The sequence below is a fragment of the Bacillus cereus genome (assembly GCF_002567495.1).
Classification (GTDB): Bacteria; Bacillota; Bacilli; order Bacillales; family Bacillaceae_G; genus Bacillus_A; species Bacillus_A cereus_AQ.
This window is the reverse complement of sequence record NZ_NVAP01000013.1, coordinates 1-47,484: the sequence shown is the minus strand read 5'-3', so window position 1 is coordinate 47,484 and position 47,484 is coordinate 1. Positions and strand designations below refer to the sequence as shown.

Below are 47,484 nucleotides of genomic sequence, written 5' to 3'. Positions count from 1 at the left end.
TACAAGTATTGCCATAATTATAGTCCTCCATATTTCATTCATTATAAACTTCTCAAAGTATATCACATATTTCTTATCCTATGTTTAATATGCGAACACAGAAACTTACATTTTATCCCATAATAATTTTATAACATATACGATTCTAATCAGGTAATAAAAAAACGCCACATAATAAAAATCATGTGGCGTTTTTTTATTAAATTACGTAACAATATACACTTAGAAAATGCGTAAGACTACCTAATAATACAAAAACATGAAAAATTTCATGATGTCCCATATATTTAAACTCTAACCATTTTGGCTTTGTTCCATAAATAAATCCACCAATTGTATAAAAAATGCCACCAAGTACTAAGAAAACAATGCCTCCTGTACTTAAATTCTCAGCTAGCGGTGCAAAGAATAAAACAATTAACCAACCCATCGTAATATAAATTGCTGTCGATAACCATCTTGGACAATTAAACCAAAACATTTTAAACACAATGCCACAAATCGCAGTTGCATAGACTAAACAAAATAATAGCAAACCACTTGCTGAATTTAATGTAATTAAGCAAAAGGGTGCATATGTACCTGCAATTAATATAAAAATCATAGAATGATCTAGCTTCCTAAAGAAGTAAATAACACGTTCATTGGCCACAACACTATGATACACAGCTGATGCCGTATAAAGGACCATCATCCCAATACCAAACAAAATAACAGCTGTAATTGCAGCAAATGATGGCATCTTAATAGAAACTTTCACAAGCATAGCTAATAATGCAACAAATGACAATATCGCTCCACCCAAGTGAGTAAATGCATTGACTGGTTCTCTTACATAAGCATTCATAATAACACCCCTTATATAATTACATGTAGTTTTGATAACTACATGTAATTATATACACATTTCATTTTGAGGTCAACATTTACAATTCATTTGTTTCGTAATACCATATTTAAAGATATATTAAACATTAAGTTCCACTAAGTTATAAAAGTGAGGGATCCTACGTGGAAAATATAAATGAATTACTTGAAACATTACATTTAGAAAAAAATATTAAACTTGAGGATATTCCAAATGTTGACTTATATGTAGACCAAGTTGTCCAACTATTTGAAAATACTTATGCAGATACAACGAGAGCTGATGATGAAAAAGTATTAACAAAAACGATGATTAATAATTACGCAAAAGGGAAACTATTCATCCCTATCAAAAATAAAAAGTATTCAAAAGAGCATATGATTTTAATTAGCTTAATTTATCAATTAAAAGGCGCTCTCTCCATTAATGACATAAAGAGTTCATTAGAAAATATAAATAACTCCTTATTAAACGATGATACATTCGATTTAAATACGGTATATAAAAATTATCTCACTCTTACTGAAACCAATGTCGAAAGCTTTAAACAAGACGTAAATAACCGTGTTACTGAAGTAAATGAGATCTCTTCCTTAGAAGATACAAAGCTAGAAAAATTTCTACTATTAACATCCTTCGTGACTATGAGTAATATGTATAGACGTTTAGCAGAGCAACTAGTTGATGATTTGAAAAAATCATAAATAAAAAACTATCCACCTGTTAGAGTGGATAGTTTCCTATTTACTTAATTGCCTCATGAACTTTTAATTGTTTCCCTTTAATCGTTGTAGTCTTCATGACTTTCAATACAAGCGGTCCTTTTCCATTTAATATTTCAACGTAAGAAACGTTATCTTGTATCGTAATAATGCCTATATCTTCTGCTGTAACACCTTTAATTTTAGCAATTGTACCGACGAAATCTACCGCCCTAATTTTCTTTTTCTTCCCGCCATTAAAGTACAGCTTCATAATGCCTTTGTTTATGTCCGCATTTTTATCTTTCTTTATAATTGGTTTAGCATGTATCTTTTCTTCAAATGCAGCTTTCTCTTTCATAACTTCTTCTTTTGAAGGTCCAATTGCCTTTGGAATTTCAAAGCCAATATACTCCTCAATCTCTTCTAAAAATCTATTTTCATATGGTGTTATAAATGTAATAGCTTTTCCACTATTTCCAGCTCGTCCCGTTCTTCCAGTACGATGTACATAGCTTTCTTTTTCAAGTGGAATATCATAATTAATAACATGTGTAATATTATCAATATCAATTCCTCTGGCAGCTACGTCTGTTGCTACTAAATAACGGAATTTTCCTTTTCTAAAATCATCCATGACTTCAAAACGATCTTCTTGTACCATACCACCATGTATTTTGTCGCAAGGATAATTAGCTCGTTTTAACTGTCTATATACATGATCTACATTTTCTTGTGTACGGCAGAAAATAATACAACTATCAGGATTCTCAATCGTTGTTACATCTTTAAGTAGTGAAAGCTTCTCGTCTTCTATCACCTCGAAAAGTGTATGTTCAATTTTATCCGTCGTAATCCCAGCTGCTTTAATTTCAATATGAGTTGGTGAATTCATATATGTACGAGACAATTTTTCAACATCTTCTGGAAGTGTCGCTGAAAATAACATTGTCATTCTTTTTGTAGGTAATTCATCAATAATTGCCTCTACTTGATCGATAAAGCCCATATTTAGCATCTCATCTGCTTCATCAATAACTAAATACTTCAAACACTCTAAAGAAAGGGTACCCTTTTCAATATGATCCAACACACGACCAGGAGTCCCAACTACAATATGTGTCTTTTGCTTTAATTCTAATTTTTGACGTGCAAATGGAGATTTCCCATAAACTGCCGCAGCCTTAATCCTTTTGAATCGGCCTATATTCGTAATATCTTCTTTTACTTGTACCGCAAGCTCTCTCGTTGGTGTTAAAACTAATGCTTGTGGTTTATTCTCTTCCCACTCCACCATTTCACAAAGTGGAATACCAAATGAAGCTGTTTTTCCACTTCCAGTCTGAGATTTCACAACAAGGTCTTTCTTTTGCAATGCAACTGGAATAACCTCTCCTTGTACTTCTGTTGGATGATCATATCCTAATCCAGTAAGTGCCCTTACAATTTCCTTACTTAATTTATAATCAGAAAAACTTTTTTTACTCATATATTAACCTCATTTTATTCTATATTATTTTCTTTTTTATCTTTTATATGCGTTACTATCACTTTACTTATTATACTTGAAACCTCACATAAAAAGGTGAATCATGCCAGATTCATCTTTTTATATAGAAATAAACCTTTTCATAGTATCCTCCAGCCCTCCCCAAAGATAAAAAGCACATATACACCCCATGGAATTATCTCAATTTTTCAATCCTTTTATAAACGAACAATATAAATGAAAATACATTTTAAATTCGTTTTTAACGTCATTTCTCATATATATAATCTGTTTTTCAAAAAAATGTTAAGAAATCCTTTGACTTCTTAATAAAAATAATGTAAATTATCCTATGGACGAACATTTTTAATTAATAAAAATAAAATATTCGTATTTTAGGGGTGTAAATGATGGAAAACGTATTCGACTATGAAGATATTCAATTAATTCCTGCAAAATGCATTGTAAATAGCCGCTCTGAATGTGATACAACTGTCACTTTAGGAAAACATAAATTTAAATTACCTGTCGTGCCTGCAAATATGCAAACGATTATTGATGAAAGAATCGCAACTTATTTAGCTGAAAACAATTACTTCTATATTATGCATCGTTTCCAACCAGAGAAACGAATCTCATTCATTAGAGATATGCAATCACGTGGATTAATCGCTTCTATCAGCGTTGGTGTAAAAGAGGACGAATATGAATTCGTACAACAATTAGCTGCTGAGCACCTTACACCTGAATATATCACGATTGATATCGCACACGGTCATTCTAATGCTGTGATCAACATGATTCAACATATTAAAAGACATTTACCAGAAAGCTTCGTTATCGCTGGAAACGTTGGAACTCCAGAAGCGGTAAGAGAATTAGAAAACGCTGGTGCTGATGCAACAAAAGTTGGTATTGGACCTGGTAAAGTTTGTATTACTAAAATTAAAACAGGCTTCGGAACTGGCGGTTGGCAGCTAGCTGCACTTCGCTGGTGTGCAAAAGCTGCAAGTAAGCCAATTATCGCTGATGGTGGTATTCGTACACACGGCGACGTAGCTAAATCTATTCGATTTGGAGCAACTATGGTCATGATCGGTTCTCTATTCGCTGGTCACGAAGAGTCTCCAGGGGAAACTATCGAAAGAGACGGCAAACTTTATAAAGAATACTTCGGTTCTGCTTCTGAATTCCAAAAGGGTGAGAAGAAAAACGTTGAAGGTAAGAAAATGTTCGTTGAGCATAAAGGTTCTTTAGAAGATACGTTAATCGAAATGGAACAAGATCTTCAATCTTCTATCTCTTACGCTGGTGGAACAAAATTAGATGCTATTCGTACTGTAGATTATGTTGTCGTGAAAAACTCGATTTTCAACGGCGATAAAGTATATTAATTCTTAAATTTAAAAAGAAGGACAAGCATAGAAGTGCTTGTCCTTCTTTTTCATATATAAAAATGTAAAATATTTTTATTTTACTGAATTTTCTAGTATCATATTTTTAGATGCTTTTAATAAGGAGGATATAAGACATGAAAACTATAATTGAGAATCGTCTTGTTCGTGCTGAAGTACCTGACGAACTAAAATGGGATTTATCTGATTTGTATACATCCGACGATGAGTGGCATACCGCATTAAACGTATTAGAAAATGATATACAGAAACTTGATGCATTTAAAGGACTTTTACATACTAACTCCACAACTTTATTAAATTGCCTACTTTTAGAAGAAGAGCTTTTAATGAAGTTAACAAAACTGTACTCATATGCAAATTTAAAAGAATCTACCGATCGTACAAATCCAGTTATTCAAGCGAACTCTTCCAAAATTTCTGCTTTATGGACGAAAGTACATACTGCACTATCCTTTATCCATAATGAAATTCTCTCACTTGAAGAAGGAACAATTGAAAAATATTTAACCGAAGAAACAAAACTTGAACCTTTCCGTAAATCACTACTAGAAATACTACAAAAAAGGCAGCATACACTCTCTCCTGAAACAGAAGAAGCTCTTGCTGCACTTGGCGAAGTTCATAGTTCTCCATACAAAATTTATGGCATGACTAAATTGGCCGATATGGATTTCACTTCTATACAAGACGAACAAGGAAACGAACTCCCTGTTTCATTCGCATTATTTGAAAGCAAATATGAATTTTCTCCAAGCGCATACATACGTAGAAAAGCATACTCATCATTTGTTTCCACCTTGAAACGATATAAAAATACAGTTGCGACTACATATGCGACTGAAGTAAAAAAACAAGTAACACTTTCTCGCTTACGTAAATATGAATCCGTTACTCATATGCTTTTAGAACCACAAAGAGTTCCACTTGAAATGTATAACAATCAACTTGATATTATTTACAAAGAATTAGCGCCTCATATGCGCCGTTTTGCAGATTTAAAAAAGAAAGTATTAGGACTCGATCAAATGCTTTTCTGCGACTTACATGCACCTTTAGATCCTGAATTTAATCCGGCGATTACTTATGAAGAAGCAGGCACACTCATTCAAGATTCTTTAAAAGTATTAGGCGATGAATATAGTTCCATAATTGACAAAGGATTCAAAGAAAGATGGGTAGATCTTGCAGATAACGTAGGCAAATCAACGGGGGCATTTTGTTCAAGTCCATACGGCTCTCATCCCTATATTTTAATTACATGGCAAAATACGATGCGTGGATGCTTCACATTAGCACATGAATTTGGACATGCTGGTCATTTTTATTTAGCAAATAACAACCAGCGCATTATGAATGTACGCCCATCTATGTACTTTGTTGAGGCGCCATCAACGATGAATGAATTACTATTAGCTCAGCATTTACTAGCGACTACTGAAGATAAAAGAATGCGCAGATGGGTCATTCTACAACTACTTGGCACATATTATCACAACTTTGTTACTCACTTACTTGAAGGTGAATATCAACGTAGAGTATATGCTCTAGCAGAAGAAGGAAAAGCCCTTACAGCTACAACTTTAACTGAAATAAAAACAAATGTCCTTTCGACATTCTGGGGAGATTCTGTAGAAATCGATGAAGGTGCCGGCTTAACATGGATGCGTCAGCCTCATTATTATATGGGTCTATATTCTTACACATATTCTGCAGGCCTCACTGCATCTACTGCAGTAGCTCAAATGATTAAAGAAGAAGGACAACCTGCTATTGATCGCTGGTTAGATGTGCTTCGCGCTGGTGGTACAATGAAACCACTTGAACTAATGAAACATGCCGGAGTAGATATGTCAAAACCAGATGCAATCCGTAAAGCTGTTTCTTACGTTGGTTCATTAATTGATGAATTAGAGCATTCTTATCAAGAATAAAAAAATAAGCCCTCGCTTTATGAGGGCTTATTTCATATTTACTTTCCAAATCTTTTTCGATATCCACATTTCCTGCAAAGCTCTTCAACCGCAACTCTTTTTGAAAATCCATCGACAATGTTTGTTGCTCTTTCACCCTCTATAATGTTAGAAAATGAATCATTATTAATATTCCCAAGGTTAATAATCCCTTCGCCATCTAAACAACAAGGAATAACCGTTCCATTTGCTAAAATACCCGCCTGATTACGAAGTCCATGACAGAATCCCTTTCCATCATCTTCTTCTTCATGCAGTGCCGGCCATTGGAACTCATAGTCTTGATTAATAAAGACACGCTCTGCAATTTTTATGCCTTTTCCTGGTGTAAGCTTCTCTTCAATTTGATAAGATAGATCAAACTCATTTTCAATTATAGATAATAACTCTCTATTTTTCTGGATTTCAGCATTTGTTTTATTATCCTGGGTTAAATTCCATAACCTTAGTGAAACAATTAAATCTGATTGACTTGTCGCTTCCCTAATGAAGGAAAGTATACTCCTTACATAGCCCTCTTTATCTTGCGAACCTGGGTGTCCATCAAAACTATGCAGTGAAAAATTCATTTGTCTTAACGCAGGCTTATTTAACAGTCTATGCCTTCTCTTATTAATTAACGTTCCGTTCGTTGTAATATTAACTTTAAATCCTTTTTCATGGCTTAAATCTAATAGTTGATCTATTTTCGGATGAAGCAACGGCTCACCTTTCACGTGCAAATAAATGTAGTCTGTGTGAGGCTTAATTTGGTCTAATCTTTTAGCAAAATCCTCCACAGAAATGAATTGCTTCTGCCTTTCCGTCGGCGGACAAAAGCTACACGCAAGATTACATACACTCGTAATCTCCAAGTAAAACTTCTTAAACTTCTTCACCTTTAACTCCTCACTTCTATGACTACTTATAATTTTTTCCTCTTCATATTACAGCATACTTTTTTAGAAATAGAAACATACTTATTTTAGGAAATCTACATACCATCTAATAATGTTTAAAAGACCATCGGTAATTTTTGTCCAATGGTCTTTTTATCCTTTTTATATGCAAAGAATAAATTTATTTATGATACAGTTCACCGTAACTATTCTAAACGAGTTTATTTTTTATTATTTTAATAATTGAATTTAACAAAGAAGGTAGTGCCTTCTGATCCTGTTTGAATTTCTATTTTTGCATTATGACGAGCAGCAATAGCATAACATACGCCTAACCCTAATCCAGTTCCATTATCTTTGGTCGTGTAAAATGGCGTACCTAGTTTCTCTAATACTTCAGGCCTGATACCTTCTCCTTGATCTTGTACTGCAAGCACCACACAATTTTGATCTTCCTTGTAGGTGCTAATGGTTAGGACTTTCTCTATGCTCATCGCTTCTAATCCATTACGGTATAAATTTAGTAATAATTGTCGTATCTCATTACGGTTTAAAAGTAATTTCGGAATGTCATTTGTATCGACTTGAATATATTTATTTTGATTATGCGTATCAATCTTTATTAAAGGAATAATATCATGAATAATTGAATTTAAATCTAACATCTGCAAATCTGATTTTCTTGTATTCCCCATTGAGAGAAATTCAGTAATAATAGAATTAGAACGGTCAAGTTCTTCAATCATTAAATTAAAGTACTTAGTATGTTTCTCATAGCTGTTCTCTTCTTTTAATAACTGCAAAAATCCTCGTACTGTTGTCATTGGATTTCTAATCTCATGGCTGATACCAGCTGCCATTTGCCCTATTAAATCTATGTTAGATAACCTTTTTAATTCCTGTTCATATTTCTTTTTTTCCGTTATGTTTTTAAAAATACAACAAATACCATCATCATACGGGTATGCAATAACTTCGTACCAATATTCATCAGGGTTAGAAAGAAATTCGAAATGAACCGTAGTTTGCTCTGACCTCGCACGATGTAATTCCTTATACATAACTGTGTCAACGTTATTAGGGAAAACTCCCCATATATTCTTACCTAATACATCTGTTGCTGTTTTTCTTTTTGGTAAATATTGATGCTTATTTACATACGTAAATTCCCATTTATTATTCAAAGTAAAGAATCCATCCGTAATACTTTCAATCACACTTGTAACTTTTTCATTCGCAACAGCTAGTTCCCTCGTTCGTTCTTCCACCATACTTTCAAGTTGACCCATATATAACAAGTTTGAAAATGTAGGAGCTGTGGCATCAACGATAGATTTTGCCAGTTGAATTTGAGAATTATCGTAATTATGAGCTTTTCCTTCTTTGCCAACAACGATTACCCCTAATACTCCTCCCATTGAAACCAATGGAATCATCAATAGACCCTTACTATCTATATTTTTTGTTTGAATAACCTCTTGGATCTTGGCCTCATAGCTTTCCCCTATCCAATCCGCTTCTGTCCAATCACAGTCCGTACTTAACCTCGTTGTTTTAATTGTTGTTTTGTCTAGCGGATCTAAAAGGTGGACGATCATATTTTTACTCTCTAAAATCTGTCCTAAGTAAAAAAAACATTTATCAAAACTCTCCTGTATCGAGGAACACATTGATAAATCACGGGTAACATTTAATAACAGCTGCTTCTCGGCAATAAGGTTTTCCTTTTGTGTTAAATTATTTGCGTTTTGAATTGCGACCGCAGCCATATTTACATAAGCTTCAACACTTTGAATTTCTGAATCTGTTAAGTTCATTGGAATTCCATAATCAAATAAAAAAACCAGACCAAATAACTCTTGCCCAAATGAGATAGGCATAGCTAATAAGGATTTAATTTTGAACGCATCAACTGGTCTCGGATCCGGTCGATGATCCTTTGAGGTATCAGGGATATAGATGGTTTTTTTCGTTTCAATAACTTCTTTTGCCAGTAAGTCTATTTTAAGATCAATTACCTGAGTATCGAGCGTTACGCCATTTATGGTCTCTGGTTTTCCTGCAAACCCTCTAAATGTTCCATCTTCCTGAGGTAAATAAATTCCAACAGCGTCGCACCTAACAATCTCCTCTGATATCGCCATTGTTACACGCTGCAATACTTCACGTAGTTCTAATTTCGTATTTATTATTTTTGTTATATTCGCGAGCCTAGAATATCTCGTCTGATCACTTACCATTCACATAGCCTCCAATTATAGGCATAATAAAGTGAAACTTTAATCAGCAGGGTTTTACGGGCAGCCCCGCCCACCTAACTTCTTTGCTTTTGCTGAATTTTGAGGTAGGGGTCTTACTGCCCGGCAAATAGCGGGATAAAATAAACATGATAATATCAGTGAAAATCAAGACCAACCTACCATTTTCAATTTTCTCCTGTATTCTTTTCTTACCCTTATTTTACATCGAATATCTCACTTACTTATGATACGGTTCACCACGATTAATCCGAAACGCCCTATACACTTGCTCAAGCAATACTAATCGCATTAATTGATGCGGTAATGTCATCTTTGAAAAAGAAAGTGATTCGTTTGAACGCTTCATCACTTCGGAACTTAGTCCAAGTGATCCACCAATTACAAATGCAACTTTACTCTTTCCATATGTAGCAAGGCGATCTAGACTTACCGCAAATTCTTCTGATGACTTTTGCTTTCCTTCTATAGCTAACGCAATGACATGCGTATCATCAGAAATTTTATCCAGTATACGTATGCCTTCTTTTTCCTTTACAATTAACATTTCTGCTTCACTTAAATTTTCTGGTGCCTTTTCATCGGGCAATTCAATTACTTCTACCTTTGCGTATGCTGATAATCGTTTTAAGTATTCTGCTATACCTTGTTTTAAATATTTTTCTTTTAATTTCCCAATTGAAATAATCGAGATATTCACACGTATCCTCCACCTTACAAACATGTTATCCACAAAACTTATCCACATATCCACAAACACTACCCACATATTGTGTGAGAATCTGTGTTCGATACAACATATGTCGCCTCATTTTGACAAAATTCACATGTTTTTTTCTCTTTTTCTGAGTTATCCACATTGTTGATAACCGGCGCAACTTCACACTCATCCACAATAATATCTAACGCTAATTCAACATGTTCTAAACAACAAGGTAAATTCATTTTCTTCACCTCACTTTTCTACAATAGAAAACAGGAGGTAGACCCTCCTGTTTTTAATACTTTTGAATACCTAATTTCACTGTTGTTGTTACTCTTTTTGTACCACGATAAAAAGTAAGAGTCATTTTATCATTAATTTCTTTATCATATAAGGCCGTACGGAATCCAATAATATCGCGAATCGGTTTTCCATCCACTGCCACAATAACATCATGTTCTCTTAAACCAACATCTGCACCTGGCGAAGGACTTTTCACATCTAAAATACAAACTCCTTCTGTTACAGTGCCTGGTAAATGTAATGTTTTTGACCAATAATAGTTTGGAATTTCATTTAACGACCTAAGTTCAATCCCAACATACGGTCTTCTTACTTTTCCATACTTCTCAAGTTCACTCATAATTGGAACGGCCCTAGTCACGGGAATAGCAAGTCCAATTCCTTCTACTTCTTTTGCAGCAATTTTCATTGAATTAATACCAATTAATTGTCCTGCTGCATTTACAAGTGCACCACCACTATTCCCCGGATTAATCGCCGCATCTGTTTGTAATACTTCTACTTGCCAATCATAATGTCCATCTTGATCCAAGTCTACAGGGACAATACGTTCATTAGCTGAAATAATACCTTGTGTAACAGTTCCAGAGAATTGCAGTCCAAGTGGGTTTCCAATCGCAATGACTGGCTCTCCTCTGCGAACAGTATTAGAATCGCCAATTTCAATTACTTTTTTCACATGCTTTGCATCTATTTCTAATACGGCTAAATCTGTGACCACATCGGTTCCTAATACTTTTCCAGGAACCTTCTTACCGTCACTTAGACTTACTTCAATACGATTTGCTCCAGCTACAACATGATTATTCGTTACAATATAAGCTTGACCATCTGTCTTTTTATAAATTACTCCTGATCCTGTACCAGCCTCTGAATCCGCCTCTGAAAAATTATCTCGTTGAATGTTAATAACACCCACAACAGCTTCAGATGCACGATCAACAGCGTCCACAAAGCTTATCTGTTTAATTCCTTGGGCTTCGGCCATATTACTCCCGCTCGCTTCAGCTTGTGGAAGCGCATCAGCAGAATTTGAAAATAAAGGAGCTCCAAACGCAAATAAAGAAGCTCCTACAATTGTTCCCGCTATACTAGAAAGAACTATACCTTTATGCTTCTTTTTCCCTGCACGTTTCATACGATAATTTTCTTCATCAATAAAGGACATATTTGTTCACCCATCTTCCTGAAAACAACTATATTCACCTTTATTGTTTACTAAAATGAAGAATTATACGTATTGAATTTTTGTAGGCATCTTTGGATCTGTATCGTGAATTTCAAAAGATTCACCCACTCCAAATCCTTTTTCCTCTAATACTTGTGATACTGACATACGCGCTAGTTCTTTCATGTTATTATCTAAGCTTAAATGGGCTAAATAAATATGCTTTGTCTCATCTGTAATTACATCTGCCATCGCTAATGCAGCATCCTCATTACAAACATGCCCAACGTCACTTAAAATACGTCGTTTAATGCTCCATGGGTAACGTCCCATACGAAGCATTTCCACATCATGATTACTTTCAAATACGAAAGCATTAGCTCCCTTAATAACACCTTTCATACGGTCGCTTACGTATCCCGTATCTGTAATAAGCGCTAATTTCCTATTATTGTTATGGAAAGCATAAAACATCGGTTCTGCCGCATCATGAGAAACTCCAAATGACTCGACTTCAATATCACCGAATGTTTTAACTTCCCCAACTGAGAAAATGAACTTTTGCTCAGTTGGAATATTTCCTATTAAATGTTCCATTGCATTCCATGTTTTCTCATTCGCATAAACAGGTAGATCATATTTACGCGCCAATACACCTAATCCTTTAATATGATCACTATGCTCATGTGTTACAAGAATACCTGATACATCATTTATATTCAGTTCTGCCTGTTTAAATAAAGCCTCTGTTGCTTTACCACTTAAACCTGCATCGACTAGTAATTTTTTTTCATCGGTTCCTACGTATAACATATTTCCTGTACTTCCACTTGCAAGTACGCTAAAATGCAACCCCATTCTTTCTCACTCCAATATGTTCATCAACCACTTGATTTTCCTTTTCTCCTAATTCCATAACTTGTCCTTCAATTGCATTCACAAAGAAGTCCTGCTTCTGCTCCGTTTTTAAATTCCACGTTGGAGCAAGTACTTGGTTATTAGAAGTAGATGCGGTAAGAGTGGCATAACCAATTTGTGCTTCTTTAACATGCGTATTTCCATGAATTTTATTTTTTAAATACAAATTTTCTAAAGCCGTTTGAGCCGTAATAATTTCTTGCTCTTTCGTTTTTTCACCTTCGCCCATTTCTTTTAAATCAGTTAGCATCGTCTGCGTATATGAAACAAGTTCATTTTTTTCATTTAATTCCACAACAATCATCGCCTGATTATTATAGAAAATAGGCTTATCTTTATATTTTTGAAAGAAATAAATTTTAGAGTCTTTCACCGCTCCAAATTCATACTTTTGTCCATCCAATACATAGTTCTTCAAAAAATCATTATACTTATCTTTTGATAATGATTTTGTATTTAAAAAGGGCTCTTTTAGCTTACTTTCTATCTTGTACATATTTTGTATATGCGCCGTTTGATTTTTCAAAGACTGTATATCTTCTTCTTTAAAGGCTTTATTTTCCGCTCTAATAAATGACTCTTTTTTCGGTTCTTTAGGGATATTCCCCATAGTAATTTTGTTTGCTTTTAATTCTTGATCTATCTTTGTCTCTGCAATAAGCTCCAATTGATTACTATCTTGCTTTTGAATGAATTGAAAAATGAGAAAGAGGTCCAGAACAAAAAAGGTCACAATAAATATGGTTTTAATCCGATCCCAATCCATTTAGTCCTCCCTCACTCCACTCATAAATTTTCTGTTTACCTGATTCATCTTCAACAAGCTTTACATACCAAATTGGTTGTAGTCGAACTACTTGCCCATCTAGTGATAACTTATATCCGATACCAATATCCTTAATTAATTGTTTCTTTATCTCTGGATTATTTTCTAGAGATGCTATTACAACATGACCTGAAGGAAGAGTAACCTTCTGTTCTATACCTTTAGTATTTAAAGATAGCAACGGTCTTTCATATTCCATTACTTCTTCTGATCCCCATATTTGCCTCAATTCAGCTAATCCATCTGTATTAAATACTGAATATCCATCTTCATGTAAGCGAAATACTGTCTCTCCTTTATTCATATAATCCAAATGATATGAATCCAAGCTCCCACTGTGACCACTTACGAATTCAAAGCTTTTTTGTAAAAGCATTAAATTATCTATCGTTTTCTCAGTTAAGACAGACGAGTTTTTATACTTTAGCATGTGGCGATCGTTTTCAATTTCCATAGATCTAATACCATCTGTAAATGTTTCTTTCGACATCTCAGTAATAGGACTTAAATAACGAGGATCACTAAACAGAGCATTCTTAAACGTATCAACTGCTAAATTAGATGAAATATATGTTATATTGTTTAACTCTGTCGTTCCATCTGGTAAAAATAACTTTTTCATATCATTAATTTGATAATCAAAATAGGGCTTTGCCGATACTATAAATTGATTTTGGGCATTTACAATATCTTTTAAATACACGCCACTTAATTTTGCCTCATATATTTTAAAGTTATCACTATCAGAAACAAAGGTAATTTTAATTTCTTGATCCTTACTTCTAGAAGGATCAAGAAGAATACGATTAAAATGTTTAGGCTTATCTGTACTTTTCTCTTTCATGTTAAACATGGATTTAACTGCATCAAATGGGATATCGGTAGGGAAAACAAGTTCAACTTTCCCTTCACCATGCACATAGGAAAGGAAATCACCCTTAGTGATTGGTATCTCTCTAAAATCATGTAATTCCCCTACTTCCAGAGGCTTATAGATTGATTCTATATCTGCCTCTTTTCGGCTCCCGTAATGATTTTTATCTTTATGCACGATGATAGAAGTAGGACGGACAACATCGGAAATTTTAGTTTGATTCGTTCCTTCATTCCCCTGCACAAATTTCGCGTTTTGCATGGATGTAGAATCTGGCACATACGTCCATAGGTTAAAAGTAAGAAATAGGCTAATTACAACTAGGTTAATTAAAACTATTGTTTTAAAGTTTTCCATACTCATTCCCAATCGTCCTCTTCATCAGCTGCCATTGGTAACGTGAAATAAATAGTTGTCCCTTTTCCTTCTTCACTTTTCGCCCAAATAGAGCCACCATGTGCCTCAATCATTTCTTTCGCAATTGCTAATCCGAGTCCCGTACCACCCATTTGCCTTGAACGAGCTTTATCTACGCGATAAAAACGTTCAAAGATTTTATCAACGTTTTCTTTCGGAATACCCATTCCTTGGTCACTTACGCTAATTTCTAATAAATCACCGCGATCACGTAAGCGATATGTTACCGTTCCACCTTCTGGTGAATACTTTAATGCGTTAGAAATAATGTTATACAGCACTTGAGTAATTTTGTCCGTATCCATATCAATAAATCTAGATTTTCTAGAGAAAGATCGTTTGAAACTTACATTTTGCTCTTTAGACATTTCAAAGCGATCAATAATATTATTAAAGAAATCAGTAAAGTCGACCCATTCTTTCATTAAACGGTGCTCTGTACTATCAAGCTTAGATAGCTGTAACAACGCATTTACAAGTCTAATCATTCTTTCTGTTTCTTCTTGCGTAACTGTTAAAAATTGCGGTGCAATATTCGGATCTTGCCATGCGCCATCCGTAAGCGCCTCTAAATAACTGCGCATCGTTGTTAATGGTGTTCTTAATTCATGAGAGACATTCGCAACAAACTCACGGCGTTCACGCTCTATACGCTCCTGCTCTGTTACATCGTATAGTACAGCAATTAAGCCATTTGCCTTCCCTGTTTCTTTTTGAATAACAGAAAAACTAGCACGTAAAATATATGGTTCGTTTCTCGTACTAAAATCTAATAAAACAGAATCTGGCTCTTCATATAAATGATCGAGCGTAAATTCTTCCTGTATCCCTAGTACCTCTAAAACAGATTGATCGAGCGCTGTTTCACGCGAAACATTTAACATCTTTTCCGCAGGGTCATTTAGTAAAATAATATCCCCTTTTCGGTCAGTAGCAATTACTCCATCTGTCATATGTGATAAAACAGATGATAATTTACGCCTTTCACTTTCTGTAGAAGAACGAGCTTGTTGTAATTTTTTTGATAAATTATTGAAGGATAATGCCAGTTGTCCAATTTCATCATGACTATGCACTTTTACTTTTCTCGAATAATTTCCTTTTGCCATTTCGATTGCTTGTCTCCGCATATCTGAAATTGGTCTTGTAATTGTTTGAGCCAATAAAATCCCAAGTACGGCTGTTACTAATAAAGCAATTACTGTTCCCGTAGCAAAAATTTGATTTATATCCTTCATTTGTTTATATACATCTTCCATAGATGCAACAATGTAAATAACACCAAGCGCATCCTTACCATTATCATCTAGAATCGGCGTAATCATAACTTGAACACGATGGCCTGTATTACCATCCTTCTCAATTTTCACTTCTGGCTTTTTTTGTACTAACACTCGCTGAACGGCTATATCAGTCGATGTTCTATTCACTTTATTCTGTTTTGATTCATCTGAAATAGCGAGCAACTTTCTATGCGAATCAAATACACTTACCTCTTGGATAACTTTCTTCTGATCAGAGGCAAATTTTCGAATTGAAGTTTTAATCGTTTCATCTGTTGACTCTGTTTCTGCTTTTGTATAACTTTTTTTAAATTCTTGCTTCAAGTTATATGATAATAAGTTTGTTTGCTGCGTTAAAGAATCCCTAAAACCTTGTACTAGGCTCTTCTCTAATTCCCTTACAAAATATACTCCAATAACTTGCATCGCTATTAATATTAATAGCATATATATAAGCACAAATTTTAAATGAATAGATTGAAAAAAACCAACTTTCTTCATATACTATTCCTGCTCTGGGTCACGCAAGTAATACCCTACCCCACGTCTAGTTACAATTAAAGTAGGATGACTTGGATTATCTTCAATTTTTTCACGCAAACGACGTACTGTTACGTCTACTGTACGCACATCTCCAAAATAATCATAACCCCAAACTGTTTGTAATAAATGTTCGCGTGTCATAACTTGTCCTAAATGTTTCGCTAAATAATGTAGCAACTCAAATTCACGATGTGTAAGCTCGATATTTTCCTCACGCTTCGTTACACTATATGCATTAGGATTAATAACAATTGGTCCAATAACCATTTCTGTATTTTCTTCTTTTTCTGCAGCACCACCTTGTTGATGGCGGCGCAAGTTCGCCTTCACACGAGCAAGTAATTCTCTCGTACTAAATGGCTTCGTTACATAATCATCTGCCCCAAGCTCAAGCCCTAATACTTTATCGATTTCAGAGTCCTTTGCTGTAAGCATAATAATCGGCATTTCCGAGCTTTTACGTATTTCACGGCAAACCTCTAAGCCATCTTTACCTGGTAGCATAATATCTAATAAAACCATATCTGGTTGTTCTTCATTAGCTTTTTCAATTGCTTCATCACCATCATGCGCCATCACTATTTCAAAACCTTCTTTTTCTAGGTTAAACTTTAAAATATCTGCAATCGGCTTTTCATCATCAACTACTAAAATTTTCTTTCCCATCATCGTCTATTTCCTCCTTATAAAAATATGGTCAATAATCCCTAAACATATTGATGTTTACATAGTATGTCCTATATGACCGCATCCTTTGTTTAAGTATTTTCTCCTCTATTCTCATAGACTCATGTATGATCCACTTTTACACGGAATCCTATACGATCTATAGAAAAACCTCTAGCTTCAACTGCTAGAGGCTCCTCGTTCTATTTTAAAATAACTACTCAGTTTTGTAAAATTACACAAATAAAAAGGATATTAAGTGGGCCCACTTAATATCCTGAGAGTGGCTCGGGACGGAATCGAACCGCCGACACGAGGATTTTCAGTCCTCTGCTCTACCGACTGAGCTACCGAGCCAAAACTATATATAAAACCACTAATGGTGGTATAAACAAAAGTGGCGGTCCCGACCGGGGTCGAACCGGCGATCTCCTGCGTGACAGGCAGGCATGTTAACCACTACACCACGGGACCAAAAATAAGCATAAAAAAACATGACCCGTACGGGATTCGAACCCGTGTTACCGCCGTGAAAGGGCGGTGTCTTAACCACTTGACCAACGGGCCACGAAAAATAAAATGGTGAGCCATGAAGGATTCGAACCTTCGACCCTCTGATTAAAAGTCAGATGCTCTACCAACTGAGCTAATGGCTCATACTCACCAACGTCATATTTTCGTGACGACAAGATGTATCATAACATGTATCCTGTTCTTTTTGCAATACTTTTTTTACTTTTTTTATAAAAGATAAGAAAAAACTCATGCGGACATGAGTTTTTTCTTAAAATATCAATTAAGCTTCGTATACATTACGAACAATATTTGTTTGGTTACGATCTGGTCCAACTGAGAACATAGATAATTGAATTCCTGTTAACTCAGAAACACGTTCTACGTATTTTCGTGCATTTTCAGGAAGCTCGTCTAATGATTTTACACCAGTAATATCTTCTGTCCAACCTGGAAGCTCTTCATATACAGGCTCACATTTCGCTAAAATGTTTAAGTTTGCTGGAACTTCATCGATAACGTCGCCATTGTATTTGTAAGCAACACAAATTTTAAGAGTTGGAATACCTGTTAGAACGTCGATAGAATTTAATGATAGATCCGTTAAACCACTAACACGACGTGCATGTCTTACAACAACGCTATCGAACCAACCTACGCGGCGTGGACGACCAGTTGTTGTTCCGTACTCACGACCAACTTCACGAATTTGATGACCAATTTCATCATTAAGTTCAGTAGGGAATGGACCGTCACCAACACGGCTTGTATATGCTTTACATACACCTACAACGCGAGTAACTTTCGCAGGACCAACTCCAGTTCCAACTGTTACACCACCAGCAATCGGGTTAGAAGATGTAACGAATGGATACGTACCGTGGTCAATATCAAGCATAACACCTTGTGCACCTTCAAATAATACACGGTGATTGTTATCTAGTGCATCATTTAATACAACAGATGTGTCACATACATATTGTGCAATTTGTTGTCCGTATTCGAAGTACTCTTCAAAGATTTCTTCTACGCTGAAACCTTCTGTATCGTACATTTTTTCAAACAAACGATTTTTCTCTACTAAATTGCGCTCAAGCTTCTCTTTAAATGCTTCACGGTCTAAAAGATCAGCCATACGGATACCAATACGAGCAGCTTTATCCATATATGCAGGACCGATACCTTTTTTCGTTGTACCGATTTTGTTATCACCTTTACTAGCTTCTTCTAACTCATCTTGTTTTAAGTGATAAGGTAAAATAACGTGTGCACGGTTACTTACACGTAAATTATCAGTACTTACACCACGGTCGTGTAAGTATTTTAACTCTTCAAGTAATGCTTTCGGATCTACTACTAAGCCATTTCCGATTACACAAATTTTCTCTTTATAGAAAATACCAGATGGAATTAAGTGTAACTTATATTTAACTCCGCCGAAAACAATTGTATGTCCCGCGTTATTTCCACCTTGATATCTTGCAACTACTTCCGCATGCTCAGAAAGAAAATCAGTGATTTTACCTTTTCCTTCGTCGCCCCATTGTGTTCCTACAACTACTACTGAAGACATTATTAAAGCACCTCCGCAATTTTCAAACGATCTATTCAAACAATATAATTGTACCAAAACCGAAAAAGAAGTCAACCAAAAAAGCGAACATTTTTTTATTAAAAATCATTTTCGTTCGTAAGAATTATATTTTTACCTTATGAAAGCCTTATCTTTGCTATATAAAAAAAGAAACACATCTTATTATAAGAAATGTGTTTCTTTTTTATACTGCCTTTATGCGCCATCCTCAAAGCGTCGTTCTAAGTTGACGAATTTATTAAATTCTTTAACAAACGCAAGCTCTACTGAACCTACCGGACCGTTACGCTGTTTTGCAATAATGATTTCAATTGTATTTTTGTTTTCTGTTTCTCGATCATAGTAATCTTCACGATATAAGAAAGCTACAATATCGGCATCCTGCTCAATACTTCCTGATTCACGAATATCAGACATCATCGGACGTTTATCTTGACGAGATTCTACACCACGAGATAACTGCGATAAGGCAATAACAGGTACTTGCAATTCACGGGCAATCCCTTTCAAAGTACGAGAAATCTCAGATACTTCCTGCTGACGATTCTCGCCCGACTTCCCACTTCCCTGAATAAGCTGTAAATAATCAATTAAAACCATCCCAAGACCTTGTTCCTGCTTTAATCTACGGCATTTTGCTCGAATCTCATTTACCTTAATCCCTGGTGTATCATCAATATATATACCGGCATTCGAAAGGCTTCCCATCGCCATTGTTAACTTCGCCCAATCATCAGAAGTTAATGACCCAGTACGAAGTCTTTGCGCATCAATATTACCTTCTGCACAAAGCATACGCATAACAAGCTGATCAGAACCCATCTCCAAACTAAAAATCGCTACATTTTCATCCGTTTTCGTCGCTACGTTTTGTGCGATATTTAATGAAAATGCCGTTTTCCCTACCGATGGACGTGCTGCCACGATAATTAAATCATTTCGCTGGAAACCTGCCGTCATCTTATCTAATTCAGTAAATCCAGTTGGTATCCCAGTAACTTCACCTTTTTGATTATGCAAAAGTTCAATTTTATCATAAGCATCTACAAGAACATCTTTAATATTTTGAAATGCTTTTGCATTCGTTTGATGAGATACTTCTAATATTTTTTTCTCAGCCTCATTTAAAAGGCCGTCCACGTCATCTTCTCTCTCGTATCCATCCGACACAATATGAGTCGCCGTTCGAATTAAACGACGTAAAAGTGCCTTTTCAGCGATGATACGTGCATAATATTCAACGTTAGCAGCTGTTGGAACAACTTCTGCTAACTCTGCTAGATAAGAAACTCCACCAACTTCTTCTAGTAATCCTTGATCAGCCATCGCTGATGTCATTATTACTAAGTCGATCGGTTCTCCTTTATCAGATAGCCCAAGCATGACCTCAAAAATCTTTTGATGTTTCGTTCGATAGAATGAGTCAGGTACCAATAACTCTGATGCTGACGTTAACGCATCTTGATCAATTAATATGGCCCCTAAAACCGCCTGCTCGGCCTCTATATTATGCGGAGGGGTACGATCAGCAAGTACATCACTCATACGCAATCCTCCTTGCTTAATTTATTTTTATTGTTCACTAACATGAACTTTTACTGTCGCTGTTACTTGTGGATGCAATTTCACTGTTACATTTGTGTAGCCTAATGCACGGATTGCATCATCCATTTCAAATTTACGTTTATCAAGTTTAATTTTATGTGATTTTTGCATCGCATCTACGATTTGTTTGCTCGTAATAGAACCAAATAAACGGCCACCTTCTCCAGATTTCGCCTTTACTTCTACAGTTAATTTCTCTAATGTTTCTTTCAGCTCTTTTGCATTCTCAACTTCTGCTGCTGCATCCTTTTCTTCTTTACGCTTTTGAGCCTCTAAAGTTTTCATACTGCTATTTGTTGCTTCAGCAGCTAATCCTTGTTTTAGTAAGAAGTTATTTGCATAGCCATCTGGTACGTTTTTTACTTCTCCTTTTTTACCTTTACCTTTTACGTCTTTTAGAAAAATTACTTTCATGATTGTGTGCCTCCCTGTAAATAGTCATCAATAACAAATCGAAGCTTCTCCTCAGCTTCATCTACTGTAACATTTTTCATTTGTGTGGCTGCATTCGTCAAATGCCCGCCACCACCTAAGTTTTCCATAATTAGCTGCACATTCACTTCACCTAAAGACCTGCTGCTAATTCCAATGAGATTCTCGCCACGTTTCGCAACGACAAATGATGCAATAATTCCTGTCATTGTTAATAATGTGTCAGCTGATTGCGCAATAAGCACTTGATCGTAGTAATCATCACTATCAACTTTAGCAATCGCAATTCCATTTTTATAAATGTACGCATTTTTTATAGCTTTTGCAACCCGTAAATACTGATTCATATCTTCCTTTAAAAGTTCTTGTACAAGTACAGTATCTGCACCATGTGAGCGTAAATAGGAAGCAGCATCAAACGTACGGGCCCCTGTCCGGAATGTGAAACTTTTCGTATCGACAATAATACCCGCTAACAATGCCGTCGCTTCTAACATTGTCATCTTTAAATTTTTCGGTTGATACTCAAGTAATTCTGTAACCAACTCTGCCGTTGAAGAAGCATATGGTTCCATGTAAACTAGCAATGGATCTTCAATAAAATCTTCCCCACGGCGATGATGATCAATAACTACTACATTTTCAATTTTATGTAACAGTTTTTGTTCCATCACCATAGAAGGTTTATGTGTATCGACAACAACAAGTAAGGACTCATCGTTTGCAAATTCCATCGCTTGCTCTGGAGTGATAAAATGAGACCATAACTCCTCATTTTGTTTCACTTTGTCCATCAAGCGCTTAATTCCCTTATCAGAATCATTTTCATCTAACACAATATATCCTTTACGCTCGTTTAATTGAGCCACTTTTAAAATACCAATCGCAGCACCAATTGCATCCATATCAGGAGCTCTATGCCCCATAATAATGACATTACTACTTTCTAATACTAAATCCTTTAACGCATGCGAAATGACCCTAGCACGTACACGGGTACGTTTTTCAACCGGATTCGTCTTACCTCCATAGAACTTAACTTTACCTGTCGCTTGTTTAATAGCTACTTGGTCTCCCCCACGTCCAAGCGCAAGGTCTAAACCAGATTGAGCCATTGCCCCAAGCTCCGATAAAGGTAAATCACCTGATCCGACACCTACACTTAATGTAAGTGGTATATTCCTTTTAGATGTTTCTTCACGCACCTGATCTAAAATACTAAATTTGCCTTTCTCCATCTGTATCAGAATACTTTCATTTAGCACAACGAAGAATCTTTCTGAAGATGCACGCTTTAAATACGCACCATACTTAAGTGCCCATTCATTTAGTCGTGATGTCACAAGACTTGTTATATTCGTACGTAATTGATCATCTAATCCTTGTGTAACTTCATCATAATTATCCAAATAAATGACAGCTAAAACAGTTCGTTGATCCTCGTACATCTTTTCGATTTCTGTTTGTTCCGTTACATCGAAGAAATAAATTAACTTTTCTTCTTTCCTTACAAAAACGCGAAACTTTCGATTATTTAAAGAGACTATATCATCAGAAGTTTCTCCTTTAATGAAAAGAAGTAATGTTTCTGATACATCATAAAGGTGCCATCCAGCTAATGCATGCTGTCCCAGACATGAAGATAAATAAGGATTTGCCCAATCAATCCCATAATCCTTATTGTATAACAAAATACCAATCGGCATTTGGTTAAATGCTTCATTACTTACTTTCTTTACCCTTGTAATCATATCTGTCGTATGCTTTTCGAAATTCCTTTGAAAGGTAAGTTCAAATCGTATCACAACAAAGAATACGATACAAAAAATGACAAAAGCAGCTATCCCCATAATCAAATGGAAATAACAGAGAATTGAAATGAGCACAAACACAAAAAATGCCAATACATAAACAGGATATAAAAACCACTGTTTCTTATAAAATTCAGGCATGTATACAACTCCTATAAAGTAAAACTAACTCACCTTCCAGTTAGTTAAACAGATTAAAATAGTATAAGGAATATTAACCTATTCCCCTATTTTAGAACGCAATGAAATTCCTAAGTCAATTATACCTAAGATTGTCACAAGAGGAAACAGCATCGGAATAAACATGCATACAATAAAACTAATAATAGGAACCCCTTTAGTAAACCCTTTTTTATGTGCTAAAAAGGCGATAAATGTCAGACCTTGCAGTACGAGCAATAGCGCAAATATGACATATAGGTTAGAAAATACCATATGTAAATATGATGTTGGTTCTACCTTTATAAAAGTTGCTAACAAAATAAAAATAACGTAATACCAAACAATACTCTTCGGCAATTGTATATCTTTAAATTTAGGCCAAGGTATAACGTCATGTTTCAACTTTTTCAAAACACTACCTGATATTATCAATGTAATCCAAGAAAAACATACTGAAATTAGCACAAGTATACTTGGAAATAACGTTTGTAATATGTCATTCATTTGTGCAAGTAACTCTTTTTGTTCCTTACTAACCGGCATACCTGTAGCACGTACTATCTTTTCACTTTGCTTCATACTTTCACTAAACATACTTTGCATTTGCTTCATTATATCTATGTTGAAAAACTTTATACTTGCAACATAAATAAGTACAAAGCCAATTAAGTATGCAAGCGTCCCCGCTATTAAGATTTCCACTGGCTTTTTTCTTGTTTTATACATATATCCTAAGACAATCCCTATCAAACCAAACATAATTGTCTTCACTAAATTCATGGGCTGACTCACAATAATAGTAACAAAAAGTGATGCTACAAAAATTACGAGCACATTAGATAGTTTATGTCTTATCATTAATAGTATAAATGGTAACGGCAACGCAAAAGTTACAACTGTACCCAAAATCGGAACATACATAGATATAAGCAATAACATTGCATATATAGCCAATAACGCTGCGCCTTCGGTAACAAACCTTGCTTGTTTCACATTTTAACCTCTCTTTCAAAAAGAAAAGCATAGCAAAATGCACAGTAGAGTCCGACTCTACTGTGCATTTCATACGCTATTATTCACCAACATATGGTAAAAGTGCCATTTGACGAGCACGTTTAATTGCAACTGTAAGTTTGCGTTGGTATTTTGCGCTTGTTCCTGTTACACGACGAGGTAAAATTTTACCACGCTCAGAAACGAAACGTTTTAATAAATCAACATCTTTATAGTCAATGCGAGTGATGCCGTTAGCTGTGAAGAAACACACCTTACGACGTTTCGCACGTCCACCTTTGCGTCCTGCCATGTCTATTCCCTCCATTCTTTGTTAAAACTAACTAATTTACTGTATTAGAACGGTAAATCGTCGTCGGAAATGTCGATCGGTTGACCTACATTTGAAAATGGATCGTCATTCTTCGTAAATCCAGAGTTACCTTGGTTACCTTGGTTACCTTGGTTGCCTGAATTACTAGATTGACCAAATGGGTTAGAGCTTTGGTTACCGAAACCAGCTCCTGATGGTTGCTGATTAAATGAACCACGTTGCTCCCCACCGCCATTACGCGGCTCTAAAAATTGTACGCTTTCCGCAAGAACTTCTGTTACATATACACGTTTACCATCTTGTCCATCGTAATTACGAGTTTGAAGACGTCCATCTACGCCTGCTAAGCTACCTTTTTTCAAATAATTTGCTACGTTTTCTGCTTGTTTACGCCATATTACACAATTAATAAAGTCAGCTTCACGCTCACCTTGTTGATTCGCAAATGCGCGATTCACAGCTAACGTAAAAGTAGCTACTGCAACACCATTGGGCGTGTAACGTAAGTCAGGGTCCTTAGTTAAACGACCAACGAGGATAACACGATTCATCAATCGAACCACTCTCCCTTATATATCAATTATTTTTCTTCTTCTTTAACAACGATATGACGAAGGATGTCTTCGTTGATCTTAGCTAAACGGTCGAATTCGTTAATCGCTTCTGCGTTAGAGTTCACGTTTAAGATCATGTAGAAACCTTCACGTAAGTCGTTGATTTCGTAAGCTAAACGACGCTTACCCCACTCTTTCGTGTTAATGATTTCTGCACCATTGTTTGTTAAAACACCTGCAAAACGTTCAACTAAAGCTTTTTGAGCTTCTTCTTCAACGCCAGGACGAATGATGTACATAATTTCGTACTTTCTCATTACACTTTCACCTCCTTTTGGTCTAAACGGCCCATAATGGGCAAGGAGCAATTAATTTATAGTAATTACTCACGAGTTTAGATTATATCATAGTAAGTTATATGAATCAACTCACCCATGCATAAAAAACTTGGCAAACACATAATATATTTGCCAAGCTCATATCTTTATTTTTCCTAGGAAATATTAAATTAAACGTTGAAACGGAAGTGCATAACGTCTCCGTCTTTTACGATATACTCTTTTCCTTCTAAACGAACTTTACCAGCTTCTTTTGCAGCTGTCATAGAACCGTTTGTCATTAAGTCTTCGTAAGAAACTGTTTCCGCACGAATAAATCCACGCTCAAAGTCTGTATGAATTACGCCAGCACATTGTGGTGCTTTCATACCTTGTTTGAACGTCCATGCACGTACTTCTTGTACACCTGCTGTGAAGTAAGTAGCAAGTCCTAACAAATCATATGCAGCACGAATTAATTGATCTAAACCAGACTCTTCAATGCCTAGTTCTTCAAGGAATACTTTTTTCTCTTCCTCGTCTAGCTCAGCAATTTCTTCTTCGATTTTTGCACATACAACGATTACTTGAGAATTTTCATTTGCAGCAAATTCTTTTACCATTTGTACGTATTTGTTTTCAGAAGGATCGATAATATCGTCCTCACTTACGTTTGCTACATATAACATTTCTTTCGTTGTAAGTAAATGAAGGCCTTTAACAATCTTCATTTGCTCTTCTGTGAATTCAACAGTACGAGCTGGTTTGCCCTCTTCAAAAGCTTCTTTTAAGCGAACTAAAATTTCATGCTCATATACTGCTTCTTTATCTTTTTGTCTTGCTAATTTCGCAACACGTTCAATACGTTTATCAACAGATTCTAAATCCGCTAAGATTAGCTCTAAGTTGATTGTTTCAATATCATCGATCGGATCTACTTTCCCTGAAACGTGTGTAATATTTTCGTCTTCAAAACAACGAACAACTTGGCAAATTGCATCTACTTGACGAATGTGAGATAAGAATTTATTTCCTAAACCTTCACCTTTACTAGCACCTTTTACAATACCTGCAATATCAGTAAACTCGAATACAGTCGGAACAGTCTTTTTCGGTTCTACTAATTCCGTTAATTTATTTAAACGCTCATCTGGTACTTCTACAATTCCTACGTTTGGATCAATTGTACAGAATGGATAGTTCGCAGATTCTGCTCCTGCTTGTGTAATTGCATTAAATAAAGTGGACTTCCCTACGTTAGGTAATCCAACAATCCCAGCCGTTAATCCCATATTTTTCACTCCTATGTCTCAATCTTTCATCATTATAGATAGTAACGAAAAAAATGACAAGTTTCCGCCAAACGAAAAAAAGTAACAGTTACCCACCGTAACTGTTACTCTCCCTCTATTCTTCGTGCTTCACAAGTATTTTTTTTACTTTACGATCAAACTCTCTTCGAGGAATCATTACCGAATGGTCACATCCCTCGCACTTAATGCGGATATCCATTCCCATACGAATAATTTTCCAGCGATTCTCACCACATGGATGGGCTTTCTTCATTTCCACAACATCGTACAAGTTATATTGATTTTGCTCCACTCTCCAAACTCCTCTCCATACTAAATTGCTTTTCCACTAACCAATTCTTCACGATTATATAAAACCATACGTGGATATGGAATTTCAATTCCATGTAAATCTAGACGATTTTTAATCTCTTTACGAAGTGCCCTTGCAATAACTCCATGTTGCATCGGCTCTACTTCAGCAATAACACGTAATATAACTTCTGAGGCAGCCAATGTTTGCACACCTAATAATTGAGGCGTTGTTACCATTTTCTCGTACTTTGCAGGTAACTCTACTAATAAATCTTCAATAACTTGCTCTGCTTTCGCAATATCAGCCTCATATGAAATAGATACATCAACAAACGCTACACTATTACTAACTGAGTAGTTAGTAACTTGAATAATGCTTCCGTTTGGTAAAGTATGAATTTCACCTGTCCAACTCTTTACTTTCGTTGTACGAAGTCCAATTTCTAAAACGACTCCTTCAAATTGACCGATTTTAACATAATCACCAACTGAAAATTGATCTTCTAGCAAAATAAATAAACCTGTAATAACGTCTTTCACTAAACTTTGAGCACCAAATCCGACTGCTAAACCAATTACCCCGGCCCCCGCTAATAAACCTGATGCATTAATATCAAACACGCCCAAAATCGCAATTAACATAATAAACATAACAACGTACGCTACAATATTTTCAAGCAATTTTGCTACTGTAACTGTACGACGTTCTGAAATTTGAATTGGAGAACGACTCCCCATGCGAAACGCATTTCGTACAACCGCTCTTGCAATCCGCACAACAACTGCACCAATTATTAAAATAATACATATTTTTAATGTCGCAACTCCAATATGAGCCCAACGATCAGCATCTAATAAATACTGTTTCGTAGAATTAAACCACTTCGTTAATAAATCCATGTACCTCTACCTCTCTAGCTAAAATTTCTTTTTAGTTATCCTTATTATTGTATCAGAAGTCCCCTAATTGCTGAAAAAATTTTATAATTTTAATCCTATTTTATCCCCGCTATCCAGGTATAAAATGGAACAAATATATATATACTAGTACTATTATTTCCGTTTTCATTCACATTTTGCAAAAATTACGCACTTATAGCTTTCCATTTTCCTCACCATATAACATATATTGAAAATTTATTAAAAGGATGGGTGCTTCATGAATATTGGAAGTTTTCGCTTACCTTTCTTTGAGAAAGAAACTCAAAACGTTATGCACCAGGATCTAGAAGCCTCTGAGATAATCAGTAATTTCTTACTTACCCATATTCCTATTAAAACTAATATACCACTCATTCTCGTTTGTATCGGAACAGATCGTTCTACAGGTGACGCACTCGGCCCATTAGTTGGTACAAAACTTGAGCAAATAGAAATAAAAAACTTCCAAGTATTCGGTACACTAGATGAGCCAGTACATGCGCTAAATTTAGAAGAGAAAATTCAGAATATACAGAAAGAAAATCCTACTGCATTTATAATTGCTGTTGATGCATGTTTAGGAAAGTCCCAAAATATTGGGTCAATCACTACCGGAAAGGGACCTAGTAAACCTGGAGCTGCGATGAATAAGAAATTACCTGCAGTTGGTGATTTGCATATACACGGTATCGTCAATCTGAATGGGTTTATGGAGTTTTTCGTTCTTCAAAATACAAGATTAAGTTTAGTCATGAAAATGGCTGATGTAATCGCACAAAGTATAAAAGAGACGGATCAAAAATTATCCGCATTAAAAAAAGCAAACCATCTATAAATAATAAGATGGTTTGCTTTTTAATTTTTCTGTGATAGTAATTCTAAAATGCGATTTAAATCTTCTTTATTAAAAAATTCAATTTCGATTTTACCTTTTTCCTTTTTTGTTTCTTTAATTTTTACATCTGTACCAAACTTTTCCCTTAAAAACGTTTCACGTTCTACAAAGAATATGTTTCTCTCTTTTTTCACTTGTTTTGTTTCACGTGAAACGCGTTGATTAATCTCTTGGACAATTTTCTCTAATTGCCGAACATTTAATCCTTCTTTTTCGATTCGCTTCAATAAGGACTTCAATTGTTCTTCATCTTTTATCGTAAGCAAGGTTCTCCCGTGAGCCATTGAAAGCTGACCATTCGCAATCATATCTTGCACAAACGAAGGGAGGCTTAATAACCTTGTATAATTTGCGATGTATGGTCTACTTTTGCCAAGGCGTTTAGCTAATTGCTCTTGCGTTACATTGAGCTCATTCATTAACATTTGATATGCCATTGCTTCTTCCATTGGATTTAAATCTTCTCGTTGTAAGTTTTCAAGCAAAGCAAATTCCATCATTTGTTGTTCAGTCAATTGTCTTACGACCGCAGGTACTTTTTCTAAACCAGCCTCTTTTGCAGCACGATATCGTCTTTCACCTGCAACGATTTCATAGCCTTTAATACTCTTCCTAGCAATTAATGGTTGTAGAATACCATGTTCCTTAATCGAAACTGCTAATTCCTGAATCGCCTCTTTATTAAAGTGTTTACGCGGTTGATATGGATTTGGTCTTAATTCAGTTACAAGGATTTCCTGAATCGTTTCCTCTTCTTTCACATCTAAATCAGGAAAAAACACATTGATTCCTCTTCCTAATCCTTTAGCCACCTGCAATCACTTCCTCTGCTAAATCTATATATACTTCTGCTCCTCTTGATTTAGCGTCATACTGCATAATTGGTTTCCCATGACTTGGAGCCTCACTCAAGCGTACATTACGCGGAATAATTGAACGATACACTTTATCCCTAAAATACTTTTTCACTTCATCTATAACTTGGATCCCTAAATTTGTACGAGCATCCAACATCGTTAACAATACACCTTGAATTGCTAAATTTTTATTTAAATGTTTTTGTACAAGTCGAACTGTATTTAAGAGCTGACTTAAACCTTCTAGTGCGTAATATTCACACTGTACAGGAATAATAACAGAATCTGCTGCTGTTAATGCATTAATCGTTAATAACCCTAAGGACGGAGGACAGTCGATAATAATATAATCATATTCATCACGAACTGGGTGTAATGCTCTTTGCAAACGTACTTCCCGGGAAATAGTCGGTACCAATTCAATTTCAGCACCAGCCAATTGAATTGTAGCGGGTAGAACATCTAAGTTTTCAGTTGCGGTTTTCCGTATAACCCCTTGAACATCTGCATCTTCTACAAGAACATTATAAATACATTGATCTAATTCAGATTTTTCAATTCCCACACCAGTCGTTGCATTTCCTTGAGCATCAATATCTACAAGAAGGACTTTTTTACCTACTTGTGCCAATCCAGCCCCTAAATTAACAGATGTTGTTGTTTTTCCAACACCGCCTTTTTGATTAGCAATAGCAATGATTTTTCCCATGATGTCACCTACTTTCAACCTTTCTATCTTATTCTAGTAATAATTACGTTTATTGTAACATGAAATAAAAGTTTTTCTTTTACGTCCTTTATTAAACTTCAAAATTTATTTCTAAACTCCTTCTTCATTTAACAAGAAAATATAGTAAAAGAGACCTCTCCGATAGGATAAGGTCTCTAACACGCCATTATTATTTTTTCTTCGGAATTTTAATTGTGATTTGATAGTACTCATCAAATTCTTCTTCCTCAGAATTAACATTCAAACCACTTTCAGTAACCATTTGTAAAGATTGCCTAATTGTATTCATAGCAATCCTCGTATCTCGACTTACTGCTTTTTGCTTTGCCTTACGCTTCGGTTTTGCTTCCTCTAGTAACTTCGCAATTCTTTCTTCTGTTTGCTTTACATTTAGTTGTTTCTCCACAATTTCCTGTAAAACCTTCAGTTGTAATTCCTCATTTTTTAAAGGAATTAGAGCGCGGGCGTGACGTTCTGTAATACTTTTTTCTAATAATGCACTTTTTATTTCTTCAGGCAACTTTAACAATCGCAACTTATTTGCGATTGTGGATTGTCCTTTTCCAAGTCGTTGTGCCAATGCTTCTTGTGTTAAATTATGTAACTCAATCAGCTTTTGATATGCCACAGCTTCTTCGATTGCCGTTAGTTCCTCACGTTGCAAGTTTTCAATTAAAGCTACAGAAGCTGTCTCTGTATCATTTAAGTTCTTTATAATTGCAGGAACCTTTTCCCAACCTAACTTTGTTGCTGCGCGAAAACGTCTCTCTCCAGCAATAATCTCGTACTTATCATCCTCATATTTCCTTACAACAATCGGCTGAATAAGTCCATGTGTACGAATCGTTAATGCTAGCTCTTCAATACGCGCATCGTCAAAAACTGTTCGTGGTTGATAACGGTTAGGAGTAATATTTACTATCGGAATTTCTTGTATTTCTTCATATACCTTTTTATCTATTTCTTCATGGCTTTCGTCTTGTAATTCGAATTCGCTCTCTTTATCTCCAAAGCCAAATAAACGAGAAAACGTATTTTTCATACATATTCCACCACCTTTTAGGCCTATTGACTATTCTACATAAAATGTTTCCTATGAAACATTTACGTTTTCATTTATATAATTTAATCTTACGTCTAATAAGATTTATTTTTCAATAGGTAATTTATTGGGTGTTCCCGGTTTGCGTGGATATTTCTTTGGTGTCTTGCGCTTTTTCTCGATTAATAAAATATTACGTTCACTTTCTTCAAACGGTAATTGGAACGTAAACATCTCTTTTAACTCTCCACCTAGAACCTCTAAAGCATACTTACCATTTTCAATTTCTTCGTTTGCTGCTGCACCTTTCATTGCAATGAATGTTCCTCCAACTTTCACAAGTGGTAAACATAGCTCACTTAATACAGAAAGACGCGCAACTGCACGTGCCATTACAATATCGTATGATTCACGTACACCTTCTTTTTTCCCAAATGTTTCAGCACGATCGTGACAAAATGCAACGTCACTTAATTCTAATTTTTGTGCTAAGTGATTTAAGAAATTAATACGTTTTTGCAATGAATCTACAATTGTTACTTTCAATTGCGGGAAACAGATTTTTAAAGGAATGCTTGGGAATCCAGCCCCTGCACCAACATCACAAATTGAGAATGGTTTTGAAAAATCATAATAAAAAGCAGCTGTAATGGAATCAAAAAAGTGTTTTAAATATACTTCTTCTTTTTCTGTAATAGCCGTTAAGTTCATTTTTTCATTCCACTCTACTAATGTTTCAAAGTAGATTTTGAACTGCTCTAACTGTCTAGAAGAGAGGGTGATTCCCTTCTCTTCTAGCATAGATTGAAATTGTTCTATGTTCATCTAGCAATATCTCCTTACTATTTATTGGTTCGATACGCGCGCAATTTTTCCTTGTTCTATATACACAAGTAAAATGGAAATATCCGCTGGATTTACGCCAGAAATACGTGAAGCCTGCCCCATTGAAAGTGGACGAACATCTTTCAATTTCTGTCTAGCTTCTGAGGCAATGCTAGAAATCGCATCATAATCAATATCCACAGGAATTTTTTTGTTTTCCATTTTCTTCATACGCTCTACTTGCTGTAAAGATTTTTCGATATATCCTTCGTACTTAATCTGAATTTCAACTTGTTCTGTAACTTCATCACTTAATTCTACTTCACTTGGTACTAAAAGATGAATATGCTCATATGTCATCTCTGGACGACGTAATAAATCACTTGCACGTATTCCGTCTTTCAATTCACTTCCACCAATGCTACGAATTAATTCTTGAACTTCAGGACGTGGTTTAATAATAATGCTGCCTAAACGTTCCTTTTCCTGTTCAATTTGTAATTTTTTATTTGTAAATCGCTCATAGCGATCTTCTTTAATTAATCCAATTTCACGACCAACCTCAGTTAAACGAAGATCGGCATTATCATGGCGTAATAATAGACGGTATTCTGCACGAGACGTTAATAAACGATATGGTTCATTTGTACCTTTCGTTACAAGATCATCAATTAAGACACCAATATAAGCATCCTCGCGACCTAAAACAACTTCTTTTTTACCTAAAGAACGGCATGCCGCATTGATCCCAGCCATAAGCCCTTGTCCTGCCGCCTCTTCGTAACCAGAAGTTCCATTAATTTGTCCTGCTGTATATAAATTTTTAATCTTTTTCGTTTCAAGTGTTGGCCATAGTTGTGTTGGCACAATTGCATCATATTCAATTGCATAACCTGTACGCATCATTTCAACATTTTCTAGGCCTGGAATTGTTCTAAGCATGTCACGTTGTACATCTTCTGGTAAGCTTGTGGATAAACCTTGTACATATACTTCTTGTGTATTACGCCCTTCGGGCTCTAAGAAAATTTGATGACGTGGTTTATCATTAAATCTTACTACTTTGTCTTCAATAGAAGGACAGTATCTAGGGCCTGTTCCTTTAATCATACCAGAATACATAGCTGAACGATGTAAATTTTCATCTATTAAACGGTGTGTTTCCGTACTTGTATATGTCAACCAACATGGAATTTGATCCATAATAAATTTCGTTGTTTCAAAAGAGAACGCACGCGGCTTATCATCACCTGGTTGGATTTCTGTTTTACTGTAGTCAATTGTATTACTGTTTACACGCGGAGGTGTTCCTGTTTTAAATCTAACAAGATCAAATCCAAGCTCCTCTAAATGCTCAGATAATGTAATAGACGGTTGCTGATTATTTGGACCGCTCGAATATTTTAAGTCGCCCATGATAATCTCGCCACGTAAAAATGTTCCAGTCGTAATTACAACAGTTTTTGCTGTATATTCTGCACCAGCTTGTGTAACTACTCCTTTACATACACCATCTTCAATGATTAAACGCTCTACCATTCCTTGGAACAACGCTAAGTTTGGTGTCTCTTCAATTGTTTTCTTCAATTCATGTTGGTAAGAGAATTTATCAGCTTGCGCTCGAAGTGCACGTACAGCTGGTCCCTTACCTGTATTTAGCATACGCATTTGAATATGAGTTTTATCAATATTACGTCCCATTTCTCCGCCTAATGCATCAATTTCACGAACAACAATCCCTTTTGCTGGTCCACCAACAGAAGGGTTACATGGCATGAATGCTACCATATCTAAGTTAATTGTTAACATTAATGTTTTTGAGCCCATTCGTGCTGCCGCAAGACCTGCTTCACATCCTGCATGACCTGCACCGATTACTATGACATCGTATGAACCGGCATTGTATCCCATTGTTTATTCCTCCTAATAATCTCTATCTTTCTACAACATCACTATATTATTTTCCTAAACAAAATTGAGAGAACAACTGGTCAATTAAGCTTTCATGGACTGTGTCACCAGTAATTTCACCAAGTATTTCCCACGTTCTTGTTAAATCAATTTGTACCATATCAATTGGTACACCATTTTCAATCGCATCAATTGCATCACCAATTGTTTGTCCTGCTTGTGTTAATAATCCAATATGTCTCGCATTAGAAACATATGTCATATCTGCAGAATCGATTGTTCCTTCAAAGAATAAATCAGCTATTGCCTTTTCGAGTTCATCTATTCCTTGTTCCTCAATTAAGGATGTTGTAATAACACGATTTCCCGCGGCTAACTCTGTAACACGTTCCATATCAATCGCTTGCGGTAAATCAGTCTTATTCACAATAACAATAAAGTCTTTTCCTTGTACCGCACGGAATAGATCTTCATCCTCATTTGTTAAAGCTTCGCTATAGTTGACAACAACTAATACTAAATCTGCTTGGCTCATCATTTCTTTTGAACGCTCCACACCAATTCGTTCAACAACATCTTCTGTCTCACGAATACCGGCTGTATCTATAAGTTTAAGAGGTACACCACGCACATTAACGTACTCTTCAATAACATCACGAGTTGTTCCTGCAATATCAGTTACAATTGCCTTGTTCTCCTGAACAAGACTATTTAATAACGATGATTTCCCAACGTTAGGTCTACCGATAATTGCTGTAGCAATACCTTCACGTAAAATTTTCCCTTGTTTTGATGTTTCCAATATTTTCTCAATTTCCGAACGAACATGTGTCGCCTTCTCAATTAAAATATTATGTGTCATCTCTTCTACATCATCGTATTCTGGGTAATCTATATTTACCTCAACATGAGCTAGTGTTTCTAATATTTCTTGACGTAGGCGACCGATTAATTTAGATAATCGCCCTTCCATTTGATTAATTGCCACATTCATTGCACGATCTGTTTTTGCTCGAATTAAATCCATAACAGCTTCTGCCTGTGATAAATCAATACGTCCATTTAAAAAAGCACGTTTTGTAAATTCACCCGGTTCTGCTAATCGTACTCCCTGCGCTAGAATAAGTTGCAATACTTTATTTACTGAAACAAGTCCACCATGACAGTTAATTTCCACTATATTTTCACGTGTAAAAGTCCTTGGTGCGCGCATAATAGACACCATAACTTCTTCAATAACTTGATTTGTATCTAAATCAACAATATGACCATAATGAATAGTGTGAGAAGGAACCCCTGTTAAATCCTTCCCCTTAAAAATACGGTCAACTTTCTCAACCGCATCATCCCCACTTACTCGAACAATGGCAATTGCACCCTCTCCAAGCGCTGTGGAAATCGCAGCAATTGTATCAAATTCCATGTCCTTTCACCTCACTTGCTTATTTATCTCTATTTCAACATGATTATTTCTTTCACTAAATTATTAGGATACCATAACGAACCTATCTACAAAAGAAGAATAACTCATTTTATTATGTCCCCATGTAAAAAACACTAAACTTATTCACAGTGGATAAGTTTAGTGTTTTTTAGTTATCCACATCTATTTTTCCCTCAAAAAAACCGGCACTCATTTGAGCAACCGGTCATTTAGGAGATATTACAACATGCCGATGTGGTTCATTTCCTTCAGAAGTTGTATTGATACCTTGATGATTTGATAATGACTGATGAATAATTTTTCGTTCAAAAGATGGCATTGGTTCTAAAACAACTCTTTTTTTCGTATTAGATACTTGTTTCGCTAATCGATAAGAAAGCGATTCTAACGTGCTTTTTCTTTTACTACGATAATTTTCAGCATCCAGTGTAATACCGATATACTGCTTCGTATTACGATTCGCAACAAGTTTTGTTAAATACTGTAAAGAATTCAATGTATTACCTCTTTTTCCAATCAAAACACCTACATCATCACCAGAAATTGTAAATTCAACTTCGCGTCCTTTTACAATTTTACTAATCTCAACTTCCACACCCATATCGCGAATAATATTTCTTAAATATTCTTCACATTCTTGAATTGGATCTTTCTTCAATACAACTTCTACTACTGCAGGACGATTCCCAAATAAACCTAAGAATCCTCTTTTTCCCTCATCGACAATATTTATATCTACTCGATCTTTCGATGTATTTAATTGCCTTAAAGCATCCTCTACTGCCAGCTCGACGGTTTGTCCTTTAGCAGTAATTACACTCACTTGCTTGAGCCTCCAGCTTTACTAGCCTTAATCTCTGGCCCTTTGATAAAGTACATTTGAGCAATACCAAAGATATTACCAACAACCCAGTAAAGTGATAATGCAGCTGGGAAGTTAATTGCAAAGATTAAAATCATAATCGGCATAAGCCAAAGCATCATTGCCATTTGCGGATTTTGACCAGCTGTTCCTGCCATTGCAAGCTTTTGCTGAATAAATGTCGTAATTGCTGCAACAACCGGTAAGATATAGAACGGATCTGCCTGTCCTAAATCAAACCATAAAAATGTATGTTCACTAATGGCTGTTGTTCTCATAATCGCATGATAAAACGCGAATAAAATAGGCATCTGAACAAATATCGGTAAACATCCTGCCAATGGATTTACACCATTCTTTTGATATAACTGCATCATTTCTTGTTGTAGTTTTTGCTGTGTTGCTTGATCTTTAGAACTATATTTCTCTTTTAACTTCACCATTTCTGGTTGTAACGCTTGCATTGCCTTTGTACTCTTCGTTTGTTTAATCATCAATGGTAATAATGCAAAACGAATGATAAGAGTCGTAACAACAATTGCTAAACCGTAATTACTGTTAAATAAGTTGGCAAAATACGTGATTAACTGAGAAAGTGGATATACGAAATATTCATTCCAAATCCCAGTACTTTTTGATGTAATTGGCTGACCCGTTTCACTACAACCGGTGGCAATCGCCATTAATGCAACAACCATGGCTAGTAAACCTAATTTCTTTTTCAAAGCCTACTCCTCCTTGTATCGGTATGTATATAGTGTAATTCATTTCCTTACGCTACTTTTTTATTCTTTTCATACCAGAGCGTTTAAAGACATGAATTAAGCTTTTCTTTACTTCTTCATATGTCATCTCTGCACAAGGCTTCCTTGCTATTATAACAAAATCTTTTCCAGAATCTATCTCATCTTTTAATTCTGTAAGGGACTGACGGACCATGCGCTTAATTCGGTTACGAACTACTGCATTTCCTATTTTCTTGCTAACAGAAAGGCCGATGCGAAAGTTTGGCTGTTCTTCTTTATCTAATTGGTATACAACAAACTGACGATTCGCATTTGATTTTCCTTTTTGAAAAACCGCCTGGAATTCATCATTCTTCTTTATACGATGTTTTTTCTTCATATCAATTGACACTCCTGTATTTCATCAGCGGAAATTCACTATTATTAGAAAAAAAGACCACTGAACGATCAGTGGTCTACGCAGATAATACTTTTCTTCCTTTACGACGACGAGCTGCTAGCACTTTACGTCCGTTCGCTGTGCTCATACGGCTGCGGAAACCATGTACTTTGCTGCGCTTACGTTTATTTGGTTGGTAAGTTCTTTTCATTATATGACACCTCCCTGAGGAATATCTGTTAAAGACAGTCTTATAAATTATAGTTAATCAACTAGGAAAATGTCAATGGTTCTAGAAATTTTCATTAAATATTCATTTTGAACCTATTCACATACTTTTTCACAGTGCCTATATTTCCTTGTGGATAAATGTTTTTTCATGTTTTTTATATCCACAAACTTTTTTCACACTTTTACACAGTATATCGTGTTGTGGACAAGTTTATTCCACAAGGTATTGATTTTGTGGATAACTTTCTTAAATTCATTGCTATAGCCACTTATTTTTGATATTATAGTTGTGTTTTCACTTTGAATAAGTTTTCCACACCTTTATCTTATCCACAATTTGTGTATAACATGTGGACAGTTTTAATCACATGTGGGTAAATAGTTGTCCACATTCGCTTTTTTTGTCGAAAACCCTATCTCATATACAAACGACGTTTTTAGGTTTTAAAATACGTTTCGTATAAATATACATTTTATATTTATCAGGTTGTACATTTGTTGCGCAACCTTATTCTTTTACCATCTTAGTAAAGGAGGGACACCTTTGGAAAATATCTCTGATTTATGGAATAGTGCCTTAAAAGAATTAGAAAAAAAGGTAAGTAAGCCTAGTTATGAAACGTGGTTAAAATCAACAACGGCTCATAACTTGAAGAAAGACGTATTAACGATTACAGCTCCAAATGAATTTGCTCGTGACTGGCTAGAATCTCATTACTCAGAACTAATTTCAGAAACACTATACGATTTAACAGGGGCAAAATTAGCAATTCGCTTTATTATTCCCCAAAGTCAAGCTGAAGAGGACATTGATCTGCCTCCAGTTAAGCGGAATCCAGCACAAGATGATTCAGCTCATTTACCACAGAGCATGTTAAATCCAAAATATACATTCGATACATTTGTTATCGGCTCTGGTAACCGTTTTGCCCATGCAGCTTCATTAGCTGTAGCCGAGGCGCCAGCTAAAGCGTATAATCCACTCTTTATTTACGGGGGAGTGGGACTTGGAAAGACGCATTTAATGCACGCGATTGGTCATTATGTAATTGAACATAATCCAAATGCAAAAGTTGTATATTTATCATCAGAAAAATTTACAAATGAATTTATTAACTCTATTCGTGATAATAAAGCTGTTGATTTTCGTAATAAATATCGCAACGTAGATGTTTTATTGATAGATGATATTCAATTTCTTGCTGGAAAAGAACAAACTCAAGAAGAGTTTTTCCATACATTTAATGCATTACACGAAGAAAGTAAACAAATTGTAATTTCTAGTGATCGACCACCAAAAGAAATTCCGACTTTAGAAGATCGTCTTCGTTCTCGCTTTGAATGGGGACTTATTACAGATATTACGCCACCGGATTTAGAGACACGAATTGCGATTTTACGCAAAAAGGCAAAAGCTGAAGGGCTTGATATACCCAATGAAGTTATGCTTTATATCGCAAATCAAATTGACTCGAATATTCGTGAACTAGAAGGTGCACTTATCCGAGTTGTAGCTTATTCATCTTTAATTAACAAAGATATTAATGCTGATTTAGCAGCTGAAGCACTTAAAGATATTATTCCAAATTCTAAGCCAAAAATTATCTCTATTTATGATATTCAAAAAGCTGTCGGGGACGTTTATCAAGTAAAATTAGAAGATTTTAAAGCGAAAAAGCGCACAAAATCAGTTGCGTTTCCTCGCCAAATTGCAATGTATTTATCACGCGAACTTACGGATTCCTCTTTACCGAAAATAGGTGAAGAATTTGGTGGACGTGATCATACAACAGTTATCCATGCCCATGAAAAAATTTCTAAGCTATTAAAAACAGATACGCAATTACAAAAGCAAGTTGAAGAAATTAATGGTATTTTAAAGTAGAAGCTGAATAGTGTGAATAACTTCCCTTGTTTTACGCACAGTCTATCCACATGTAGATAGACTGTTTTTACATCCTTTAACAGGGTTATCCACATATCCACAAGCCCTATTACTATTACTACTATTTTTTATCTTTATTAATTAAATAAAATCTTATACTTACCGGAGGTTTTTCTTTATGCGTTTTACAATACAAAAAGACTATCTTGTAAGAGGTGTACAAGATGTAATGAAGGCAGTTTCTTCTCGTACAACAATCCCCATCCTTACAGGAATTAAAGTTGTCGCTACTGAAGAAGGAGTGACATTAACAGGAAGCGATGCTGATATTTCTATTGAATCGTTTATTCCAGTCGAAGAAGACGGAAAAGAAATCGTAGAAGTAGCTCAATCAGGCAGCATTGTTTTACAAGCAAAATATTTTAGTGAGATTGTAAAAAAACTACCTAAAGACACTGTCGAAATCTCTGTGGAAAATCATTTTATGACAAAAATAAAATCTGGAAAATCAGAGTTTAACTTAAATGGTTTAGATTCTGCAGAATATCCGTTATTACCACAGATTGAAGAACATCATGTATTTAAGATACCAACGGATTTACTTAAGCATATGATCAGACAAACTGTATTTGCAGTTTCTACTTCTGAAACAAGACCAATCTTGACAGGTGTAAACTGGAAGGTATATAACAGCGAGTTAACTTGTATTGCAACAGATAGTCATAGATTGGCACTTCGAAAAGCAAAAATCGATGGACATAATATTGCAGATGAATTTCAAGCTAATGTTGTTATCCCAGGTAAGAGCTTAAATGAATTAAGTAAAATTCTAGATGAATCTGAAGAAATGGTAGATATCGTTATTACAGAGTATCAAGTATTATTCCGTACAAAACATTTATTATTCTTCTCAAGATTGTTAGAAGGAAATTATCCAGATACGACACGTTTAATTCCGGCAGAGAGTAAAACGGATATTTTTGTGAATACAAAAGAATTCCTACAAGCAATTGATCGTGCTTCACTATTAGCAAGAGACGGACGCAATAACGTTGTCAAATTATCAACTTTAGAGCAAGAAATGCTAGAAATCTCCTCGAATTCACCAGAAATCGGAAAAGTTGTCGAAGAAGTACAATGTGAAAAAGTAGATGGAGAAGAGTTAAAAATATCTTTTAGTGCAAAATATATGATGGATGCATTAAAAGCTCTAGATAGTACAGAGATTAAAGTTAGCTTTACTGGGGCGATGAGACCGTTCTTAATTCGTACAGTAAATGATGAATCAATTATTCAATTAATTTTACCGGTTCGTACTTACTAGGTAAGGAATAAGGGTTGCTAGTTTAAAGATGCTAGTAACCCTTATTTGATTTTTGGGTATTACTTTCCTAATGTTAGTTTATTTAGTACAATGAAAGAATGAACACTTTCAGAAAGTGAGCGATTTTATGAAACGTATTGAAATTTCAACAGAGTATATTACACTAGGACAATTTTTAAAGTTAGCTGATGTAATTGATACAGGTGGCGCTGTAAAATGGTTTTTACAAGAATATGAAGTGTACGTGAACAACGAACTTGAAAATAGAAGAGGTCGCAAACTATATGCGAACGATATTATTGAAATTCCAGGCAGCGGAACTTTCCAAGTTCAGGCATAAAGGGGGAGCCCTTTGTTTATTTCAGAAATACAATTAAAAAACTATCGCAATTATGAAAAATTAGAGCTTTCCTTTGAAGATAAGGTAAATGTAATTATCGGCGAAAATGCACAAGGGAAAACGAATTTGATGGAAGCTATTTATGTTTTAGCGATGGCGAAATCTCATAGAACCTCTAATGATCGCGAACTTATCCGTTGGGATGAAGAGTTTGGTCAAATTAAAGGGAAATTACAAAAAAGAAACAGTTCTTTGTCTTTGGAATTAAATATTTCGAAAAAAGGTAAAAAGGCAAAATTAAATCAACTTGAACAACAAAAGTTAAGTCAATATATTGGCGTGATGAACGTTGTCATGTTTGCCCCAGAAGATTTAAATCTTGTAAAAGGAAGCCCTCAAGTAAGAAGACGCTTTTTAGATATGGAATTAGGACAAATAGCTCCTGTATATTTGTATGAATTAAGTCAATATCAAAAGGTGCTCACGCAACGAAATCACTTGTTGAAAAAGATGCAAGGGAATAGTAAGAATGAGGAAACGATGTTGGATGTATTTACACTTCAACTAATTGAGCATGGTGCAAAAATACTGCAAAAACGTTTTGAATTTTTGCATTTGCTACAGGAATGGGCAGCTCCGATTCATCGAGGTATAAGCCGTGGATTAGAAGAGTTAGAAATTGTCTATAAACCAAGTGTAGATGTATCAGAATCAATGGATTTGTCGAAAATAAAAGAAGTATACTATGAAAGTTTTCAATCTGTGAAACAACGTGAGATTTTCCGTGGTACGACTTTAATTGGTCCTCATCGTGATGATTTACAATTCTTCGTTAATAGTAAAAATGTTCAAGTCTTTGGTTCGCAAGGACAACAACGAACGACCGCACTATCCCTAAAATTAGCTGAAATTGAATTAATTTATTCAGAGGTTAAAGAATATCCAATCCTTTTGCTGGATGATGTTTTATCAGAATTAGACGATTATCGTCAATCACATCTGTTAAATACAATTCAAGGAAAGGTGCAAACATTTGTTACAACGACGAGTGTCGACGGAATTGAACACGAAACATTAAAAGACGCGAAAACAATTCATGTAACAAACGGCACGGTAGATTGTGAAATAGATAGGGCATAACCCCCTATTTAAATGGAAAAGTAGGTGATCTTTGTGTCAATGGAACAAAAACAAATGCAAGAAAATGCATATGATGAAAGTCAGATACAGGTACTTGAAGGACTAGAGGCAGTTCGGAAACGTCCAGGTATGTATATTGGATCTACAAGTGGGAAAGGACTTCACCACCTTGTATGGGAGATTGTCGATAATAGTATCGATGAAGCGTTAGCAGGATATTGCGATGAAATTAACGTTAGTATTGAAGAAGATAATAGTATTCTTGTAACAGATAATGGACGTGGTATTCCAGTTGGTATACAAGAAAAAATGGGACGTCCTGCAGTAGAGGTTATTATGACTGTCCTCCACGCTGGTGGTAAATTTGGTGGTGGCGGTTATAAAGTTTCTGGTGGTTTGCATGGTGTTGGTGCATCTGTTGTAAATGCCTTATCAACAGAACTAGAAGTATTTGTACATCGTGAAGGTAAAATCCATTACCAAAAATACGAAAGAGGTATTCCAGTTGCAGACTTAAAAGTCATCGGTGATACAGATAAAACTGGAACAATAACTCGCTTTAAACCGGATCCGGAAATTTTTAAAGAGACGACAGAATATGAATTCGATACGCTAGCGACTCGTATGCGTGAGTTGGCATTTTTAAATCGTAATATTAAATTAACAATTGAAGATAAACGTGAACACAAGCAAAAGAAAGAGTTCCACTATGAAGGTGGAATTAAATCATATGTTGAACATTTAAATCGTTCAAAACAACCAATTCATGAAGAACCTGTATATGTAGAAGGTTCAAAAGATGGTATTCAAGTTGAAGTTGCGCTTCAATATAACGAAGGATATACAAATCATATTTACTCATTTACAAATAATATTCATACGTATGAAGGTGGTACACATGAGGTAGGATTTAAAACTGCCCTAACGCGTGTGATTAACGATTATGGTCGTAAAAATAACATTTTAAAAGATGCGGATAGTAATTTGACTGGTGAAGATGTTCGTGAAGGTTTAACAGCAATCGTGTCAATTAAACATCCAAATCCACAATTCGAAGGACAAACGAAGACAAAACTTGGAAATAGTGAAGCCAGAACGATTACGGAGTCAGTATTCTCAGAGGCTTTTGAAAAATTCTTACTGGAAAATCCCAATGTTGCACGTAAAATCGTAGATAAAGGAACGATGGCAGCACGCGCACGTGTAGCAGCTAAAAAGGCTCGTGAGCTAACTCGCCGAAAGAGTGCTTTAGAAGTTTCAAGTTTACCAGGGAAATTGGCAGACTGTTCTTCTAAGGATCCAGCAATTAGTGAAATTTATATCGTAGAGGGTGACTCTGCGGGTGGATCTGCAAAACAAGGACGCGATCGTCATTTCCAAGCAATTTTACCGCTGAAGGGTAAAATTATTAATGTTGAAAAAGCACGCTTAGATAAGATTTTATCAAATGATGAAGTTCGTACAATTATTACGGCGATCGGTACAAATATCGGTGGAGACTTCGATATTGAAAAAGCACGCTATCATAAAGTTATTATTATGACTGATGCCGATGTTGATGGTGCGCATATTCGTACCCTATTATTAACGTTCTTCTATCGTTATATGCGTCAAATAATTGAGTGTGGATATATATATATCGCACAGCCACCTTTGTTTAAAGTGCAACAAGGTAAAAAAATTCAATATGCTTATAACGATAAAGAACTTGAAAAAATATTAGCTGAGCTACCAGCCCAGCCGAAACCAGGAATTCAACGTTATAAAGGTCTTGGAGAGATGAATCCAACTCAGCTATGGGAGACGACAATGGATCCAGAAGTACGTTCGTTACTTCAAGTTTCCCTTCAAGATGCAATAGAAGCAGACGAAACGTTTGAAATTTTAATGGGTGATAAAGTGGAACCACGTCGTAACTTTATCCAAGAGAATGCAAAATACGTGAAAAACCTTGATATTTAAATGAGTAATGACAGGAATCTAAGTATTCCTGTCTTCTACATATAAATCAATGTATGTGTAACGGAAACGTAAGAGGAGGTGCTCGTTGATGTCAGACAATCAACAACAAGCACGAATTCGAGAAATTAATATTAGTCATGAAATGCGTACCTCATTTTTAGATTACGCAATGAGTGTTATCGTATCTCGTGCATTACCAGATGTTCGTGATGGATTAAAACCTGTGCATCGTAGGGTTTTATATGCGATGAATGATTTAGGAATTACAGCTGATAAAGCGTATAAGAAATCAGCACGTATTGTCGGTGAAGTAATCGGTAAGTATCACCCTCATGGTGATTCAGCTGTTTATGAAACAATGGTACGTATGGCGCAAGATTTCAGTCAACGTTATATGCTTGTAGATGGACATGGTAACTTCGGTTCTGTAGATGGAGATTCAGCAGCGGCAATGCGTTATACAGAGGCAAGAATGTCTAAGATTTCTATGGAATTAATACGTGATATTTCAAAAAATACAATTGATTATCAAGATAACTACGATGGTTCGGAAAGAGAGCCGATTGTATTACCAGCGCGTTTCCCTAATTTATTAGTAAACGGTACGACAGGTATTGCTGTTGGTATGGCAACAAATATCCCGCCGCATCAGCTTGGCGAAGTAATTGATGGTGTGCTGGCATTAAGTCATAACCCTGATATTACTATCGCGGAATTGATGGAATATATTCCTGGGCCAGACTTCCCGACGGCAGGTTTAATTTTAGGGAGAAGTGGAATTCGAAGAGCTTATGAAACAGGCCGCGGTTCTATTATGCTTCGCGCTAAGGTTGAAATTGAAGAGAAGTCAAACGGTAAACAATCTATTATCGTAACTGAACTACCTTATCAAGTTAATAAGGCACGATTAATTGAAAAAATCGCAGAATTAGTTCGCGATAAGAAAATTGAAGGTATTACAGATTTACGTGATGAATCAGATCGTAATGGTATGCGTATTGTTATGGAAGTACGTCGTGATGCTAATGCAAATGTACTATTAAATAACCTATATAAACATACAGCGCTTCAAACAAGTTTTGGTATTAATATGTTGTCTCTTGTAAATGGAGAGCCTCAAGTACTGAATTTAAAACAAAACTTATATCATTATTTAGAGCACCAGAAGGTAGTAATACGTAGACGTACTGCTTATGAATTAGAAAAAGCAGAGGCACGTGCTCATATTTTAGAAGGATTACGAATTGCTTTAGATCATCTTGATGAAGTTATTACGTTAATTCGTAGTTCAAAAACGGCAGATATTGCAAAGCAAGGCTTAATGGAACGTTTCGGTTTAAGTGAGAAACAAGCGCAAGCGATTTTAGATATGCGTCTGCAACGCTTAACTGGATTAGAACGTGAAAAAATCGAGCAAGAATATCAAGACTTAATGAAGTTAATTGCTGAATTAAAAGCGATCTTAGCAGATGAAGAGAAAGTTCTTGAGATTATTCGTGAAGAGTTAACAGAAGTAAAAGAGCGTTTCAATGATAAGAGACGAACAGAAATTACAATTGGCGGTATGGAATTTATTGAAGATGAAGATTTAATTCCTGAGCAAAACATTGCGATTACGTTAACTCATAACGGTTATATTAAGAGGTTACCAGCTTCTACGTACAAAACACAGAACCGTGGGGGACGTGGTGTGCAAGGAATGGGTACGAATGATGATGACTTTGTTGAACATTTATTAACAACGTCTACTCATGATCATATTTTATTCTTTACAAACAAGGGTAAAGTATACCGTACGAAAGGATATGAAATTCCAGAGTATAGTCGTACTGCAAAAGGGCTACCAATTATTAACCTATTAGGGGTAGATAAGGGTGAGTGGATCAATGCCATTATTCCAATTCGTGAATTTGGTGACGATCAGTTCCTATTCTTTACAACGAAACAAGGTATTTCTAAGAGAACGCCACTTTCATCATTTGCAAATATACGTACGAACGGTTTAATTGCAATTTCGCTTCGTGAAGAAGATGAAGTAATTTCTGTACGTTTAACATCTGGCGATAAAGATATTATCGTAGGAACAAGCAACGGTATGTTAATTCGCTTCAATGAACAAGATGTGCGTTCTATGGGCCGTAATGCAGCTGGTGTAAAAGCTATTACACTAGGCGAAGAGGACCAAGTAGTAGGTATGGAAATTGTTGAAGAAGATACGAATGTCTTAATCGTAACGAAAAACGGATATGGTAAGCGTACTCCAGTTGAAGAGTATCGACTACAAAGCCGTGGTGGTAAAGGTCTGAAAACTTGTAACATTACAGATAAGAACGGTAAATTAGTAGCAGTTAAATCTGTAACAGGTGAAGAAGACATTATGTTAATTACAGCCGCAGGTGTAATTATTCGTATGCCGGTTGATCAAATCTCTCAAATGGGACGTAATACACAAGGTGTTCGTCTAATTCGATTAGAGGATGAACAAGAGGTAGCGACGGTAGCAAAAGCACAAAAAGATGATGAGGAAGAAACTAGTGAAGAGGTTTCTTCAGAAGAATAAGAGAGGGGATTTCCCCTCTCTTTATTTTTTTATAATAATACTTGCATGGGGAAGAGAAAGCCTATATAATAGGCAGAGTCAGCAAATGAGAGATACAAGTTATCGAAAAAAACTTGTTGACGAAAATAATATACTATGATATATTATAAAAGTCGCTGAAACGCGATGTTGAACTTTGAAAACTAAACGAAACAAACAACGTGAAACGTCAATTTTTATTTTTAG

At 35.5% G+C, this 47,484-nt stretch carries 43 protein-coding genes and 4 tRNA genes; 10 read left to right on the top strand and 37 right to left on the bottom strand.

The features are described from left to right. Window positions 1-199 precede the first annotated feature (199 nt). Window positions 200-847 (bottom strand): PAQR family membrane homeostasis protein TrhA, encoded by a 648-nt coding sequence (gene trhA, locus COK05_RS06910; protein WP_098611987.1) that lies wholly within the window; start codon window positions 845-847, stop codon window positions 200-202. Window positions 848-1,011: 164 nt separating this feature from the next. On the opposite strand from trhA, the gene COK05_RS06905 reads away from it, so the two are divergent. Next, window positions 1,012-1,572 (top strand): DUF1836 domain-containing protein, encoded by a 561-nt coding sequence (locus tag COK05_RS06905; protein WP_098611986.1) that lies wholly within the window; start codon window positions 1,012-1,014, stop codon window positions 1,570-1,572. Window positions 1,573-1,612: 40 nt separating this feature from the next. On the opposite strand, the gene dbpA is transcribed toward COK05_RS06905, so the two are convergent. Beyond that, window positions 1,613-3,058 (bottom strand): ATP-dependent RNA helicase DbpA, encoded by a 1,446-nt coding sequence (dbpA, locus tag COK05_RS06900; RefSeq protein WP_000039350.1) that lies wholly within the window; start codon window positions 3,056-3,058, stop codon window positions 1,613-1,615. A 410-nt stretch (window positions 3,059-3,468) separates the two neighbouring features. Here dbpA and guaC point away from each other — a divergent pair, with 410 nt between their 5' ends. Both guaC and pepF read left to right on the top strand, forming a co-directional pair. Beyond that, window positions 3,469-4,452: a GMP reductase gene (gene guaC, locus COK05_RS06895; RefSeq protein WP_098611985.1), complete on the top strand. Its 984-nt coding sequence runs from the start codon at window positions 3,469-3,471 to the stop codon at window positions 4,450-4,452. Between the two features lie 137 nt (window positions 4,453-4,589). Next, window positions 4,590-6,407 carry an oligoendopeptidase F gene (pepF, locus tag COK05_RS06890; RefSeq protein WP_098611984.1) on the top strand — a complete coding sequence of 606 codons (1,818 nt, stop codon included), beginning with the start codon at window positions 4,590-4,592 and terminating at the stop codon, window positions 6,405-6,407. Between the two features lie 38 nt (window positions 6,408-6,445). Here pepF and COK05_RS06885 read toward each other — a convergent pair whose 3' ends face one another. The 25 genes from COK05_RS06885 to COK05_RS06765 all read right to left on the bottom strand — a co-directional run bounded on the left by COK05_RS06885 (window position 6,446) and on the right by COK05_RS06765 (window position 28,105). Next, window positions 6,446-7,324 carry a radical SAM/SPASM domain-containing protein gene (locus COK05_RS06885; RefSeq protein ID WP_000713633.1) on the bottom strand — a complete coding sequence of 293 codons (879 nt, stop codon included), beginning with the start codon at window positions 7,322-7,324 and terminating at the stop codon, window positions 6,446-6,448. Window positions 7,325-7,560: 236 nt separating this feature from the next. Then, a complete protein-coding gene (locus COK05_RS06880; RefSeq protein ID WP_098611983.1) occupies window positions 7,561-9,564 on the bottom strand; it encodes a GAF domain-containing sensor histidine kinase in 2,004 nt (667 codons plus the stop codon). Between the two features lie 238 nt (window positions 9,565-9,802). Further along, window positions 9,803-10,282 carry a 23S rRNA (pseudouridine(1915)-N(3))-methyltransferase RlmH gene (rlmH, locus tag COK05_RS06875; RefSeq protein WP_001027003.1) on the bottom strand — a complete coding sequence of 160 codons (480 nt, stop codon included), beginning with the start codon at window positions 10,280-10,282 and terminating at the stop codon, window positions 9,803-9,805. Window positions 10,283-10,341: 59 nt separating this feature from the next. Beyond that, a complete protein-coding gene (locus COK05_RS06870; RefSeq protein ID WP_001052827.1) occupies window positions 10,342-10,527 on the bottom strand; it encodes a CxxH/CxxC protein in 186 nt (61 codons plus the stop codon). A 53-nt stretch (window positions 10,528-10,580) separates the two neighbouring features. Continuing rightward, a complete protein-coding gene (locus COK05_RS06865) occupies window positions 10,581-11,756 on the bottom strand; it encodes a S1C family serine protease (protein WP_098611982.1) in 1,176 nt (391 codons plus the stop codon). Window positions 11,757-11,819: 63 nt separating this feature from the next. Beyond that, complete coding sequence (locus tag COK05_RS06860; protein WP_098611981.1) at window positions 11,820-12,614, bottom strand: MBL fold metallo-hydrolase; 795 nt, start codon at window positions 12,612-12,614, stop codon at window positions 11,820-11,822. Then, window positions 12,598-13,440, bottom strand: a complete 843-nt coding sequence (locus COK05_RS06855) for a two-component system regulatory protein YycI (RefSeq protein ID WP_098611980.1) — start codon at window positions 13,438-13,440, stop codon at window positions 12,598-12,600. Before COK05_RS06855 ends, COK05_RS06860 begins: the two co-directional genes overlap by 17 nt. After that, entirely contained in the window at window positions 13,421-14,737 is a 1,317-nt protein-coding gene (locus tag COK05_RS06850) for a YycH family regulatory protein (RefSeq protein ID WP_098611979.1), read from the bottom strand. The genes COK05_RS06855 and COK05_RS06850 overlap by 20 nt, the downstream gene beginning before the upstream one ends. Continuing rightward, window positions 14,734-16,575: a cell wall metabolism sensor histidine kinase WalK gene (gene walK, locus COK05_RS06845; protein WP_098611978.1), complete on the bottom strand. Its 1,842-nt coding sequence runs from the start codon at window positions 16,573-16,575 to the stop codon at window positions 14,734-14,736. Before walK ends, COK05_RS06850 begins: the two co-directional genes overlap by 4 nt. A 3-nt stretch (window positions 16,576-16,578) precedes the next feature. Continuing rightward, window positions 16,579-17,286, bottom strand: coding sequence for a cell wall metabolism DNA-binding response regulator WalR (gene walR / locus COK05_RS06840; protein WP_000971865.1), 708 nt, complete (start codon window positions 17,284-17,286; stop codon window positions 16,579-16,581). Between the two features lie 281 nt (window positions 17,287-17,567). Beyond that, window positions 17,568-17,640 (bottom strand) — tRNA-Phe (locus COK05_RS06835). A 41-nt stretch (window positions 17,641-17,681) separates the two neighbouring features. Next, window positions 17,682-17,757, bottom strand: a tRNA-Asp gene (locus COK05_RS06830). 21 nt (window positions 17,758-17,778) lie between these two features. Beyond that, a tRNA-Glu gene (locus COK05_RS06825) sits at window positions 17,779-17,850 on the bottom strand. A gap of 13 nt (window positions 17,851-17,863) precedes the next feature. Beyond that, a tRNA-Lys gene (locus COK05_RS06820) sits at window positions 17,864-17,939 on the bottom strand. A gap of 140 nt (window positions 17,940-18,079) precedes the next feature. After that, window positions 18,080-19,369, bottom strand: a complete 1,290-nt coding sequence (locus COK05_RS06815; protein WP_098611977.1) for an adenylosuccinate synthase — start codon at window positions 19,367-19,369, stop codon at window positions 18,080-18,082. 216 nt (window positions 19,370-19,585) lie between these two features. Beyond that, window positions 19,586-20,935: a replicative DNA helicase gene (gene dnaB, locus COK05_RS06810; protein WP_001286147.1), complete on the bottom strand. Its 1,350-nt coding sequence runs from the start codon at window positions 20,933-20,935 to the stop codon at window positions 19,586-19,588. A gap of 27 nt (window positions 20,936-20,962) precedes the next feature. After that, window positions 20,963-21,409 (bottom strand): 50S ribosomal protein L9, encoded by a 447-nt coding sequence (gene rplI, locus COK05_RS06805; protein ID WP_000864237.1) that lies wholly within the window; start codon window positions 21,407-21,409, stop codon window positions 20,963-20,965. Then, window positions 21,406-23,379, bottom strand: a complete 1,974-nt coding sequence (locus tag COK05_RS06800) for a DHH family phosphoesterase (RefSeq protein ID WP_098611976.1) — start codon at window positions 23,377-23,379, stop codon at window positions 21,406-21,408. Before COK05_RS06800 ends, rplI begins: the two co-directional genes overlap by 4 nt. A 78-nt stretch (window positions 23,380-23,457) precedes the next feature. After that, a complete protein-coding gene (locus tag COK05_RS06795; RefSeq protein WP_141538926.1) occupies window positions 23,458-24,393 on the bottom strand; it encodes a YybS family protein in 936 nt (311 codons plus the stop codon). A gap of 79 nt (window positions 24,394-24,472) precedes the next feature. Continuing rightward, the gene (gene rpsR, locus COK05_RS06790; RefSeq protein WP_000918873.1) at window positions 24,473-24,706 is read right to left on the bottom strand and encodes a 30S ribosomal protein S18; all 234 of its coding nucleotides are present in this window, start codon (window positions 24,704-24,706) and stop codon (window positions 24,473-24,475) included. 44 nt (window positions 24,707-24,750) lie between these two features. After that, window positions 24,751-25,281 carry a single-stranded DNA-binding protein gene (ssb, locus tag COK05_RS06785; RefSeq protein WP_002108911.1) on the bottom strand — a complete coding sequence of 177 codons (531 nt, stop codon included), beginning with the start codon at window positions 25,279-25,281 and terminating at the stop codon, window positions 24,751-24,753. Window positions 25,282-25,307: 26 nt separating this feature from the next. Further along, window positions 25,308-25,598, bottom strand: a complete 291-nt coding sequence (gene rpsF, locus COK05_RS06780) for a 30S ribosomal protein S6 (protein WP_001233781.1) — start codon at window positions 25,596-25,598, stop codon at window positions 25,308-25,310. A 191-nt stretch (window positions 25,599-25,789) separates the two neighbouring features. After that, window positions 25,790-26,890 carry a redox-regulated ATPase YchF gene (gene ychF, locus COK05_RS06775; RefSeq protein WP_000524656.1) on the bottom strand — a complete coding sequence of 367 codons (1,101 nt, stop codon included), beginning with the start codon at window positions 26,888-26,890 and terminating at the stop codon, window positions 25,790-25,792. Between the two features lie 115 nt (window positions 26,891-27,005). Continuing rightward, the gene (locus COK05_RS06770) at window positions 27,006-27,203 is read right to left on the bottom strand and encodes a DUF951 domain-containing protein (protein WP_098611975.1); all 198 of its coding nucleotides are present in this window, start codon (window positions 27,201-27,203) and stop codon (window positions 27,006-27,008) included. 20 nt (window positions 27,204-27,223) lie between these two features. Beyond that, window positions 27,224-28,105 carry a mechanosensitive ion channel family protein gene (locus COK05_RS06765; RefSeq protein ID WP_098611974.1) on the bottom strand — a complete coding sequence of 294 codons (882 nt, stop codon included), beginning with the start codon at window positions 28,103-28,105 and terminating at the stop codon, window positions 27,224-27,226. Between the two features lie 259 nt (window positions 28,106-28,364). Here COK05_RS06765 and yyaC point away from each other — a divergent pair, with 259 nt between their 5' ends. After that, window positions 28,365-28,961, top strand: coding sequence for a spore protease YyaC (gene yyaC / locus COK05_RS06760; RefSeq protein WP_098611973.1), 597 nt, complete (start codon window positions 28,365-28,367; stop codon window positions 28,959-28,961). A gap of 20 nt (window positions 28,962-28,981) precedes the next feature. Here the strand turns inward: yyaC and spo0J are convergent, their stop codons facing one another. The 10 genes from spo0J to rpmH form a co-directional block, all read right to left on the bottom strand. Then, on the bottom strand, window positions 28,982-29,833 hold the full coding sequence (gene spo0J, locus COK05_RS06755) for a stage 0 sporulation protein Spo0J (protein ID WP_098611972.1): 852 nt from the start codon (window positions 29,831-29,833) through the stop codon (window positions 28,982-28,984). Continuing rightward, complete coding sequence (gene soj / locus COK05_RS06750) at window positions 29,826-30,587, bottom strand: sporulation initiation inhibitor protein Soj (RefSeq protein ID WP_098611971.1); 762 nt, start codon at window positions 30,585-30,587, stop codon at window positions 29,826-29,828. Before soj ends, spo0J begins: the two co-directional genes overlap by 8 nt. A 190-nt stretch (window positions 30,588-30,777) precedes the next feature. Next, complete coding sequence (gene noc / locus COK05_RS06745) at window positions 30,778-31,650, bottom strand: nucleoid occlusion protein (RefSeq protein WP_098611970.1); 873 nt, start codon at window positions 31,648-31,650, stop codon at window positions 30,778-30,780. A 105-nt stretch (window positions 31,651-31,755) separates the two neighbouring features. Next, complete coding sequence (gene rsmG, locus COK05_RS06740; RefSeq protein WP_098611969.1) at window positions 31,756-32,475, bottom strand: 16S rRNA (guanine(527)-N(7))-methyltransferase RsmG; 720 nt, start codon at window positions 32,473-32,475, stop codon at window positions 31,756-31,758. Between the two features lie 21 nt (window positions 32,476-32,496). Next, entirely contained in the window at window positions 32,497-34,386 is a 1,890-nt protein-coding gene (gene mnmG / locus COK05_RS06735) for a tRNA uridine-5-carboxymethylaminomethyl(34) synthesis enzyme MnmG (RefSeq protein ID WP_098611968.1), read from the bottom strand. A 46-nt stretch (window positions 34,387-34,432) separates the two neighbouring features. After that, complete coding sequence (mnmE, locus tag COK05_RS06730; RefSeq protein ID WP_098611967.1) at window positions 34,433-35,809, bottom strand: tRNA uridine-5-carboxymethylaminomethyl(34) synthesis GTPase MnmE; 1,377 nt, start codon at window positions 35,807-35,809, stop codon at window positions 34,433-34,435. Between the two features lie 226 nt (window positions 35,810-36,035). Beyond that, entirely contained in the window at window positions 36,036-36,653 is a 618-nt protein-coding gene (gene jag, locus COK05_RS06725; protein WP_098611966.1) for an RNA-binding cell elongation regulator Jag/EloR, read from the bottom strand. Continuing rightward, window positions 36,650-37,417, bottom strand: a complete 768-nt coding sequence (gene spoIIIJ / locus COK05_RS06720; RefSeq protein WP_098611965.1) for a YidC family membrane integrase SpoIIIJ — start codon at window positions 37,415-37,417, stop codon at window positions 36,650-36,652. The genes jag and spoIIIJ overlap by 4 nt, the downstream gene beginning before the upstream one ends. Window positions 37,418-37,469: 52 nt before the next feature. After that, window positions 37,470-37,817: a ribonuclease P protein component gene (gene rnpA / locus COK05_RS06715; RefSeq protein ID WP_098611964.1), complete on the bottom strand. Its 348-nt coding sequence runs from the start codon at window positions 37,815-37,817 to the stop codon at window positions 37,470-37,472. A 76-nt stretch (window positions 37,818-37,893) separates the two neighbouring features. After that, window positions 37,894-38,028 (bottom strand): 50S ribosomal protein L34, encoded by a 135-nt coding sequence (gene rpmH, locus COK05_RS06710; protein ID WP_000831901.1) that lies wholly within the window; start codon window positions 38,026-38,028, stop codon window positions 37,894-37,896. Between the two features lie 564 nt (window positions 38,029-38,592). Here rpmH and dnaA point away from each other — a divergent pair. The 6 genes from dnaA (at window position 38,593) to gyrA (ending at window position 47,259) form a co-directional block, all read left to right on the top strand. Then, a complete protein-coding gene (gene dnaA, locus COK05_RS06705; protein ID WP_000428018.1) occupies window positions 38,593-39,933 on the top strand; it encodes a chromosomal replication initiator protein DnaA in 1,341 nt (446 codons plus the stop codon). 178 nt (window positions 39,934-40,111) lie between these two features. Next, complete coding sequence (gene dnaN, locus COK05_RS06700; RefSeq protein ID WP_098611963.1) at window positions 40,112-41,257, top strand: DNA polymerase III subunit beta; 1,146 nt, start codon at window positions 40,112-40,114, stop codon at window positions 41,255-41,257. A 127-nt stretch (window positions 41,258-41,384) separates the two neighbouring features. Then, window positions 41,385-41,597: a S4 domain-containing protein YaaA gene (gene yaaA / locus COK05_RS06695; RefSeq protein ID WP_098611962.1), complete on the top strand. Its 213-nt coding sequence runs from the start codon at window positions 41,385-41,387 to the stop codon at window positions 41,595-41,597. Window positions 41,598-41,609: 12 nt separating this feature from the next. Beyond that, the gene (gene recF, locus COK05_RS06690; RefSeq protein ID WP_000470755.1) at window positions 41,610-42,737 is read left to right on the top strand and encodes a DNA replication/repair protein RecF; all 1,128 of its coding nucleotides are present in this window, start codon (window positions 41,610-41,612) and stop codon (window positions 42,735-42,737) included. A 39-nt stretch (window positions 42,738-42,776) separates the two neighbouring features. Continuing rightward, window positions 42,777-44,699 carry a DNA topoisomerase (ATP-hydrolyzing) subunit B gene (gene gyrB, locus COK05_RS06685; RefSeq protein WP_098611961.1) on the top strand — a complete coding sequence of 641 codons (1,923 nt, stop codon included), beginning with the start codon at window positions 42,777-42,779 and terminating at the stop codon, window positions 44,697-44,699. 88 nt (window positions 44,700-44,787) lie between these two features. After that, complete coding sequence (gene gyrA / locus COK05_RS06680; protein ID WP_098611960.1) at window positions 44,788-47,259, top strand: DNA gyrase subunit A; 2,472 nt, start codon at window positions 44,788-44,790, stop codon at window positions 47,257-47,259. The last annotated feature ends 225 nt before the right edge of the window (window positions 47,260-47,484 follow it).

Bases quoted from the DNA above. Each gene is read 5' to 3' on its own strand.
- COK05_RS06855 (WP_098611980.1), bottom strand. From the start codon at position 13,440: ATGGATTGGGATCGGATTAAAACCATATTTATTGTGACCTTTTTTGTT.
- rsmG (WP_098611969.1), bottom strand. From the start codon at position 32,475: ATGAACATAGAACAATTTCAATCTATGCTAGAAGAGAAGGGAATCACC.
- mnmG (WP_098611968.1), bottom strand. From the start codon at position 34,386: ATGGGATACAATGCCGGTTCATACGATGTCATAGTAATCGGTGCAGGT.
- walR (WP_000971865.1), bottom strand. From the start codon at position 17,286: ATGATGGGAAAGAAAATTTTAGTAGTTGATGATGAAAAGCCGATTGCA.
- yaaA (WP_098611962.1), top strand. From the start codon at position 41,385: ATGAAACGTATTGAAATTTCAACAGAGTATATTACACTAGGACAATTT.
- walK (WP_098611978.1), bottom strand. From the start codon at position 16,575: ATGAAGAAAGTTGGTTTTTTTCAATCTATTCATTTAAAATTTGTGCTT.
- rpsR (WP_000918873.1), bottom strand. From the start codon at position 24,706: ATGGCAGGACGCAAAGGTGGACGTGCGAAACGTCGTAAGGTGTGTTTC.
- mnmE (WP_098611967.1), bottom strand. From the start codon at position 35,809: ATGGAATTTGATACAATTGCTGCGATTTCCACAGCGCTTGGAGAGGGT.
- dnaB (WP_001286147.1), bottom strand. From the start codon at position 20,935: ATGAGTGATGTACTTGCTGATCGTACCCCTCCGCATAATATAGAGGCC.
- rpmH (WP_000831901.1), bottom strand. From the start codon at position 38,028: ATGAAAAGAACTTACCAACCAAATAAACGTAAGCGCAGCAAAGTACAT.
- pepF (WP_098611984.1), top strand. From the start codon at position 4,590: ATGAAAACTATAATTGAGAATCGTCTTGTTCGTGCTGAAGTACCTGAC.
- COK05_RS06880 (WP_098611983.1), bottom strand. From the start codon at position 9,564: ATGGTAAGTGATCAGACGAGATATTCTAGGCTCGCGAATATAACAAAA.
- noc (WP_098611970.1), bottom strand. From the start codon at position 31,650: ATGAAAAATACGTTTTCTCGTTTATTTGGCTTTGGAGATAAAGAGAGC.
- COK05_RS06865 (WP_098611982.1), bottom strand. From the start codon at position 11,756: ATGTCCTTTATTGATGAAGAAAATTATCGTATGAAACGTGCAGGGAAA.
- dbpA (WP_000039350.1), bottom strand. From the start codon at position 3,058: ATGAGTAAAAAAAGTTTTTCTGATTATAAATTAAGTAAGGAAATTGTA.
- rnpA (WP_098611964.1), bottom strand. From the start codon at position 37,817: ATGAAGAAAAAACATCGTATAAAGAAGAATGATGAATTCCAGGCGGTT.
- COK05_RS06800 (WP_098611976.1), bottom strand. From the start codon at position 23,379: ATGCCTGAATTTTATAAGAAACAGTGGTTTTTATATCCTGTTTATGTA.
- trhA (WP_098611987.1), bottom strand. From the start codon at position 847: ATGAATGCTTATGTAAGAGAACCAGTCAATGCATTTACTCACTTGGGT.
- gyrA (WP_098611960.1), top strand. From the start codon at position 44,788: ATGTCAGACAATCAACAACAAGCACGAATTCGAGAAATTAATATTAGT.
- COK05_RS06860 (WP_098611981.1), bottom strand. From the start codon at position 12,614: ATGGGGTTGCATTTTAGCGTACTTGCAAGTGGAAGTACAGGAAATATG.
- COK05_RS06815 (WP_098611977.1), bottom strand. From the start codon at position 19,369: ATGTCTTCAGTAGTAGTTGTAGGAACACAATGGGGCGACGAAGGAAAA.
- soj (WP_098611971.1), bottom strand. From the start codon at position 30,587: ATGGGAAAAATCATTGCTATTGCTAATCAAAAAGGCGGTGTTGGAAAA.
- rpsF (WP_001233781.1), bottom strand. From the start codon at position 25,598: ATGAGAAAGTACGAAATTATGTACATCATTCGTCCTGGCGTTGAAGAA.
- COK05_RS06870 (WP_001052827.1), bottom strand. From the start codon at position 10,527: ATGAATTTACCTTGTTGTTTAGAACATGTTGAATTAGCGTTAGATATT.
- gyrB (WP_098611961.1), top strand. From the start codon at position 42,777: ATGGAACAAAAACAAATGCAAGAAAATGCATATGATGAAAGTCAGATA.
- COK05_RS06765 (WP_098611974.1), bottom strand. From the start codon at position 28,105: ATGGATTTATTAACGAAGTGGTTTAATTCTACGAAACAGTATTTATTA.
- dnaN (WP_098611963.1), top strand. From the start codon at position 40,112: ATGCGTTTTACAATACAAAAAGACTATCTTGTAAGAGGTGTACAAGAT.
- guaC (WP_098611985.1), top strand. From the start codon at position 3,469: ATGGAAAACGTATTCGACTATGAAGATATTCAATTAATTCCTGCAAAA.
- COK05_RS06850 (WP_098611979.1), bottom strand. From the start codon at position 14,737: ATGAGTATGGAAAACTTTAAAACAATAGTTTTAATTAACCTAGTTGTA.
- rplI (WP_000864237.1), bottom strand. From the start codon at position 21,409: ATGAAAGTAATTTTTCTAAAAGACGTAAAAGGTAAAGGTAAAAAAGGA.
- ychF (WP_000524656.1), bottom strand. From the start codon at position 26,890: ATGGGATTAACGGCTGGGATTGTTGGATTACCTAACGTAGGGAAGTCC.
- yyaC (WP_098611973.1), top strand. From the start codon at position 28,365: ATGAATATTGGAAGTTTTCGCTTACCTTTCTTTGAGAAAGAAACTCAA.